The following is a 57,013-nucleotide window of genomic DNA, read 5'->3' on the forward strand; positions in this document are numbered from 1 at the left end:
GGGCGGTATACAATACTTATATCAAGCTTTCCCCGGTTGTAGCTGATGGCTTTACCGCCGAAAACCTGACCATGCTGCGCACGCGCTTTATGATGGACTGGTTCACCATGGGTTATAACAGGAGGTTTCCTTTCAGTCTCTTTACCCGCCACGACGATATGATCCGCAACGGATACTTCGATATCTACAACCAGTGGCTGTTCGGCAAGGCCGAAAATCCGGCTGTCTACGATGCATGGACTAAGTTTCACGCCGATGCTATACCGGAAATGGAAGAATACCTGAAAGAGAACCCATACCACCCGGGCGGAGCTGATTTCCATAATAATAAACAGGTAGACGACCTTTTTAAGAAGAAGAAAAAAGGCTAATAATAAAGTTAAAATCTCCCCCGGCCCTTTGGTTCGGACCTAAATACACTACTTTTGCCCCTTATACGTTTTCACAAGATCATGACCAGGAAAAGCTTTTTCCAATTTACTTATAGTATTGCTACCCTGTTATTTGTGCTGGCTATTTCGGCCGGCGCCCATGCCCAGACGCTCGATAAGATCGTAGCGGTTATCGGCAAGAACCGCATCATCCTTCAGTCTGAGCTGGATGCTGAAGCGGCCAACTACAAACAACAGATGCCCGAATTTCACGACTCAATGAAATGCGATCTGCTTCAGCAGATGATCATGCGCAAAATGCTGGTAGAACAGGCGGAGCGTGATAGTATCCCTTTAAGCGACGAAGAAGTAGATGGTACCCTGGAGCAGCGCGTGCGTTATTTCATCAGCCTGTATGGCTCTAAAGAAAAGCTGGAAGAGATCTCTGGTAAAACCATTTACCAGCTGAAAGAAGAGAACCGCGAGATCATTAAAGAAGGTATGCTGTCTGAAAGGATGCAATCCAAGATCCTGCAGAACGTAAAAGTTACTCCTGCCGAAGTGCAGGTGTTCTATAAACAGATACCCGCCGATAGCCTTCCTTTCTTCCCGGCTACGGTTGAGATGGGACAGATCGTGATCGACCCACCACTGAACCCCGAACTGGAGGCTTATACCCGCCAGGAAATGGAGAAGATCCGCAAAGAGATAGTGGAGGGCGGTAAGGATTTTGAAGTGATGGCCGGCCTGCATAGCCAGGACCCCGGCAGCCGCGATAACGGTGGTGATCTTGGTACTATCAGTCGTACCGATGTGGTGCCTGAATTTGCTGCCGCAGCATATAAACTGCAGAACGGAGAGATATCTCCTGTTATCAAATCAAAGTTTGGTTTCCACATCATACAGATGGTAGCACGTAAAGGCGACCAGGTACACGTTCGTCACATCCTGAAACGACCTGAGCGTACTTCTGGCGACTTCAAGATAGCCATGACGAAACTGGACAGCATACGTGCACAGCTGGTAGCCGGTACAATCACCTTCCAGGAAGCAGTAGGCAAATACAATACAGACGAAGCAGCCAGTCGTACCGGTGGTATGATAGCCGACCAGCAAACGGGAAGCACCAGCCTTGAGATCGACAAATTGGATCCTGCGCTGGCGCTGATGATCGACACGTTGCAGCCCGGCACTTTCTCCAGCCCCCAGATTTTCGACAAGGGTAATGGCGAACGTTCTACACGCATCGTATACATGCGCAGCATCACCAAGCCACACAAGGCCAACCTGCAGGATGACTACGGCCGCATACAGGAAGTAGCCCTACAGCAAAAGAAAGCTAAGAAGCTGGACGAGTGGATGGCTGAGAAATCACCTTCTTACTATCTGAAGGTGGATGAAGAATACAGCAACTGTCACGCTATACGCCAGTTGAATAGCGTTAAGAGATAGCCCATAAAAACATTCAGAATAAAAATGCCGTTGCGATTGCAGCGGCATTTTTATTTAATGCGACAGTGGCTTATTTTGAGAGAAAACCAACAGCTATGGAACCTGTAGTGTCTTCTATTTTCGATGAGATGGAGCAATACAAGCCCCTACCTTATGCTTCCAACTGGCTGCGTTTAGCGAACAACCTGATAGATAGCATTATCGCTCTTTTGCTGCTCCTGTTGATCCAGAACGTGCTCGACGTGATCACAACATTATCTGGTATCAATATTTCCGGAATTTTCGTCAGCGAAGAACCGTTAGACCGCCTACTCGCATATCTGTGTAACTCCTTTTTCATGTTCGTTCTTTATCTTCTCTTCGAAGGGTCAACAAAGGGCCGCACGCCTGGAAAACTGGTAACCGGCACACGAGCAGTACGAGAAGACAATACACCAATAACCTGGGACGACGCGGTTATTCGTTCGCTGTTCCGGTTTATACCCTTCGAAGCACTCAGCGCATTTAGCAGCAATGGCCTCTGGCACGATCGCCTTTCTAAAACAAGAGTAGTAAAAACACGAGGCTACTGAAAATCTATATTCCGCACCTCACAGGTCCGTTCATACCGGTTATGTTTTACCTGCACAGGCACCGTCAGCTCACCTAAAGCATGCGTAACGTGGTAATCGACACAGGGATCAAAAGGCTGAATAATGGTGCTTGTCACCTGTCCGTCTATCTCTACACAAACATCAACTACCAGCCTGCCTTTTTTGTCGACAAGCTTTTCACCGCAACCAAACATAGTGCTTGTTTGAGCCGCCAGCAGAGTTTCAATTTCCTTTTTAAATGCCTTGGAAGCCGATTCTGCATCTTTGCATTTTACCGGTGAGGTAGAATCGGCGGGATCATAACACACCCGCTTTTTGAGCTTGCCTCTTACGTATGTTTCGTGAGTGCTCACGCTTCCGTCGTCATAATAAAAGGTCCATGGACCATCGGCGGCGTTCCCTGCCGACCGCTTGCCGTAGCAACACAATTTTGTGTTATCGTGGTAGTGCCAGACCATACCCGTGCCTTTGCCTTCCTCATCATAATCACCAAATTCCGTTAGCAGGCCATCTGTATTCCAGCTGAAATGATAACTACTCGGCTGTCCATTTTTGTAGTAGCAAGAGTCTAACGGTTGGCCCACAGTATCGTATGCCAGTCGCAGGCCATCCAGCTTCCCGTCCTTATATATTTCAATGCTTTCGGTTTCCCCGTTTTTATGATATCGGACAATAGTATCCTGGGGTTTTGTAGCCTCCTCATCCCAAAACTGACCTTCCATCTGCATTTCCCCCTCCGGCAGGTAGTAGCTCTGTATATGCCACAAACTGTCTTCTTTTGCTGCCAACCTGTAACAATAAGCGCTTTGCTGGGCACATTTTATGCCGCCATAATCAACGAAGTACCTCAAGGTATCTTGCGCGAAGGAGCTACCGGCAAACGCCGGCAACATGCTGAAGAGAATAAACAACCTCCGCCAAAAACATTTCACAGTTTAAAATACGATTAAAATTTGTTACAAAAAATTATTTGTTATATACCTATAAAATGACTATTTTTGTTATCATAAACTCATGAGTAACCTAAACCTCTATCAATCATGTCAAAAGAAAACACGCAAGCTCTTGCGCACATCATCAGCTCAGTTAAAAATCCCGCGCACGCCATCTTTGTAGCCGAAATGATCGCAACCGGCAATAGGCGTATTGCTTATCAGAAAGCTTATCCCGATACATCCAACAATAGTGCCCGTAGCGCAGCCTGCAGGCTGTTAACACGTGCTGAAGTAGCTAATGCCATTCGCGAAGGTTTGCTGGAATTGAAGCAACAGGCGATTGAAACCATAAAGCAGAAATACGAAGGCAAGCTGAGCGATATTGAAGAAAAGCGCGCAGTCCTGGCTCAGATCATTCGTGGTGAGCTAACAACTGAAAGAGAGACAACTAAGAAAGGAGAAACGCAAACCAGCAAAGTAAAGGCCGCCCCTAATGATCGCATGCGTGCCATACTCATAGATAATAATGGAAGAAGAATGGAATCGCATTGTTGAGATACCCGACACTGGCGTGAAATACATCGAGTAACTGTTGACGTTGTTAACGTTTTTCAACTCCGAAAAAAAGCGCTAACAATGTTAACAATTGTAAACATTGCTACCCGTGATACACCCTTGAGGCAACAATGCGGCCGTGTTGTATCTCGAGCACTTCGGCTACCAGCATATCGGGTTCACCATCAACGCGGCGGATGTATTCCATGAATACACGATCGTCATTTGCGGTCAGCGTGGTATAAGTATAATTCAGGGTAGGCAACCTGTCGAATGCATCCTGCCACCAGCTGCGCAAAGCGGCTTTGCCTGTTACCAGGCCGTTGGTTTCAGGCATACGCAGCTTCAGCTTCGGGCTGTAGTGCTCCGCGGCATCATCGTACAATGCCAGCAGCTTTTCAAGATCATGCTCATTGAAAGCATCGAACCAGTTGCGTGCTATTTGCAGATTTTGATCAGTCATGAAGCTGTGATTTTTTGAAAGGTATTATGCTTGCCGCAATGCCAGTTTTTCAGCTGGGGTGAGGTCGCGTTTCCAGCTATTGTCGTAAGGCTTGAACTGGCCTGAGGTCATGATACTCTCTGCAGGTGCTTTACCGTCCATGTATTGAGCCAGCACTTTAAAGGCCTCAGGCTTTTCTTTCTTCAGTATCAACAGCGTGGCATTCGCTCCTGCCTTTACGGCAATAGGAACACCGCCACCCAGTTCAGCCCAGTGACCACCCAACAACAGGTTCTCTACTGGGGTATGGTAATGCGCCACTTTGCTCTGCATATTAGCGCGGCCGGGCTTGGCACCCATCATAGTACCGTTGCGGTTTCCGGTATAGCGCCAGTGTGTAACAGGCGTGGCCACGTCGTAAAACAGTATGTGCTCTTTCAGACCCGGAGCCAGCTCTTTGTCTACCCGGTCTATCAACGCCTCGGCTATAGCAGCTTTCAGCTTTTTGTATTCTTCGCCACGTATGTAGTTGCCGTGTTCGTCCTTTTCAGTTTGCCACTCGCTGTTATAATTCATAAGAGCAGGCATGAATAAAGTAAGTGTACCATTGCCTTCCGGAGCCAGCGACTTGTCGCGCAGCGATGGTGCCAGTATGCTAATCTCGCTGGTGAGCGGATTACCATTGTCGTGTTGTCCGCGCGGCACTTTCTCACTTGCCAGGTGTACCAGTTCTTCACCAAAGCCCAGTTGCTCGGTAGGACAATCGAGCGCTATCGACACCGTTACCGACGAGCTATACAGCTCGGCGTTTTTGAGTTTCTGCTTCAGTTGGTGTGGTATGGTCGATTCAGGCAGCATCTTTTCATACAAGGTTTCCACATCGCAGGCAGCAATCACATACTTGCTTCGCACCTCGTGTACTTCACCACGATGTTCGAAATAAACGCCTGTAGCTTTGTTGCCATCCAGCAGTATACGTTTCACTTTGCTCTTATAAAACACATCGTTGCTATAGTAGTTCACTACATGCTCCAGCCATTCAGGTATTACCTGCCCTCCACCTTCGGGTGGACTCTGGTAATCGCCATAGTATGCCCAGCCAATAGGCACCAGGCATGAAAGCAATTCGGTTTCAGAAGAGAACACTGTATGCAGGCGCTCGTCTTTGAAGAATTTATTGAGCCCTTTTCTGATGCCTTTGTCTCCCGTGTAGCCGATGTATGGAATGAACGGCATAGCAAACTGTAGCAGCGGTATCTTATTAGCCATGCGTTCCGCAAAGGTCATCGTCTCTTCCGAGCGGAAGATCTTGCTGAAGTTATGGAACGACCTGCCCAGCTTTTCTGCTGCCTTGAAAAAGCGGATGAGCCCTTCTTTCTCATGCGGGAACTCCGCTATCCACTGGTCGCGCAACTGGTTAGGGTTATTGGTCAGCAGGTAATCAAAGCTTTCACCCTTGTACCGCCTAATGCGCTTTTGCGGCACCGCCTGCGGACGGTCGCTGCCCAGTATATCGAATATCTTGGCGGCCATGCCACCCGGGTTGCACTGGTTCAGCCAGTGTATAGCCGTATCGAACCTAAAATCCTTCCTCCTGAAGCCAGCGAGGTAGCCACCTGCATGAGGTTCTTTCTCGAGCACACATACCGAGAACCCGGCTTTACTCAGCAGGGCACCGGCAGTAAGTCCGCCAACACCCGCGCCTATGATCACTATATCATAATACTCTTTGGGTTCAGGTTTTCGCATAGGATAGATAGGGAATTAGATAATGGCCTTCTGGACAGTTTGATTGCGGAGGAAATACTTACCAAGTATGTCGAATTCTACATTGATGACATCACCCGGCTGTATTGCGTGAAAATTAGTATGCTCGTAAGTGTAAGGAATGATGGTAACGGTGAGCTCCGTATCGGTCACGTTGAAGACCGTGAGGCTAACGCCATTCAGGCAAATGGAACCTTTCTCTACTACCAGCGAAGCGAACTCGTCTGCAAAACGGAAACGGAACAACCAGCTACCTTCCAGTGTTTCTATAGCTGTACACTCGGCAGTTGCATCTACATGCCCCTGCACAAAGTGGCCATCCAGCCTGTCGCCCACGCGCAGCGAACGCTCCAGGTTCACCTTGTCGCCGGTTTTCCAACGGCCAAGATTGGTTTTCGCGAGTGTCTCAGCCACGGCCGTCACACGGTAGGTACTTCCTGATATATCAACCACCGTCAAACACACACCATTGTGCGCTACAGACTGGTCGATCTTCAGCTCACCCGTAAACGGACTTTCAATAACGAAATCGACATTAGACCCAGAGGTGATGACCTCGCGGATAGTACCTAACGCCTCAACTATTCCTGTAAACATTCTATTATTTCTTGATGGCTGTACCGATAAGATAGAGCACCTTGCTGCCGGTATCAGTACGTATGGTAAAATTCACCTTTAGGCGCTTGTCATCATTCCGGTCTTTCATAATGAAGCCGGTAAGTGTATCGGCCTGGCGGCAAAATGGCTGTCCGGCCCTGATGATAGTATCCTGCCCGAATAGAGTATCGGCTGTTGCTTTATAAAAACGGTCGGCAGTAAAGTCCATCTTAATATTGCAGCTCTTCCATTCCACACTTAGCTTTAGGCGGCTGTCGGGTGATCGCCTCGTGATCGAAATGGTATCGGTTTGTGTTCTGGCGAAGGTGAAGTCTTGAGAATAGTATACCGTGTCGGAAAAGATATAGGTACCGCCAAATACTGAATCGGGATAAAAGCAGGTGGTATTGTCAGGCTTGCCCGGGAAACCCCAATTATAGTTAACAGCCTCCGGGTCATTGCAATAAGGGTTCTGCAGATCAGCTACCCCCGGCTTATCCTCATACTTTTTACAAGCCAGCACAGCCAGCGTCATCAGTAAAACTAGAACCCCTATCCTGCCCATAATCTTTTATAAACGTGTGATGTACCTCAAAATTATTCAGTTTAAACAGTTTAAACTAAAAACTTTGGTCAAATCATAAAAAATACTACCTTTGCAGTCCTATTTTCACAAAAAGGGGGTATATAAGTTATGCTGATCATCGATTCAAAAGATTGCGAAAACATAGATAAGGCGCTGAAGAAGTACAAGAAGAAGTACGAAAAATCTCGCACTCTAAACCAGCTGCGTGAGCGTCAATCGTTCACCAAACCATCCGTAAAACGTCGCACACAAGTGTTGAAAGCTATTTATCGTCAACAACTTGCGTCTGGCAAGCTGGAAGATTAATAGCCGGTTTAACATTTCTTATAGGAAATATCTTGTGCCTGGTGTTGTAAATGCTTATATTTACAATACCAGGTTTTTCTATGTTAAGCGACCGGATTACTGATTACATACACTACTTAAGATTCGAGAAGAGATTTTCCCGTCATACGCTTGATTCTTATCAAAAAGACCTGGAACAGTTCAGGGATTTTGCCCTCGAACAGTTCAGCTTAGATTCAGCAACTAACATTTCGCATTTTCATATACGGAGTTGGCTGGCCGCTTTAAAGGACCAGAAACAGTCGCCTCGTACTATCAATCGCAAGCTATCCAGCCTCAATTCGTTCTATAAATTCCTGCTACGCCAGCAGGCAGTGGAAAAGAACCCTGTGAGGCAGCTGCATGCCCTGAAACTGCCTGAACGTCTGCCATCTTATATGAAAGAGCAGGAAACCCAGCATTTGCTGGAAGAGCTGCAGTTTGATGAAGGCTTCAAGGGCTTTACCGACCGCCTCATCTGCGAGTTATTTTACCAGACGGGCATGCGCCGGCAGGAATTGCTACAGCTGAAGGAGGCCGATATAGAATGGAGCCTGCAGCAGGTACGCGTGCTGGGTAAAGGCAACAAAGAACGGCTGATACCGGTTCACCCGGTGCTGCTTGATGAGCTGACATCCTATATCGCCGAGAAAAAGATCATGGGCCTACCTGACGACGGTCATTTACTTGTGCTGGAAAACGGAGGACCTTTATATCCCGTATACATCTATCGTACAGTTAAAAAATACCTCTCTATAGCAACAACTCTACAGAAAAAAAGCCCGCACGTACTGCGGCACACCTTTGCAACCCACCTGCTGAATAACGGCGCCAATATACAGGCCATAAAAGACCTGCTGGGGCACAGCAGCCTGGCTGCGACGCAGGTGTACACACATAATAACATCGCAAAACTGAAAGAGATTCACAAGCAGAATCATCCGAGAGGATAGATCCATTTAGTTAACCATAAAAATTGAGACTTTATGAACGTGCAAATTCAGACTGTGCACTTCGATGCCGACACCAAACTGATAGACCATGTCAATAAGAAGATCGAAAAGCTACGAACATTCCAGGACAACATCGTGAGTGTAGAAGTTTTCCTGAAGCTGGATAACGTGGTCCATCAGATCAAGGACAAAGTGGCCGAGATCAAAGTCAACATCCCTAAACATTCATTTTTCGTAAAACACAAGACCAAAACATTTGAAGAATCATTCGATGTAGCCTTCGATTCGATGGTAAACCGCATGAAACGCCAAAAAGAAAAGATGCTCGCCTAGACTTGCAAACCAAAAGCATAAAAATCCGGTCTTTTTTCCAAGAAAGACCGGATTTATTTTTAACGGCGTATTGCAATAAAAGGGCAAAAACCCTATTTTGCATAACTTAAATACTTTAATTTCTGCATCATGCCGCAACGTTGGATGAAAATATTGGCGTTTTTTACGGCTGCTACCCTGGTGGTCTCAGCCTGTAGAAAAAGCGAATTCAGCAAAGACGATAAGTTACCTGAGACCTTTTCTACTTCACTGTATATCACCAGTCAAAATCAATTCCTGTATGCCCTTGACCCGAGAACGGGTGAGAAAAAATGGGAATATTACATAGGCAAGCATGTAGAAGCTACTCCTGTTATTATAGGCGAGTCTCTCTACCTGCCTACTACGGACACCCTGATAAAGCTGGACGCTAACCGCGGTAAAGTGCAAAAGAAATACTGGTACGATAACGCTGACTTTAAATCGTTCGTGTCTTCGCCGGCTGTAGATGGCAACAACATCATCATTGGCTCTCTTAACGACACGCTGTACTCTGTAAATACCGTTAGCGACAACATGAACTGGCGTTTTAATGCAGGTGGCGACATTATCTCATCACCTACTATTTCGCAAGGACGGGTAATTTTTGCCGCTAACAGCAAGGTTTACTCTCTGGATGTAGCAACGGGCGCGCAAGTATGGTCTTTCTCTGCGGGCGGTTTCACTGCATCTCCTGCTGTAAGTGGCACTTATGTGTTTATAGGCAGCACTGACGGAAACATGTACGCACTTGACTTCGCAACAGGTACCCTGAAATGGAATTTTGATACCAAAGCACAGATACAGTCTTCGCCGATCGTATACGGAGGTAACGTTATCTTCGGTAGCAATAATAGCAAGCTCTATTGCCTGGATACTGCAGCCAAGAAAGAACGTTGGGTGTATCAGGCCGCAGACAGGATAGTATCCTCGCCTACAGCCGACAGGAACATCGTTTACTTCGGCAGCTACGATTTCCATTTCTACGCCCTTAACGTAATAGATGGCCAGGAAAAATGGAAATACAAAACCGACGCACTAATCAAATCTTCGCCGCTTATGTATAACGGCAACGTCTACGTAGGCAGTCACGATAAAAACATGTACTCATTCGACAGCAGTGGTGTATTGCACTGGAAACACAACATTAATGGCCTGATCGAAAGCTCACCAATCATCTGGGATCTGCAAAAGACTTTCTACCCTGCTATTAGTGGTATGTCTCAATTCTAATATCGACATTGATAATAAAAAAGGGGAAAGAATGATCTTTCCCCTTTTTTATTGGTTGTATTTTAAGCTTAATGTAAGAAAGGCTGTTGCAAAGTACAGCCTTTCACCATATGGTATGATATCTTAAGTTCTTCGTGCTGCTCATATAATATGCGGGCGATGCCATTGTCCAGCTGCTGCGAAAGTGCGTATTCATATGCTCTTTGCACTGCAGCCTTTTCCATTTCGCAAAGAGAAAGATGTCTTTGAGTAAGAAATGTGTCCAGTAACCCTCCCCAAAGGCCCGCAAGATCTTCGCGATCTGGCTCGGCGCCCAACGCTTTCAGGGTTTGCTCCAGCTGCTCCCTATACTGTTCGCTCTCCATTATCATGCATCGAAATAGTTTTAGCGGTGCAACTTCCGCATCGTTCATGGACCTGATAGCGCGGTCGTACATAGAAATGCGCTCGTTGTTGACTCTGATCAGGGTACTTAGTACCTGTGTGGTGATAGCTATATGCATAATTATCCGGTTTAGCTGTTTAATGCAATTCGATGCTGGGATACAACTATCCCTATAAAGCCAGTCGTGGAATTCTGTATTGGTCGTAGGAATCAGCTAAACAGATAAAATTTTCGTGCCGGGCTGTTTCTGACTGAGATTCGTGCGTTTTGGGAATTATGGCTGCCCTTTAAAATAAAACTGCCGCATATTGCGGCAGTCTCTAATCTGGTTTATTATTAGCTAACCATTCTTTTTTCAGCATAGAAAAGCTATAAAGATCAATAAACCGGCCATTGACATGCTCACCTTCGCGAATAATGCCTTCCAGCTTAAAACCCAATCGTTCTGGTATCTGCCGGCTTCTGTGGTTCTCAGTTCCACATTTTATTTCTACACGGTTAAGCCCCAGGTAAGTAAAACAATAGTTGACCAGCTCCTGGCAGGCACGCATCGTCAGGCCTTTCCCTTCAAATTCGGTGGCTATCCAGTATCCTATTGCTCCTATCTTGTTCTGATGATCGATATTATAGATCCCAATGCGTCCCACCATCTGACCTTGGTATACTATTACATAGGCAAAGTCGGTTTTCTCGGCGGCCTTTTTCTTACTGCTCGCTATAAACCCCTTAATAAAATCTACAGACTGCATATGATTGACCCAAGGTAGCCACTTGCCTAAATGGTCGCGGTTCCTTTCAGCCAGCTCATAAAGCTGTTGCGCATGGCTATCGTCCACTATTTCCAGCAGCATTTGAGGATCAATGCTTATTGTCATCGCTGTTTAGTATTTAGAATACAGCAATATACAAACATAATCGTTCGTTAAAAAAGCAGAGCCGCAATCGCTTGCGGCTCTTATATATATTCAACATCCAATCTTAGGCAGCTGCACCACTCGTTCCCGATCCACCATCACTTCCTGACATCCAATCCCAATCTCTTAACTTGGGTCTTTTTTCCTTAGGCAATTCAGGCAATTGCGCCAATTCTTCCGCGTTAACTACTCTTAATGGTTTCTTTTCATCTTCCTTTTCCGGCTCGCGCCCTGTCTTCTTTTCGTTCTTCTCGTCTCTCATAACACCTGTTTTTAAAACTAGGCGCTCAAGCGATACCAGTTTTCCTCCAGGCTACGGATTTGGTTTTGAACATGCCTTTTCACTACCCTACTTTGGGCTAGTTCAAAACTTGCATTCAACAGCGAACGCAGATCTGCCGCCAGCGGATTGCTCAATATCTTTTGCGCCTTTATCTTCTTAAAATAAGCTAGAGTCCTTTTTTTCATGATTGTTTGATTTTCAATTACACTGATACTAAATAAAAAAACGTGCCAGCCTCTTCCGTATGCTGAAACTCAACTGTTAATGTTTTTATAACGATCATTCTGCGATATTAGTCTGTAGAAATAGTGCGGCGCAAACATTGGCCATCAACAACTTCTCTTGTTCTTTCAACTGCCCCAGGTACACCACACCATTATCTATTAACGAAACGGCAGCAAGGGCTTTGTCCTCGTCGTTCCTGATCTCGAAACCTGCGACTCCAAAAGGCAGGTTAAATATTTTGCCCTTGCGCTCTATCGTCCATATAGGAACGATTGTATAGTATACCTCGTCACGCCTGACATAGCCTGTATAAGATTGCCTTGACATGTGTGCCTCATTGTTATCGAGGAACAACTCCCATGGTGTTTCTGTCTTATTAAGGTAGATGGCTACAGAATAGTTATTGGACTGATCTCTCGTGCCTACTCTGAATATTGATGAAACAGGACCATTTGGATTAGTCGTACCAAAAGCCAGATCGGTATTATCTATACGGCTGATAGCTATAGCTTCGCTGGTATCTTCACCGTTAGTAAGTTTAAACTTGATAGACTGTTTGCCTTCTATATGTTCGGTCCAGATAAAACCCGGCATACCAGTATAGCCCGTCCATTTTTGAATGGCAGAACGCTTAACTGAGACCGTATGGAAATCGCCAAAGCTCAGCTTTTGCTTGATCAGAATGCCCATTCTTCCTTTCACAGCCAGCTCCTGCCCGGTACTATTAAGAGGCTCACTGGTTATGAGCCTGATGCCTTTTGAAAAACCCTTAAGTGATAACAGCAATATAGCTGCTGTATAGATCGCCCTCATTTCTTGAACTCTTTCATTGTAAACGCTCTTTTTCTAAACGACCCCTATGCTGTTTGTAACTACCTTTAGCCCGCAATGAATTTTGAGATCAGACAAGCTACACCTGCAGATGCCGCCACACTGGCAAACCTTGGGGCTAAGGTTTTTTACAACGCCTTTGCTGATTTTAGCACCCCTGAAGATATGCAGCTGTACCTGGCCGAGACCTTTACTGAAGAAAAGCTTCGTGAAGAGTTTGAAGAACCCTCGGTAACATACTACGTAGCCTATGCCGACGATCAACCTGCAGGTTTTGCTAAACTGACTAAAAAGCGCACCCCGGAAGCACTCCATAACCTCTCCTGCATCGAACTGGAACGTCTTTATGTCCATCCCGATTTCCAGAATAGAAAGATCGGACATGGCCTGATGCAACAATGTATTGAAACGGCCCGTGCGCAAGAGAACAAAGTTCTTTGGCTGGGGGTGTCAGAACACAATCCCGGCGCCATCAGGCTGTACGAGCGTTGGGGCTTTAAGAAGTTTGGCGAACACATCTTCCAGCTGGGTAATGACCCCCAAACTGACTGGCTGATGCGCCTTGACCTTTAGCAATTTAGATGAGCTGCTTGTCGTATCTTTAAACGTTCAATCATTGGTACATGCGCACACTCTTAACACTGGCTATTATTACACTTGGATACAGCTTCTCGTTTGCTCAAACCACCGACCCTAAAACCACGGTAAAAAAAGCAGCTAAGGACATGGGGACTGCATTGGTAAAGAAAGACTACCGGAGCTTCATCAAAACTACCTACCCGTCTGCAGTTGCGGCTACCGAAGGCGGCGAGGAAAAACTGATCAAAGACCTTCAAACCCAGATAGCACAGATGGAGAAAGAGGGCACAACTGTCATCGCGCTGTGGCCAGGAGAACCTTCTAAATTCGTTGATACAGCCGGCGAACTTCAGTGTACCATTCCGCAGAAGATGACGATGAAAATACCTGAAGGTAAACTCACCACCGAAACTACGCTCATCGCACTATCTCCCGACAAAGGCAAGACCTGGTATTTTATGGACACTGCCGACAGGAGCATTCGCAAAATGCGCGAGATGTTTCCCAACATTAGCAGCAAACTCATAATACCAAAGAGCGCCGAACCAAAGTTGGAACCCAATAAGTAGCAGCCTAATCAGCCATTACTTTTTTATACACTTCCATCACCTGCGCTGCGCAAGCTTCAGGTGTGAACTTTTTTGCGTGTACGTAGCCTTTTTCGATCATCGACCGTCTTAGGCCTTCGTGTGTACTCACCTGCAGCATGGCCGCGGCCATATCTTCTGCGCTAAGCGGATTCACATAGAAGGCTGCATCACCACCGGTCTCTGGCATGCAGGATTGGTTGGACGTGATCACCGGCAACCCGCTCCAGAGTGCTTCCAGAATTGGGATACCAAACCCTTCGAACAAAGAAGGATAGATGAGAGCTGTAGCCAATTGGTAGATAGCAGGAAAATCGGCTGAGCTTTTATAATCGGCGTCATTAGCTATTGCTTCGTTCTCATCAAGAAAGATCACCAAGCTTCCCAACTGTTTCTCATGTATATACTCCTTCACTTTTGCAAAATACCTGCCTCCCTTTCCGATAACCACCAATGGAATGTTTTCTTTGCCATCCCTTTGCAACAAATGCATGGCCTTGCAGATAGTCAACAGGTTTTTCCGTTCTATTACCGAGCCCACCGATAGAAAGTACTTTCCTGGCAGGCTGTATTTTGCCCTGACCCTCCGCTTCTCTTCCTCACTCACTTTGTGCTGATAGATTTCGTTGCAGCTCTGGTAACACACATCTACCTTGTCAGGCTTTACCGCATAATAGTGTATGATATCCTCTTTTGTTTGCTCACTAATGGCAATGATCCTGCTGGTATTGTGACATGCATACTTGCTTTTGCTGCGGTATATCTGCAGGTCGATCTTGGAGTATTGGTGAGGATAGCGTTCAAATATCAGATCGTGAATAGTAACCACTGACCTGATGCCGGATTCCCTGATACCCACCGGTATTTCAGCACTCAGGCCATGGTACAGATCAACCCCGAGTTTTTGCAAGTCTTTTACCACTGACTTACTACGCCAGGCTGATGCAAAGAATTTCGAGACACCCGATGGGGTCAGATCGTGTACATTGGATAGTGCAGAATGATCATACAGCGACGTGAGCTTCGGCGCAGCCAGGTAATATTGATGCTGCGGATACCCTTTGGCCAGCCAGGTAATAAGCGTGCGGCTGTAATGGCCGAGGCCTGTGGTGTTCTGGAATGCCCGCTTGGCATCAAAAGCAATATTCATACCGGGAAGAATTGCTGCTAAACTAGCTAAACTTTTATTGTGCCAGCCAGTACTTCCGCATCAGCCATTCAGCCACGGCAAATGCCAGAAGCAGGAAGAAGTACCATTTCCAGTCAACCAGCGGTACTGTGTCAACATTGGTTTGTATAACAGGTTTGATGTTGCCGTTTTTCTTAATGCTGTCTGCCAGCGAACCAATGTTAGCTGCAGGCACAAACGATCCGCCATACTTTTTCGACATGCCGTAGAGCAGTGGATAATCGGCACCTGTTTGCATCAACTCCAGCGGCATGCTTTCTACCACAAAGCTTCCTGAAACGTTATAGGGCTTGCCATTATAGCTGGTTGTGGCTGTATAATTGTAAGTACCACCTGCCCAGATACCGATATTCAGTTTGTAGGCGCTACCTGCACGCTCAAAAGAGAAGTTCTGCTTCCGGCCCGAACTATCAGTGATGTTCAGCTGCACGTCAGGGGTGTTTACCTGCTCATTATTCGCATTGAGTAGATACGCGTTCAGGCTGATCGTTTCCTGGTCGCTCCAGACATACTTGGGCAGCTGCACCTGGAAAGGCTTATCGTTGCTGTTTACTGATAGGAAAGACACAGTCTGACGGATCAATTCGTCGATAACATTGTGCGTGTTGAAGTTTTTGTACTCATACAACCTCCAGCGCCAGATGCCTTCGCCCGCCAGTATGGCTACCGGCGATTTCCCCTGCTTCAACATCCAGAGCGGCATGTTGTCGCCGTTCTTTGTCTGCATCATTATGTTCACATCGGGCTGAGGCTGAACTGTACCGTTCGATACATTTAAAGGCGGCATTTTATCCATTACCGAATTCAGAGTCTGCGGCAGTGTGAATACATTGAACGAAGTATTGTAAACAGCGAATACGTTACGCAACGCACCCGGATTCATCGGGATATTGGCAGGCAATCCCATTTGATTAAGCTGGCTGTAGTTGGACTGTGAACCAAGGATATACCACATGGGTTTATCGATATCACGCAGGTTACCAAATCCAGTACTAACTGAAGGTATCTGATGAAGGATGAGTACATCATACTCGCTATAAGAGGCAGGCAGTTCATCGGCCATGCGTACGGTAACACTATAACTTTCCATACCGGCCAGCGCTTCGCGTATCGCATTGATATCTGGGTGCGGCGCTGCGGCTACAATCAGGATATTTTTCTTCTCATCCACCACTTCTACAAATACATCGCGGCGATTATTAGCCGTGTTCTGTTCCCCATCGGCAGCAGGTATATTAACTATGTAATGGTGCAGCCCCGGTTTATCGGCACGAACGGTGAACGACACGGAGCGGTCATAACGGTTGGAAGCAACTGTAAATGCTGAAGTGCCGACAGTACTACCTGCTTCTGACAAGGTCACATTATTGCTATAGCCATTGGAACGGGTTGCTACTATATCAGCCCTTATCTCGAACTGGCTGTTGAGCGCTACCGTCTTGTTAGAAAACACTTGCGCAATGCGAATGTCTTTTTGCAATGCCGTATCGCCAATGCCAACCGTGTATAATGGACTGCGCAAAGTGGTTTGCTGGTAAAGCGGGTTGCTGCCCTGGTTAAAGCGGCCATCGCTGGCCAGGATAACGGCGCCAAGGTTTTGCCCACCATAAAACTCCTGCACCCGGGCCATAGCTGTTGATATATCCGTAGCCTGCTGGCGAAAACGGAAAAGACTATCTGTCTGTACACTGCCGCCAAACCCCCAGGTTACTACCCGGTAGTCGTCGGATAATTTTTCCGCCAGACCTTGAGCGGCCTTGGTATACGTAGTGGTATCCTTTCCAAGATTGTGTGCAATGGACTGCGACTCATCCTGCAGCAATACGATTATCGGTTTCTGGGTATCATTCCTGGTAATAGTAATAACCGGGGCTATCAACAATAGCAACGTGAGCAGGATAACCATGCTTCTTAATAAGGCAGTGAGCCACGGATAAGGGACTGCCCGCTTTACGTCGGCGCGGTACACCCAGTACCCCGCAGCGGCAGATATAAGTAGGGCCAGTAACCAGAGGAACCATTGCATGCTACTGCAATTTAATCGAATTGAATTAAGTTGAATGGGTGAATTATGCTAATAAAGTTAATTGCGTCCTAAAACCGCTTCATATTAAAATTGTTATGGAATATAAATCAGCTATGTTGTAAGATTGGTTTCAAAGAGCAAAGCCCCCAATCTACTATATTTGCTGCCATGCACATGCACGAGGTGAAAACGGATACTGACAGGAAAGAGTTCCTGGAGATGGCCGTAGAGCTTTACAAAAATGATCCGAACTGGATCCGTCCGCTAGATAAGGATATTGAAGAGGTATTTGACCCGGCGAAGAATAAGTTCTTCAAAAAAGGTGAATGCACCCGCTGGCTGTTGAAAGATGACAGCGGCAAGACCATTGGACGTATAGCAGCGTTTACCAACAAGCAGTACAAGGCAGACCAACCAACCGGTGGCATTGGTTTCTTTGAATGCATCAACGACCAACAGGCCGCCAACCTAATGTTCAACCATTGCAAAAAATGGTTGATGGACCGTGGAATGGAAGCCATGGACGGCCCTATAAATTTCGGTGAGCGCGAGCGATGGTGGGGCCTACAGGTGGATGGCTTCCAGGAGCCATTGTATTGCATGAACTACAATCCACCCTACTACGAACAATTGTTTAGGAACTACGGCTTTGAAACCTATTTCAACCAGGTGTGCTTTGGCATGAATGTGACAGATCAGCTAAGTGAGAAATTCTTTACACGGCACGCGGAGATATCAAAAGACCCGAATTATAGTGCACGGCATATAAAGAAAAGCCAGCTCGAGAAATACGCCAAGGATTTTACCTACATCTACAACAAGGCATTTGCGCTGCATGGCGGTGGCAAATCGCTGGAAGAAAAGATAGTACGCAAGATGTTTGACAAGATGAAACCTGTGATGGATGAAAGCATTATCTGGTTTACCTATTATAAAGACGAACCCATTGCCTTTTGGGTAAACCTGCCCGACCTGAACCAGTATTTCAAACACCTGAACGGCAAGTTTGGCCTGCTGCAAAAACTGAAATTCCTGTGGCTACAGAAGTTTGGTAAGTGCAATCGTTTTCTGGGTATAGCCTTCGGCATCATCCCCGAACATCAGGGCAAAGGCGTGGATGCCTTTATGATAGTGGAGGGCGCCAAGGTGATACAACCAGCGGCCAAGTATGAGAAGTATGAGATGCAGTGGATAGGCGATTTCAATCCGAAAATGATCAACATCGCTGAAAGCCTTACGCCCATACGTTCGCGTACGCTACAAACCCTTCGCTACCTATTCGACAGGAACAAGGAATTTAAACGCCACCCGATGCTGAATTTTTAATACAATGGACAAAGAGCAAAAACTATATACAGAGATCGGCAACAGCCTAAAAGACGCAGTAGAAAGCCAGATGTTTGGCAAACCTTGTTTTAAAATCAACAACAAGGCTTTTATCTGCTTTTTTCAAAACTGCCTGGTGTGCAAACTAACGGGCGACGAACATGCAGCAGCAATGAAGCTAAAAGGTGCGGTCTTGTTCGACCCATCGGGCAAAGGCCGGGCAATGAAAGAATGGATGCAGATACCCTATGATCATAAAGCTAAGTGGAAGGGCTTTGCGCAGGCTGCACTGGAATATGTAGGGCAATAAAAAATCAGCGGTCATTGTGCCCTGGGACTGCGTCTTCGTCTTTTTTTATCCTACTTTCAATAAAAGCAGTGATGACGTTGCAGTTGCCAATAAGCAAAGCTGCAACGGTAATTTTTGCTACAGATAAGACAAGTGAAGTACCAATGCTTCTTGTCGTCTCTTCGAATTGCCTGAACTGATACCTATTGTACGCAAGGGTTATCAAATTGGGTATTTCCTCAACAAGGATATAAGTGCTTACAAGCAGCAATGCCAGCAAAATAATCGGTTTAAATCTGACTCCTCCGGTATCATGACCGGGTGCAGGCCACAACTGCGTATCAATGCCACGGTCAAGTTGCAGTTTTTCGATAATGACATCATTCTTAAACAGCAAAAACCACATCAAAAACAGGTGAACAGCAACAATTGCGGCGGTACCCAGCAATCCGATTAAACTCCCGGAACCGTCGCTGTTACTGGCGGTAAAGACCTCGATCAGAAAAGTGATAAGTTGCATTAGGCTGAACAGCAAGTCTTTGATCAGGAATAGACCCAGCACCTTTAAAATGATGCGGAACAGATTTCGTGAAGACATATAGTGTGTTTATAGTTAAGGTTAGGAAACCAGTTCTTTCAACTTCCAGATAAAGGAATGATTCTTTTTCAGCACAAGGTATAACTCACGCCTTCCACCAAAGCTGCGGAAGAACTTTTCTACACCAGCATCCATGCTACCTTCAAGGTCAAATGTTTTGTTGCCGCGTTGTTTTGCTTCTTTTATTGAATGCCATAACAAGGCTGTTATTGCGCGGTAACTATCGCCTCCCGGCTTTTGCGAACCCATGAAGTAATAACTCGTGTCTGCGCTCCATACGTTCCAAACCAGCGCTTGTATTTCGCCGCCTTTTTTCGCTACCCATAGCGCAGCAGTATTATGTTGCATACAAGCATCCATAAGTTTTTGCATGTCGGTCAGCGAATATGGCTGTCCTGCCCCCTTGCCTGTCAGTGTATGTTTCTGGTATTCGTATAGCTTATTGAGATGTTCTGAAGAATCAGCAATATCGAACTCTTTCTCTGCAGCACGTATGTTGCGTCGCAGATTTTCCTTCATGTTCGACAAGAGTTCCTGCTCGGTTGGATGCAGATCAATGAGAAAAGTCTGTTGCACCTGTACCTGCATACCCGCATTCCTAAACATACCTACCTGCCTGATACCGGGCTGCAACGCAAGGTTCCACACCTTAGCCGACGGTATTTGTTTCAGCATTGCAGAGATCGTTTCATGCTCAAAACCATCGCGGTTGCTTTCCTTAAGGTCGGCAGGAAATGAAACAAAAGGCCCCTGGTAAGGACTGAGCCTTGCATTGCGCAGCAACTCAACGCCTATGCGTTTGCTGATAGCATAAGGCCACACACCCGCGATGTTATCGCCGTTCTTTTCAATAGCAACATCCCAATCATCGCAAGTAGCATCCATCCACCAATCGCAAAGGAAGGGTGGCAGATCGTTACGACGACTGCAGAAAGCACGGTATTGTTCTTTGTTGGTCAAGCTATTTGAATTGCAGCACCTTTGCCGGTTGTATACGACGAATATACAACGAGGGAAGCCACATACAAAGTATGCAGAGTAGCAGCGTACCAATATCAATAAGTGCTGCGTCGTACCAGAAAATGCGAACGGGCACCTGTCGCACGTAATAGGTAGTTTCTGACAGGCGAAGAAAACCAGTTTCCTGTTGCAATATGCAAAGCCCGATACCCAGCAGGTTGCCAGCTAATATTCCCATAGCTGCAATAAGGCCCGCGTAATACAGGAAGATCATCTGCATACTGCCCTGCGTCATACCTTGCGCTTTGAACAGACCGACCATGCGAGCATGTTCTACTATTAGTATTAACAAGGCCACTGCGAGGTTGATGATAGCTACCACTGCCATAATAATGATGATGATGCGTGCATTTACATCCTGTAGTTGCAGCCAGTCGTAGATATTGGGAAATATCTCTGCCATGGTGTGCGTGGTGAGCGGCGCTTCCAGGTAATTGTTAAATATTTGCATCGACACCGTGTCTGACGCTTCTTCTTTGTCGAGCATCACCTGGTAGCCGTTGATGTCATTAGGCCCCCAGCTGTTAATACGCTGCAGCAATCGCAGATCACAAATGCCGTACTCTTTGTCCACTTCGTCCATGCCTGTATGGAACGTACCAGCCACTTTTACTTTACGTATACGCGGCAGTGTAGAGCCCGGCTCAAGAAAATACAATTGCACTTCGTCACCGGCGTTCACTTTCAGCCGGCCGGCCATAACGGTCGATAGCAATATTTCTTTAGAGTATGAAGTATCTGAATAGTCGATCCTGCCAGTGAGTGTAATACTCCGGGGAAACTTGTAACTACTATCAACGCCTTTTAGTTGTACGCCCTCCATCAGGTCGTTGGTATGGATTATACCCGGACGAACAGCAAAAGCATCCATGCTTTGCACATGCGGCATTTGCTTCACCTGCATTTCCAGCCTGTGGTCGATCTTTATAGGATCAGGCGTTATGATGGTGCTGGCATTAGGCGTAAATGGGGTAATGTGTACATGTCCCCAGAAGCTGAACAGTTTATCACGTATCTCGTGCTTGAAACCGCTAATGAAGGCCACGGTAATGATCATGGTCGCCACGCTGAGCGCAGTAGCCACTATGGCCAGGCGTATGATGAAAGCCGAGAACCCGTCCCTGCCCCGGAACATAAACCGCCTGGCTATGAAAAATGGTAAGTTCATTCTGTCTGCCTTCAAATATAAGGTGTGAACCTCAGAATACGGTTTAAAAGAACTCTGCCAATAGGCAAAGAAAAAAGGAACCATCGATGATGGTTCCTTTTCAGTAAAGTCTGAGACAATGCCTAGTCCAGAGCAGTAGCACTTTCTATCAGCACGCTTGCTTTGTTGTTCAGCACTTCTACAAAGCCGCCTGAAATTTCATACAGCTCAGTAGTGTTCTTGTCTTTTATGATCTTCATTTTACCCTTGCCCAGCGTAGCGATCATAGGTGCGTGCTTGTCCAGTATCTCGAAAGAACCTTCGATGCCCGGGAGCTGTACGCCAGATACAGTACCGCTATAAACTTTATGCTCAGGTGTCAGAATGTCTAATTGCATTAAAATTAGTTTTTAGCTTGTTCCATCAGTTTCTTACCCTTAGCGATAGCATCTTCGATGTTACCTACCAGGTTGAATGCTGCTTCAGGATATTCGTCAACTTCACCATCCATGATCATGTTGAAGCCGCGGATAGTGTCTTCGATTGGAACCAGTACACCTTTCAGACCAGTGAACTGCTCGGCAACGTGGAACGGCTGAGACAGGAAACGCTGTACTTTACGTGCACGTGCTACTGTTTGTTTATCTTCTTCGCTCAGTTCATCCATACCAAGGATAGCGATGATGTCCTGAAGCTCTTTATAGCGCTGGAGGATCAGCTTCACGCGGTTAGCAGTGTTGTAGTGTGCGTCACCCACGATCTGTGGAGTAAGGATACGTGATGTAGAATCCAGAGGATCTACCGCAGGGTAGATACCCAGATCCGCGATCTTACGGCTAAGTACGGTTGTCGCATCCAGGTGGGCAAAGGTTGTTGCCGGAGCCGGATCGGTCAAGTCATCCGCAGGTACGTATACTGCTTGTACCGAAGTGATCGAACCGTTTTTAGTTGAAGTGATACGCTCTTGCATCAGACCCATTTCTGTAGCCAGTGTAGGCTGGTAACCCACCGCTGATGGCATACGACCCAGAAGAGCCGATACCTCAGAACCTGCCTGGGTGAAACGGAAGATGTTATCTACGAAGAACAGGATGTCTTTACCTTTACCTGTGCCGTCGCCATCACGGAAGTATTCCGCCATGGTAAGACCAGACAGGGCCACACGTGCACGGGCACCTGGGGGTTCGTTCATCTGTCCAAATACGAAAGTAGCTTTTGATTCTTTCAGCTCGTTTTGGTCAACTGCAGACAGGTCCCAGCCACCATTTTCCATGCTGTGTTTGAATTTCTCACCGTATTTCACGATGCCAGCTTCGATCATCTCACGCATCAGGTCATTACCTTCACGTGTACGCTCGCCCACACCGGCAAATACTGACAAACCGCTATATGCTTTCGCGATGTTGTTGATCAGCTCCTGGATAAGTACGGTTTTACCTACACCCGCACCACCAAACAGACCGATCTTACCACCTTTTGCATAAGGCTCGATCAGATCGATAACTTTGATACCTGTGAACAGGATCTCAGAAGCCGTGCTCAGGTTCTCAAATTTCGGCGGTTTAGCATGGATAGGACGACCATTCGCTTTGTTAGGCTGAGGAAGACCATCGATGGCATCACCGGTAACGTTGAACAGACGACCGTGGATCTGCTCGCCTGTAGGCATAGCGATCGCTTTACCGGTGTCAACTACATCCATACCGCGTACCAGACCTTCAGTACCGTCCATCGCTACGCAGCGTACGCTGTCTTCACCAAGGTGCTGTTGTACTTCCAGAACCAGTTTATCGCCGTTAGGACGAGTCAGTTCCAATGCGTTATAGATTTCCGGCAGTTTGTTCTCTGCACTGAAGTGCACGTCTATAACCGGACCGATGATTTGTTTGATTTTACCAACGTTTGGCATAATACTCAGTTATATAAAAAGAAATGGATTCTCTGAAATTTGGCGCAAAGGTAAGGGTATACAGCGGAAATGTCAAAAGTAAAAAGGGAAAAAGAAAATTGCCCCCAATCAGCCATGCAAATATTAAATATACATAAACACTTCAGGTTACTGGAGTCGCTCGTACTCGAACGAAGGGCTGCCTTTTACACCGGCGCTATTGTAGAAATCTAGGAAGCGGATCTTCCAGAACTGGCCCTGGCGGGTGTTGAGCACGTAGGCCTTTTTCTTGTTGACCGTGTATTTACCATTGGGAATGTCGTAATACTTCCAGTCGAAACCGATCACATCACGGTTTTTAAGGAATTTGGCTGTAGCTACGCTGTTTATGGTAACTGCTTCATAACCGGAGGTCGAATCAGCAAATGCTGTAGTTTTATAAGGATTGAGCAGAACACCACTTACCAGGTAAGGGAAGTTGTTCAGATAATAATAAATATACCTGTAGCGCGTGAACACTATATCCCAGGAATCTTTGGGTGGCTCCGGGTAAACAACCTTACCGCCATCGTCAAAGCTGAAATAAGCAAAGTTGTATTTATCGTCCTTGGGTATCCTGACCATTTTGGTGTTCGTACTCCTCAGATCGCCAATTATCATTTGATACTCGGTGGTTGAATAGTCAACCAGCACTATCTTCTTGAACGTGTCTTTAAAATGGGCTGGGTTCATTTTTACCACATACACATCGCTGCCAGCCCTGCGGCTCTTCTTCCAGTTACCAATAGCAGTAGAATCTGGCAGGCCCGAAGGCGAGTCAAATTGCCATTCGCCTGCTTTTATTTTTGGCGGCTCCAGCACAGCCTTGATATCGGTCTGGTGTGTATTGTATACCCACATATCCTTACCACCATTCATAAATACATGAAAACCGGTAGGAGACGCCTCAAACGCGAGGTCCCAGCAATTTATTGCGCTGGTATAAACGGGGTACCCTTTCTCGAAATCGTAAAAGATCTGGTCATGGTAATCCTCGCCCATGTCCACGCGATCTATCGCGGCGACACCTTTTTCAGGCAGGGATATAGGACTTTCTTTTTTCTCGCAGGAAGCCAGCAGGAAACCTATTGCAATAAAAAGAAAACTAATTTGGTACGTCCTCATGACAATGCAAATATCTATTAGCGTCAATAATGTTATGTCAGAGTTTTGTCATTCAGGGCAGTTTGTTAAAAAATCCCCCAAAAGATGACCTTGGCATGTCCATCGCCCCTAAAAAGCGAATAATTAATTAGGTTTGCAGCGAAAAATTCACTCATAATGCGTGTACAACACCTGTTGTTTTTTGTTATTGCACCTGTAATCTTCCTATTTTCTTGCGGATCAGAGAAAAATAAGTTCACTATTACCGGCAATATTACCAATATGCCGGCCCAGAATATCTACCTCGAGGAGCTTAATATTAATGATATCGTTATCCTCGATTCTCAAAAATACAATGGCAATGGCTCTTTCAAACTGTCGGGCAGCGCACCTGAATCGGGATTGTACCGCCTGCGTTTTGACGAGAATAAGTTTGTCCTGTTGTCTATCGACAACAGCAATGTTGATGTAAAAGGCGACTGGCAAGCGCTGGAGAACTACACGGTTTCGGGCTCTTCTAGTTCTGAAAGCTTGAGGAAATTCCTGCTGGCGGTACGTAATCACCTCCGTGATTTTAACACCATGAGCGTGGTGATAGACACATTTGAGTCCCGCGGCAACGACAGCATGCTGACCAAGGCTAAGACCGACCTGCAGGAGATGAACATGAACTTCACCCGCTTTATTGAAGTATATTCGGATACCACCAAATACCTGCCCAATGCCCTGTTTGCAGCCCGTATGCTGAACCCAATGGTAGAGCGTCAATACCTTGATGCGTTTGTAACCAACCTGCCGGGGCGTTTCCCCAATGCTAAAATGGCCAAAGATTTTGCTGCCGACTATAACCGCTTGAAAGCGGCCCAGGGTGCACAGCAGCAGCAACAAGCTCCTGCGGGGCCAGCCATCGGTTCTGCCGCGCCTGAGCTGATACTGACTACCCCTGACGGTAAAGACGTATCGCTGGCTTCGTTCAAAGGCAAATACGTACTGGTTGACTTCTGGGCGTCATGGTGCAGACCATGCAGGGCTGAAAACCCTAATGTTGTAGCTGCATACAGCAAATTCAAAGACAAGAACTTTACCGTACTAGGCGTATCGCTGGACGATAACAAGGACAAATGGACGTCGGCCATCGAGGATGATAAGCTGACCTGGACACACATCAGCGATCTGAAAGGCTGGGAATCTGTAGCTGCGCGCAACTATGATGTGCAGTCTATCCCCAGCAACTTCCTGGTAGACCCTGACGGCCTGATCATTGCCCGTGACCTGCATGGCGCCGACCTGGAGACCACGCTTGCGGGAATACTGAAATAATTGTCACTGCCTGATTAAAAGAAACGCGCTTCGTGAGAAGCGCGTTTCTTTTTACATAGTTCTTTTACCGTCATCTTTGGGAGCGATCAGCCTTACTTTTTTGTAGTGAATGTCAATGCCAACACTAAGTAAGAAAAGGTTGACCTGGTAGCTGGCATATGGCTGCACCTTAACGCCAGCCGCAGTCTGAGTAAAGTCTTTATTCAGGAAATTGCCGGGATAATACTGCGCCTTGATGGTAAAGCCGGGGGAAAACGAGGCACCGAGGAAAACATTTGGCATAATAAGCGGTGTACGCTCGCTAAACCATTCCCTTGTTTTGGTCTTATTGCCGCGGCGGATAAAGCCTTTCTCCTTGTAATGGAACGCCAGATCGGCACCGCCACCCAGCATCACGAAATTGCGTTTACCAAGGTTGCCGATCTTAATACCCAGCGGAACGCCCAGCGTATACACCCTGCGCTTTACCGTGCTATCAAGCGCGTGGAATTTTTCAATAAACCCGATGTTCTTGATACCCAGCCCACTAAACACACCGAAATTGTTGCTGAAATCATGGTTGATGTTCATGCCATAATTGACAAAAAAAGTGAACCTAAGCGGTGTAAGTGCTCCGTCATCACCCGGCCTGTCGATGGTAGAAGTGGAGAAAATAGCGGCGTCCAGGCCATTGCTCCAATAGAAAGTCTTGCTTTTTACCTCCGCCTGTATTTCTACAGCGGTGGTATCGTCCAGGGTATTTATGTCTATATGCTGCGCCAAAGCGGGTGTGGCAAAAAGGCAATTAGCTAAAAATAAAGGAGTAAGGCTGGCAGCCAATCTCATATACATCGGGGTTTGGGGTAAAGATATAAAACAAATTGCCTGTAAAATTTGCAGCTTTTTGGCGTTGGCATAGGTATTGACAACTATATTTACTCTCCCGTTTTGTAGTTTAAGGCGGGGAAAATTGTCATAATGTCCGAAATGAAAGCAATGTTCGATATGTTCACCGGTGTTCAGGAACAGGAAATGGAATTCATGCCCATCGTTCCGCTGGGCGAAGACGAGATGGATGAACAGGAAAAAGGAAGTCTTCCAACAGAGATACCCATCATCGCATTAAGGAATACAGTGTTGTTCCCGAATGTGGTACTACCTATTACCGTAGCGCGCGAGAAATCAGTAAAAGCGATAACGGAAGCCCAGAAGGCCGGCAAGTGGATAGGCGTTGTAGCCCAAAAAGACAGCAACAACGAAGACCCGATGCCCGAAGACGTTTACCAGGTGGGTACGCTGGCCCGCATCGTGAAGCAGATAAAAATGCCCGATGGCAATACGACCATCTTCATCATGGGCCGTATGCGTTTCCAGATAGAAGCGTTCTCGCAGGTAGATCCATATTTCACAGCACACATACGTTACCTCGAAGATAAATTTCCGCAGCAGGATGCCGAGTTCGATGCACTGGTGTCGTCTATCAAAGACCACTCAGAACGCATCGCACAGCAGTCGCCCAATATGCCGACTGAAACAAGCATCGTGCTGCGCAACATAGAACAGCAATCGTTCCTCGTGCACTTCGTCGCTTCTAATATAGCCGCCAAGCTTTCTGAAAAGCAGGCATTGTTGGAAGAGAATGATATCAAAACGCGTGCAGAGAAACTGCTGCAACTGCTGCAGGCAGAACTGCAGTTGGTAGAACTGAAGAACGAGATCACCAATAAAACACGCGCCGACATTGACCGCCAGCAACGCGAGTACTTCTTGCAGCAACAGTTGAAGTCTATACGCGAAGAGCTGGGTGGCGATCCTAATGAGCGTGAAATAAAAGATCTGCAAAAACGCGCTGAAGGCATCACATGGCCGGAATCAGCGAAGGAACTTTTCCAGAAAAACATAGAGAAGCTGGAGCGTATGCACCCCAGCACACCCGACTACTCGGTGATCTATAACCATCTGGACCTGATGCTGGACCTGCCCTGGAGCAGCTACACACAAGACAGCTATGACCTGAAGAAGGCGCAAAAGATACTGGACCATGACCATTACGGCATGGACAAGATAAAAGACCGCATACTGGAATACCTGGCCGTGTTGAAGCTGAAAGGTGATATGAAATCACCGATACTATGCTTCGTTGGCCCTCCGGGTATTGGTAAGACATCGCTTGGCAGGAGCATTGCAAATGCTATCAACAGAAAGTATGTGCGCCTGAGCCTTGGTGGCCTGCACGACGAGAGTGAACTGCGTGGCCACCGCAAGACATACATCGGTGCTATGCCCGGCCGTATCATTCAGTCGCTGCGTAAAGTAAAGTCGGCCAACCCTGTGTTCATTCTCGATGAAATAGACAAGATCGGTAAAGACTTCCGAGGCGACCCAAGTTCTGCCCTGCTGGAGATATTGGACCCTGAACAAAACAATTCGTTTTACGATAACTATCTCGAGTTGGAGTTCGACCTGTCGAAAGTGCTGTTTGTTGCTACTGCCAACACGCTGGCCGACATACAACCTGCCTTGCGCGACAGGTTGGAAATTATCCAGCTGACAGGCTATAGTGCTGAAGAAAAGATACAGATAGCCAAACGCCACCTAATACCAAAACAAAAAGACCTTCACGGCCTCAACAAAGTGCCGATGAAGTTCAATGATAAAGTCATCAACAAGATCGTGCAGGAATACACCCGCGAGTCTGGTGTACGTGAACTAGACAGGTTGATGGCCAGTATTATGCGCTCTACTGCCAAAGACGTGGCCCTGGAACAGAAGGTGAGTCCAACGGTGAGCGACCAACAAGTAGAAAAAGTACTGGGCAAGCCGCGCTTCACCAACGACATCTATACCAAAGGCCATCCACCGGGCGTAGCTGTAGGCCTTGCATGGACCTACGTAGGCGGCGATATCCTGTTCATCGAAACAGGCTTGTCGAAAGGCAAAGGCGGCCTGACACTGACTGGTAATCTGGGTAATGTGATGAAAGAGAGTGCTACTACTGCGCTATCGTACCTTAAAGCGCATGCTGCTGAGTATAAGATAGAGGCCCAGAAGTTTGAAGAGCAGAACATACACATACACGTACCTGAAGGTGCAGTACCTAAAGACGGACCGAGCGCTGGTGTAACGATGCTTACTGCGCTTACATCAGCCTTCACCGGCCGCAAGATCAAACCTTTCCTGGCCATGACTGGAGAGATCACCCTTCGCGGACAAGTATTGCCTGTGGGCGGTATCAAAGAAAAAGTGCTCGCTGCAAAACGCGCGGGCATCAAAGACGTGATACTGTGCGAGCAAAACCAGAAGGATGTAGAAGAGATCAACAAAGCCTACATCAAAGGCATGAAGTTCCACTACGTGAGCGAAATGAGTGAGGTGCTGAACTTTGCGCTGATGAAAAAATAAATTCATTCTTTAACGGATTGTATTTGAAGGGACTACCGTGGTAGTCCCTTTTCTTTTATAACTATTTTTTTGGACATATCAGTTATGTAACGTAACATTACGTTATGAAGCGAAAAACATCGTTACCGACGCTTACCAAGGCCGAAGAAGAAGTGATGCAGATCATCTGGCAACTAGAGCGTTGCCTGGTTCGCGACGTTATCGAGCAGCTTGGAGATCCCGATATGCCGCACAGCACTATTTCCTCTGTTGTACGAATACTGGAGAAGAAAGGGTTTGTTGGTCATAAGGCCTACGGCAAAACCCACGAGTACTTCCCCATCGTAACAAAAGAAGAGTACGCACAGCAAGGCGTAAAGAGCTTGGTTGAAAAATACTTTGGAGGGTCGCCCAAAAAACTGGTAAGCTTCCTGGTGCAAAACGACGACATGAACCTGAAGGAGCTAAATGAAGTATTGAAGCTGCTAGATACCAACAAAAAGAAATAGATCACTCACGCCAAAACTATATCGATTATGAAAAGACTTCTCTCACTGCTTACCTTGACGTTGGTGCCGCAATTGGCTGCCTTTGCCCAAAATGCAACCTATGACAGCCTTGTACACGAGGGCGAAGTATTTTACGATGCCAAGAAATACAAAGCTTCCGGCGAAGCATATGCGGCAGCATTTAAAGCCAACAATAACATGGGTTTTACCCCCGACCGTTATAATGCAGCATGCAGCTGGTCGCAGGCGGGTAATGCAGACTCTGCGTTTTCACAATTACTGCGAATTGCAAAGCGGGGAAACTACAGCAACCTGAATCACTTATTGGTAGATGCAGACCTTACGCAACTGCACAGCGACAAACGTTGGGATGAAGTAGTAACCCTGGTAAAACAAAACAAAGAAAAGGCTGAAGCCAACTTAAACAAGCCATTAGTGGCCATGCTGGATACTATCATGCAAGACGACCAGAAGTACCGTATGCAGATAGATGACATGGAGAAAAAGTACGGTGGCGACTCAAAAGAAATGAAAGAACTGTGGCGAGCAATAGAACGACTTGATTCGATCAACCTGGTTAAGGTGATCGGCATATTAGATAAGTATGGCTGGGTAGGTTATGATGTAGTAGGTGGCCAGGGAGCGCAGGCCTTATTCCTGGTAGTGCAACACGCAGATATCGCCACTCAACAAAAATACTTGCCCCTGATGCGCGAAGCAGTAAAGAATAAAAAAGCATCAGCCTCTGCCCTCGCTCTGCTAGAGGACCGCGTTGCATTACGCACCGGTAAAAAGCAACTTTACGGTAGCCAGATAGGTCGCTTCGCCGACGGCCGGTATTACGTGCAGCCACTAGAAGACGTAGACAATGTAGACAAGCGTCGTGCCGAGGTTGGATTATCGCCACTGGCAGACTATGTGCGCAACTGGCAGATGCAGTGGAGTGCTGCTGATTACAAAAAGCAATTGCCGGAAATTGAAGCTTTTGAGAAAAAGCAAAGCGATAAATAATAGTTGTTCATCTTTAAAAACAGCATTTTATGCTCCAACATCTTTTGAACACTTCCGCAATCTGGTTGCTTAGCCTTGTGTTATTTGATATTTTCCTACGGAAGGAAACATATCATGGGTACAACCGCGCTTACCTGTTGATCACGTTTGTCATTGGTCTGCTGTTACCATTCTGGAGTTGGAGCGACGCGTCAGTGATCGAAGCTACGGGCATGTCGAGACCTGTTGAACGTACAGAAGTAGTGCGCCAAACAATTGTTGATGCCGGAGCAACTACTGCATCTACAAACTGGCTGCAATGGCTGTTGATCGCTTACGCGGTCGGTATCGCAATAAGTGTTGTCTTTCTGATCCGCGACGTGGTGCTCATTATCTCCTACTACAAAACAGGTAAGCGGTCGAAAGACGGCGTATGGACGGTAATTGAAACAAACAAAGAACACAGCCCATTCTCTGCATTCAGATGGGTCTTTATTAACAGCAAAGACAACTATACGCCAAACCAACTGCGTGCAGTACTAACGCATGAGCAGCAACATGGACATTCGCTGCATTTCATAGATCTGCTGCTAATGCAGCTGGCGAGAGTATTTCTCTGGTTTCACCCGCTAGTGTATGTGTTCAATAACCGCCTACTAATGGTCCACGAGTATCAGGCAGATGCCGCAGTAGAGAAACAACCGGAAGAGTATGGTCGCTTTCTGGTAGAGCAAGCTATGCTTCGATCAGCTCCGGCATTATCACATTCTTTTAATCGTTCACCTATTAAAAACCGCATTATTATGCTTACACGTAAGACATCTGCTTTAGCTAAAGGAAAACAATTGGTGATCACACCGTTACTGCTAGTAGCCCTGGTATTCTGTACACAAAAGGGTTTCTCCGACGAAAAGAAAAAGCAAGGCAACAAGTTACACTACAAAGGAAATGTATTTGAGCTCTGGGCGCCGGGGCCAGATACTGTAATGGTGGTAGACCCTACTACCGGCGAAGAGTTTATGAAGATCGCCACCATTGATTCATTTCCTGTAAAAATGAATGACCAACATATCTATAAAGAAGATGAGCTGACGGCAGATGAAAAAATAGCAGCCGATAAAACAAAAGAGGAAATCGAAAATTACATTTTCAAAAACATTAAAACAGATCTGGAAAAGCTTGATGACGGCACTTACTTTATCTTCACATTCCAGACGATAATCGACAAAAAAGGAAAGGTTGTCTATAACCACACCTCGCAGATAAATATCGATGGGAATTCGCCCGAGCGAAAGGACTATAGTACGTTAAACAGAAAAATAAGCGAGGTTCTAAGCAAAGGCAGCAACTTTACACCTGTGAAAAGAGAAGGCACTGCGGTCGTATTTAGATGGAATAACCTTTTTTCGGTGGACGATCTTTTTACAATAAAAGGTCATAAACTATCGAAAGGCCGCCAATAAATAAAAGCTTGCAGCTGCTAAATAGTAAAAAGGGCTTTGCGATCGCAAAGCCCTTTTTTAATGATTTTTAGTGTCTTAGTTCTTCACCGGCAGATAAGAGTATTTATCAGCATACTCCATCATCTGGCTAAAGAAGCTCTCGGGATATTCAACACGAACATCGGTGATCTTGCCATCGCTGTTAACTGGAACCAGTCGTGGCTGAATGAAACCGCGGTAAGGTTTGATACCCAGTTTAGCATAACGTGCCAGCACTTCTTTGTGCAACACAGGATCAACTTTTACACCGTAAGTTTCAACCAGGTTTTTACCCGCTGCATAATCACCTTCAGACTTGATGCGTTGAATTTCGCGCAGCAGCTGACCAAACAGGTTGCGCAGTTTTTGATAGTCGTTTACGCGAACGTAGGTTTTGCCGTCTTTCTTCACGAACTCAACAACGTTGTCTTTCTTGCCCATTTCATAAGCCCAACGAGCATTCACTGCACGGTTCCGCATGTGCGCTTCCTGCAGTTGCTCTCCCGGTTTCAGGCGGGTCAATTGTGTCATCAGGCCATTCATCATGTAACTGTCGTATTCTGCCATGCCTACTTCAATGTTAGGTGCAACACCTATCTCTACCAGTTTAGGATCTATAGCATAATACAGCGCTACCAGGTCGGCACGTGCTTCTTCCAGTGTAGATGCGTAGTTTTTCAAAGTCTTGTCGGTTGTTTCAACACCTGGATTGATCTGGCCCGATGCGTGACCAATACACTCGTGCATGTCTGTGTGCAGATCTGCAGCGAGGTTACCATATTGTTTAGCACGTGCTTTAACAGTATCGTTCACAGCAAATTCATCCAGCATGCCGCCTTTTGCGCTCGCTACATTGTACGAGTGAATGATGTTGCTGAGCGATACTGATTTAGAACCGTGGTTCTTGCGTATCCAGTCAGCGTTTGGCAGGTTAACACCTATTGGTGTGCTTGGTGCAGCATCACCGCTTTCTACCATTACGGTGATTGCTTTGGCAGTGATACCAGTCACACTCTTTTTCTTATGATCAGGCATTAATGGCGAGTTATCTTCAAACCACTGTGCTTGCTTAGCAATAGCAGAAATGCGTTTAGTAGCTTCGAGGTCTTTCATCGACACTACGCTTTCGTAGCTGCCTTTTTTACCGATAGCATCAAGATACACTTCGATGAAACCATTCACAACATCGATACGTGATGCGGTATCATGTGCCCATGCAATGCTGTAGTCATCAAAAGTTTTCAGATCGCCTGTCTTATAGTATTGTATTAACAGGTCGAGCGATTTTTTCTGTTGGGCATTTTCAGCCACACCCGATGCTTTTTCCAGCCAGCCAATGATGCGGTCGATAGCAGGTGAGTACATACCACCAATTTTCCAAACCTTCTCTACTACCTGGCCATTTTCTTTCATGGTCTTGCTGTTCAAACCCCATGAGGGTGCGTCGCCTTTGGTATCAAACTTTGCGTAGAATGCTTCTACTTCTTTTTGCGTAACACCTTCGTAGAAGTTGTTAGAAGAGTTCACGATGTTGTCAACGTTCGGACGCAGATCAACTACTGTAGGTTCTACTTTAGGATCGAAAACCAGCGGCTTGATGCGCGCAAGAAATGCATCAACGGTCTCACCCTGTTCCAGCGGTAGCTTCGATTGGTCGCTGCCTTTTACCAGCGTAGCGAAATATTCATAGCTGTGCTCAGGTATGAATTTCTCGTTGCTATAGTGGTGGTGGTTGCCATTGCTGAACCAGAAACGGCCTGCATAATCTTCAAACTTTTTCCAGTCTGCTGCCGATTTATCTCCGCTATAAGTGCCGTACACTGCTTCAATAGTTTTGCGCAGCAGCAGGCCATATTTACTCTTCTGATCGTAGATGATATCGCGACCAGCCAGGGCGGCCTCATACAAATAATATGCAAGCTGTTTTTGCTGTAGACTCAGTTCATTGAAGCCTGGCACCTGGTAACGCAGCACCTGGAGGTCTGCAAACGACTCTGCTTCTACTTTAAAGCTTGTGTCATAACCTGAAGCAACAGCGGGTGTTTCAGGAGTCTCTGCGCTGCTCACATTACCGCTCTGACAGGCGGTAAAGAGCATAGAAGAACCAATTATCGCCATAGCCGGCAAGGTTAGTTTTTTCATATAAAAAATAAAGGATTACGCTTAAAAATAGGGCTTTCAAGACAGGAACAGAAATCTCATCAGAAATTCACCCTTACCGTGTGATTATCAGGCTCTATTGCATTAAAACGATTAATTTTGGCAGCTTATGAAATACCGCCTGCTCATTGCTGCGTGCGCCTTTGTTGCGGCATGCAATACCCCCAAACAAGGAACTGATTTTGCCACGTTACCGGCTAATACACTGCTTGCCGCTGACAGCGTAAAGGTTGAAGAAGACAGCCTGAACAATACGTACTTTTCCGTAAAACTCCAGACCTCGGACAAAACAGCAAAAGGCATTTATAATGTCATGGCTACCTGGGGTGGCAACATTGCAGATTCTAAGTTCACTCTCCCAAAAGGCGGCGAAAAATTCAAGCCTGCGCTGCATCGTGAAACTGCGCCTTATAGTTTCATGATCGGTTTCCATATGGAAGATGATACAACATTCTATCCTTATTACCAGGTGAAAGCCGAGCAGGGAACGATCAAGATGAACTATGTAAAATCTTACACTTTCGAATAAACAAGAGCCGCCACCAAGCGGCTTTTTCGTTTTTAACCGCCAGTTACAATTCCATGAAAACTGTTGTATGAACATACGCTGAATGTTTCATTTGCATTAACTTTAAAGTACCCAACACTTAAACCTATGAAACCAGTTCTTATCGCACTGAGCTTATTTATTTCAAGCCAGGTTTTCGCTCAAGGCTTTTCTGCAGGCTTGCGCACTGGGGCAACAAATTGGTTCTCTTTGAATGCGCACAAAGAAAAGTCTGTCGTAACGAAAGGTACTTTTACATGGAATAAGGAAGCTTATGCGCGATATGAAACAAAACGCGGATTAGCTTTTGAATTTTCAGCCATGCAATACATCCCTAATCAGGTTGAATGGTACCAAGCTCCGCTTTGCATGGCCGGCGAGGAATTATTGTCGTTGAATGAAAAGTACAATGCAGCAGAATTCATGTTGTCGGTACAATATAGGATTGCAAGCGACAATAGCACAAAACTTAAAAGCTATCTCGGATTATCCTTCTCACAAACCCGGGTGTATTCCACTACAGCCGTTACTATCCGCGACATAAGCACAGCTAGCGTACGCAATGAAGTATGGAAATACACTTCGGGCTTAGTTTATTGTGGCGTTAGCAATTTCACCTCTTACCAGCTTACAAAACACATTAATATCGTATCTGCACTGTCGTTCAAATTCGATCCGGAAAATATTTTTGAAAGGTCTCGCTGGGACATTGATGAGTATTCGCCGAATTCGAATGTAACATGGAATATAGGATGTGGCTACACCTTCTAATTCTCCAAACAAAAAAGACTTCCCTATGAAATCAATCCTGTTTATCCTCGGCCTTTCATTTATCGCTTCTGCTATAACAGCACAGCGTTTTTCTGCGGGCGTACGCAATGGGGCAAGCTATTGGCCAGCAACTCAGTATACCGTTGAAGTCGTCAAAGGAACCAATGGGTTCAGTTGGGAGAAATCCATCTATGGAAGGTATGAGAGTAATAAACGGTTTGCAGCTGACCTTGCGATCACACACAACAAGCTTAACTATCAATACCCACCACAAGATGTCATTGTCTTTGATGCTCCATCTTATCGTGAACTAAATTACCGGCGCATCGTCAATACTTTCGACTGCCAGGCGTCTGCGCAATGGCGTGTCACAAAAGCCTCGTCCCTAATCAAAAGTTATTTTGGTGCCAGCATAACGTATGGCAGACAGTCCGATCACCATAGTTTTACAGCGCAGGAAATTCCTAGTAATGAATTGTATGATCGCGAATGGACTGCTAATTATGGTCTGGCATTCGTCGGTTTAAATAACTACACCTCCTATGCCATCAACAAGCACATTAATGTCCATTCAGCGATTTCATTTGACATCAATCCCGATCATGGTTTATCAAGCCTTAGACCTGCAAAGCAATTTCCGGAATCAAAAGTAAGCTGGACCATCGGCTGTGGCTATACTTTCTAAATCGTCTGCTATATTATCGTCACCTTCGACAGATCAGCCCCCAAACCTTTAAGCGAAGCATAGGTCAACTTATCCATCGTCGCGCCGTCGAAGCGGATGGTTGCAATGGCGCGGTAGTATCTATTGGTCAAAGCAAACGTAGAACGGAAGGACACGTTTTTGAGTGTGGCGCCGTTGAACGTCGCGTCATTCATCGCGCCGTTGTGAAACTTAACACCGATAAAGGTCTGTCCATCAAAGCGCACGCCACGAAGGTCCGAACAGTCAAAGTCCACACCAGTAAAGACACAGTTTTCGAAGATCGTTTTTGTGAGGTCGGTTTTGGTAAGCTTTACGTCGACGAGTTCCGCATTTATGAACTTTGCACCGTCTAGTCCTGATTTGTTGAATTCGGTCCGTACAAGAATGGTTTTGTCGAAACTGGCACCTGTGAGATCACTTACCGACAGGGTACAATCTGTCAGGTTCGCGCCGTCAAAACTGGCCTCCCGCACATCGCTACCGGTAATGGAGCTGCCAGTCAGATCCGAACCGGAAAAATCGGATCCGCGCAATGCGCTGCCATAAAACTTCCTTTTGTGCGCAGTAACACCAGCGAAGTCTGTATTAGCGAGATTGCCGCCATTGAAATTCGTCAGCAGATCCGGCTCCTGCGAGCGGGAAAGGTTGGCAACCACATCTAGTGTAGCAGCATTGTCGTCCTGCGCGGATATATCGGCATTAGCCGATGGAAAGTTTTCTGAGAAATAGTTGAGGTCAACACCCAGGATCTCCGCCAATCTGGCAAAGGTTATGATGTCCGGGATGGATTCTCCCCGTTCCCATTTCCCTACCGCCTGCGGACTGATAAAAAGAAGCTGGGCAAGCTGTGCCTGCGACATGTTTTTCTCCTTCCGTGCTTTGGCAATTTTGCTGCCGATCGTATTTGCATCCATTAGTACTCGTCGTTTGTTTTTTTCCGACGCTGCAAAGGTATTTTGCCGCATCCCCGGCGTCACTAAAAACGCCGCTCCTCTTAGTTGTAGGTCCACTACTTGCAGTTGTATTTCGACATCCGGTGGTTGTTTACCGGCTTTTCGGCCTGATGAACTTCAAATGCGTCTGTTCAAAGCCATTCTGCAAGTAAAAGCCATGTGCCTTAGTGCGGCGCTTGTTGGATGATACCTCCAATACATCATAAGGTACATTAGCAAGTATTTTGTCCAGCTCATCCAGTAATTGCTTGCCCACACCTTTGCTGCGCCAGGCATCTTCTACATATAGCTCTTGTACCTCGTAAACCCAATTAGCATGATGCAGCAACATCTGCCCCTGGCAGCTAAGAAAGCCAATAGGCGTGCCTCCATCTTCAGCCAGCAAGTAATGATTGTATGGTGAGTTGCTATTGTACTCGTAACAGATGTCAAAACCTCCGCGATCCATCTGCTTCTCTTCCAGTAAACAAATGAAACGGTAAACAGTATCTGCATCAGCCAGTGTTGCCTTGCGTATGTGCATACCTGAAGTTACAGTAAATAAAAATCCCCTGCCTTTCGGCAGGGGATCGTATGACTTAACTAATCTTAGTTATTAGTTTTTGAACTGAGGGATCAGGTCTTGTGCCATTTTCACCATCTTGTTCAGACCGTCTTCAGGCAGGTTACCTTTCTTGAATTCAGCCAGCAGTTCAGGCATTTTCAGTTCCATGTCGCGGATGAATGCGTCTTCAAACGCCCTCATGTTCTTAACAGGCACTTCACGCACCAGGTTGTTAGTACCCAGGTAGATAATAGCAACTTGTTTTTCTACGCTGAACGGAGTGTACTGAGGTTGTTTCAGGATCTCCACGTTACGGCTACCTTTATCCAGTACTACTTTCGTAGCAGCATCCAGGTCACCACCGAATTTAGAGAACGCTTCCATTTCGCGGTAAAGAGCCTGGTCAAGCTTCAGCGTACCAGCTACTTTCTTCATCGATTTGATCTGAGCGCTACCACCCACACGGCTTACCGAGATACCTACGTTGATCGCAGGGCGGATACCGGCGTTGAACAGGTTCGACTCAAGGAAGATCTGACCATCAGTGATCGAGATAACGTTTGTAGGGATGTATGCAGATACGTCACCAGCTTGCGTTTCGATGATCGGAAGGGCTGTCAGAGAACCACCACCTTTTACTAGGTGTTTGATGCTTTCCGGCAGGTCGTTCATGTTCTTAGCGATGTCATCGTTGTTGATAACTTTCGCAGCGCGCTCCAGCAGACGGCTGTGCAGGTAGAATACGTCACCAGGGTAAGCTTCGCGGCCCGGAGGACGACGCAGCAGCAGAGATACCTCGCGGTAAGCCACAGCTTGCTTAGACAGATCATCGTATACAACCAGTGCAGGACGTCCTGTATCGCGGTAGAACTCACCGATAGCAGCACCAGCGAACGGAGCGAAGAACTGCAGCGGAGCTGGTTCTGACGCAGAAGCCGCTACGATGGTAGTGTAAGCCATAGCGCCATGCTCTTCCAGTGTTTTCATAACACCGGCGATAGTAGATGCTTTCTGGCCGATCGCTACGTATATGCAATAAACAGGTTTACCTGCTGCGTAAAATTCTTTTTGGTTGATGATGGTATCGATACAGATGGCAGTTTTACCAGTCTGACGGTCACCGATAACCAGCTCACGTTGACCACGACCTACAGGGATCATCGCATCGATAGCTTTAACACCTGTCTGCAGCGGTTCTTTTACCGGCTCACGGAAGATAACGCCCGGCGCTTTACGCTCCAGTGGCATTTCATACAGGTCACCTTTCAGCGGACCTTTACCATCGATAGGCTCACCCAGTGTATTTACTACACGGCCGGCCATACCTTCACCTACTTTAATAGAGGCGATCTTACCGGTACGTTTTACCTGAGCACCTTCTTTAATGTCGGTATACTCACCCATCATTACCACACCCACGTTATCCTCTTCAAGGTTCAGGGCGATGGCTTTAACGCCGTTCTCAAATTCAACCAGTTCACCCTGGCGCACGCCATTCAGGCCATATACGCGGGCGATACCATCACCTACCTGAAGTACGGTACCTACTTCTTCCAGGTTGGCAGAAGCGTTGAAGTTGGTTAACTGCTGGCGAAGTATCGCCGATATTTCATCCGGTTTAATCTCAACCATGATTTATTGATTTATAATTCAAAAAGTTGTTTCTAAAATTAATTACCCAGTTCGCTAACGTATATGTTCTTCAGGAACTGCGCTTTTACATCATTCAGGTCGCGGCGAATGCTGGCGTCAACCAGGTTATCACCTACCTGCAGTACAAACCCGCCTATCAGCTCCGGTTTGATCTCTTCTTTCAGTTCGATCTTGGCACCTGGCATACCGGCTTCTACTTTGGCGCGGATAGCTTGCTTCACGCTATCGCTGAGCGGCATAGCTGAAGACAGCTTAACGGTTTTGATGTTTTTCATCTCCTTGTACTGGCTGATGAAAGCATCCGCAATTTCAGGCAGATTGCCTTCGCGGCCTTTGTTCACCAGCAGGGCGATGAAGGCCTTGCTCAGTGCACTGAGACGTTCGCCGATAACAGCATTGATGATCGTTTGCTTTTTGTCAGCTTTTATGATCGGGCTGCGCAGCATGTTGGCAAAGTCGCGGCTCTGGTGACTAACAGCTGACAGCAACTGTACATCCGCCAAAGTTGTCTCTAACTGGTTTTGCTCAATGGCAAGGTCCAGCAGCGATTTTGCATAACGTGACGCGAGACGTGGATTTTGCATAGTATCTATTTAATACCTGTCGTTAAGGCAGGAATTAGTTCAGTTTAATTTCTTCAGCCAGCAATTTAGCATAGTCGTTTTGCGCGTCGGCACCAGCCAGTTGTTTGCGCAGTACTTTCTCAGCTACTTCTACAGCCAGGTTGCCTATCTCGTTCTTAACTTCAGTAAGAGCGGCCATTTTCTGCTGCTGAATTTGTTGTGATGCGTCGGCCATCATTTTATCAGTGATAGCTTTAGTATCTTCTTTTGCTTTGCCTATGATGCGCTCGTATTCGTCTTTAGCTTCTTTCAGGATCTGAGAGCGTTTTTCACGAGCATCAGCCATGATCTTTTCGTTCTCAGCTTGCATCTGGCCCATTTCTTTCTTCAGGCGTTCAGCAGAAGCGATAGAATCAGCGATGCCTGTTTCGCGCTCGCTCAGTGCATTCAGGATGGGTTTCCATGCAAACTTGCGCAGGATGAAAAACACAGCAAGAAACGCGATCAGCGTCCAGACAAATAAGCCTAATTCGGGAGTAAGCAAATCCATAATTATCTATTTATAGTATTGTTTTCGTTTGTTGTTTCTTCTCATCAAAAAAAAATAACTGCGCCCATCGCCCTGTGCTTTGGGCGCAGTTAAAAAGTTGTACTTACAGTACGATAGCCAGCAGACCAGCGATAACGCCGAACAGGGCAACGCCCTCTACGAAGGCAGCTGTAAGGATCATGTTAGCACGGATGTCGCCAGAAGCTTCTGGTTGACGAGCGATAGATTCTACCGCACCTTTACCGATTTGACCGATACCAACGCCTGCACCCAGTGCAGCGATACCAGCACCGATAGCACCACCTGCAGCGGCTGTACCATCAATTGCTAACAAAACTGTGTTTAACAAAGACATGTTATATGGATTTTTGATGAAAAAACTAATTAAGCAATGATCTCTTCTTTCGAAACGTTGTATTTCTGACCAGTCTCAGGATTGTGTGCATGATAGTCTTCATGCGCATGATCGTGTTGGTGTCCTTCTTCAATAGCCTGGCCGATGAACACAGCTGTCAGGTTAGTAAAGATGAACGCCTGGATAGCTGCTACCAGCAACTCAAGGAAGAACATGAATATCGAGAAAGCCAGTGATACCGGTACAAAGCCCCAACCGGCTACTTCGCTCAGTGCACCGAAGATGAAGATCATAGAGATAACGCTCAGGATTACGATGTGGCCAGCAAGGATGTTGGCGAAAAGACGTATCATGAGGGCGATGGGTTTGATGAACAGCGAGATGATCTCGATAGGTACCAGCAAAAACTTAACACCCAGGGGTACTCCCGGAGGGTTGAACAGGTGGCCCCAGAAATGCTTGTTACCGCTGAACACCATTACCAGGAAAGCTACTACTGCGAGGCAAGCCGTAACTGCGATGTTGCCGGTAAAATTGGCACCACCTGGCAGCAGACCCAGCAGGTTGTTGATCCAGATAAAGAAGAAGATGGTAAGCAGCAGCGGCATATAGCGCATGTACTTATGACCCAGGTTAGGTTTACCAACTTCGTCGCGGATGAAAGTCAGAACAGGCTCCAGTGCATTCTGCATGCCGGTAGGAGCTTTCATTACGCCGTTCTTTTTATACTTACCAGCAACGCTCAGCATGATCCACAGCAGCAATACTACTGAGATGATCATTGACAGTACGTTCTTGGTAATAGAGAAGTCGATGATAGAAGCGCCGTCTTCAGAAACGATCTTTTCTTTCATGCCGTGCTGCAGGCTGTAGCCTTCGTGGCTGGCATGACCGTGCTCGAACTTTGAAGCTGAGAACGTAGAAAGACCTTTCTCAGGATGCCAGATCATCACAGGCAGCGACATGCTCACCGGCTCACCGTTCACGTCGAACAGGTGCCAGTAGTGAGAATCGCTAATGTGACCGAAGATAACTTCGGAAGCATTGAAGCCTTTTTTCTCTTCATGCTGACCTTCGTGACCAGCCGCAGCAGCTTCGTGCTGGGCAGGCTCGTGGCCTTCTTCGTGTTGAGCAATAGCTTTATTAGATACGCTAAACAGCGCAAAAGTCAATATCAGTACGGAAAACAGACGTCTGGAAATCATTACGCAGCCCTGAAATTTTGCGCAAAGATACTAGTTTTCGGTCAAGAAAAAAGTGTGATAATCTTTTTTATAGCAGACAGTTTAAAAGCACTTAATACATTATTTATTTTACACATATTGTTTGACATTCAGCACTTAGTAATTTGCGGCCGAATTCAGTTTTTTCATGAATAAATGGCAAACCGTTAAAGGTTACCTCCTTCAGCACCGGGTCATCCTATTTATATATGTAGCAGTTACGGTCATCGCCAGCGTGCACCTGTACTCGCTGGGCAATTCCCACGAATTTGCAGGCAGGCTCTATACCGAATACAATAACTACGTCATTTTCAAGCAGTCGTTCTTCCACCTGCTCAATGGTAAGGATCTATATGCCTGGCATCTAGACGACCAGTGGGACCTTTTTAAATACAGCCCTGCTTTCGCCCTTTGTATGGGTTTGCTGGCCTGGATGCCCGATGTGATTGGCCTTGTGTTCTGGAACCTGGCCAATGCACTGGCCGTCTATGTGACTATCAGGATGCTGCCTTTCGACAAGAAAAAGACCAGCCTCCTGCTGTGGTTTATCTTGCTGGAACTGCTCACCTCGCTGCAAAGCGCCCAGAGTAACGGCCTGATGGCTGCCTGCATGATCGGCGCTGTTGCCTTAATGGAACGTCGTAAGCCTTTCTGGGCCACCTTCCTGATCATGGCGGCTACTTTTATTAAGGTATATGGTATTATCGGGCTGGCTATTTTTCTGTTTTACCCGGATAAGATCAAGTTCATATTATATACGGCCTTCTGGACTGTGGTCATGTTCTTTATACCCCTTGTGGTGCTGACACCAGCGGGATTAATGGTCCAATACCAAAGCTGGGTCGACATGATGGCGCACGACCAGTCCGTATCCTACGGTTTTTCTGTCATGGGCTGGCTGCACAGCTGGTTTGGCCTGTCGGGAGCCAAAAACGTCGTGACACTCCTTGGGATTTTCCTGTTCTTTCTACCGTTAGTGCGGGTTAAGCAATATGGGAACCAGGTCTTCAGGCTATTGTTCCTTGCATTTATGCTCATCTGGGTTATTATATTCAACCACAAGGCTGAGTCATCTACCTTTATTATAGCTGTATCCGGCGTGGGCATCTGGTATTTTGCCGGTGAACCTGTAACCTGGAAAAAGGTGCTACTCTGGGTGGTTTTCATCTTTACCTGCCTCTCACCCACCGATCTTTTCCCAGCCCCGGTAAGACAGAATATCCTGGTTCCCTATGTGGCAAAAGTGGTGCCGTGCATCGCGGTTTGGCTACTGGTTTGTTACGAGCTTATGACAATGAAGCGAACTACGCATGTCACACACCAGTAATACATTATCTTTTTACACATGATGATGTAAATCAGCCTCTCCGGGCCCAAAAAACATAACAATTCCGTAAAAAATAACTCGCTGAAAAGCTTTTATATAGTATTTTTGCCCTCTCTTTAAAATCTTATATTCTAAAAGAAATTCTATGCAGGAATTTGGTAAGAAAAACCCATCAGCTAATCTGGCTGATCTGGGTCTGAATGTTGGAATTGCTCACTGGAACCTTTCTCCCGAAGAACTGGTACAAAAAACCTTAGATCTTGGCCAGGGCACTTTGAATGATACCGGCGCCCTCTGCGTAAGCACTGGTAAATTCACAGGCCGTTCTCCTAAAGACAAGTTCACAGTGAAGGATGCAAACACTGAAAAAAGTGTTGATTGGGGTGATGTGAACATTCCTTTTTCTTCTGAAGCTTTCGACAAATTATACGACAAAGTTTGCGCTTATTTCAGCAACAAAGAAGTTTGGGTACGCGATGCTTATGCTTGCGCTGATCCTAAATTCCGCCTGAACCTGCGCGTGGTAAACGAAACACCATGGGCTAACCTGTTCTGTAACGACCTGTTCCTGCGTCCTACAGCTCAAGAGGTAGAGTCTCAAAATCCTGAGTGGCTGATCCTGCAGGCTCCTGGCTTCCAGGCTGATCCTGCTGTTGACGGTACACGCCAGGCTAACTTTACTATCGTAAACTTCACTCGTAAGATCATCCTGATCGGCGGTTCTGCTTACACCGGCGAAATGAAGAAAGGTATCTTTGGCGTACTGAACTATGTGCTTCCACACGAGCACAAAGTACTGAGCATGCACTGCTCTGCTAACGAAGGTAAAGATGGCGATGTAGCGCTGTTCTTCGGCCTGTCTGGTACAGGTAAAACTACCCTGAGCGCTGATCCTAACCGCGCACTGATCGGTGACGATGAGCATGGCTGGGCTGATGGTTCTGTATTCAACTTCGAAGGTGGTTGCTATGCAAAAGTTATCGACCTGAGCGCTGAAAAAGAGCCTCAGATATACGCTGCTATCAAACCAAATGCTATCCTCGAGAACATCAAGTTCGTAGGCGATACAAAAACTGTAGATTATGCTGACGGTAGCATCACTGAGAACACTCGTGCTGCTTACCCGATCTACCACATACCAAACGCGAAAGAACCTTCTTTCGGTGGCGATCCTAAAAACATCTTCTTCCTGACCTGCGATGCCTTCGGTATCCTGCCTCCAATCAGCAAGCTGACAAAGGCACAGGCTATGTACCACTTCATCAGCGGTTATACTGCAAAAGTTGCCGGTACTGAAGTTGGTGTTACTGAACCTCAAACAACTTTCTCTGCATGCTTTGGCCGCGTGTTCCTGCCGCTGCACCCAACTAAGTATGCTGAGCTGCTGGGTAAAAAACTGGAAGAGCAACCAAACGTAAACGTATGGCTGATCAACACAGGCTGGAGCGGTGGTTCTTACGGTGTAGGTAGCCGTATGAGCCTGAAATACACTCGCGCTATGATCACTGCAGCGATGAACGGCGAACTGAACAACGTACAATACGAAGCACACCCTGTGTTCGGTGTATTGACTCCGCAGTCTTGCCCTAACGTTCCTGCTGAGATCCTGAACCCACGCGACACATGGGCTGACAAAGAAGCTTACGATAAGAAAGCTAACGAGCTGGCTCAGTTGTTCGTGAAGAACTTCGATAAATATGCTGCACAAGCTAACGAAGAGATCCGCTCTGCTGCTCCTACAGTAATGGTAGGCGCTGAGTAATCGTCAGAAACGACATAAATATTACAATAAAAAGCCCGGCTTATTGCCGGGCTTTTTCTATTTTGTAGAAACCACTAAAACCTTCATTATGTATAGTAAACTCTGCTCTGCTATTTTTCTGTCGTTTATTGCCTTGCTCAACACGCCTGTTTCATTGGCACAATGTAATCCAACTAGTTTGCTATCTGCAACTACAGTCCCACCGGGAACAGGTGCTCAGCTAAGCTGGTCCGCTATAGCAGGGGCAACCTCTTACCAGGTATTTATCGCACCTAAACCTGCGACATTGCCTCCACCTTCAAGCGCGGGAACACTCGCTTACACCAATGGCTTCTATGCCGGATCACTTACACCGCATACCACCTACGATGTTTGCATTCGTACTGTATGTAGCAGCGGGGTCTCTACATGGTACTGCGACACTTTTAGAACTGAGCCCACACTACCCTGCTATGACCCAACCTCCGTGAGTGCTTATACAAGCGGCCCACACGGCATTGCGGCCTCCTGGAGCCTGGGAAGCTTTTCCGACTCGTCTGAGTACAAAGTTGTACTATGGCCCGACAAACCCGGTTCAAGCGCTACTGGCACACCAACCAATAAAACTGCTGTTGCGGTGTACGGTGTTCCATCTCTTGCCACTCATAATTTCTGCGTCAGGAGTATATGCGACTTCGCCACCACCCCATATTCTAACTGGGTATGCGATACGACGTCCACGTCCAGGGTATTGGCAGTATCGGAAATCGATAACGACGCGATAAATATCTACCCCAATCCCACAACTAACAAGATCTATATAGAAGCAGGACAGGATGCCATCAATGAAATATCACTCGCAGACCCTTATGGCAAGGTGCTGCTACACTCTTCTCTGCACGCCAAAGAGCGCAAAGAGATTGATCTGGCACCCTATGCCCGTGGCGTATACTTACTGACATACGAAACTCCCAACGGAACAATAAGCCGCAAGATTCAAAAACTATAGCTACACATCCCGCGTAAGAGAGAGTCCTTTTAGCTCCTTTATGCGAGTAGCTTCTACCTCTGTTTTATACTTTTCAACCGCCGTCTTCATTCTATGATACAGGCGGCCCTTTAATGCATCGGGCGCCAGCACGGTCATGCCCTCACCAAAGCCCAAAATCTCTTTCTCTAGCTCATAGTTGAGTTGCACCTTCAATCTGATAACGATACCATCCTCGTTTTGCTCTATAACAGTTTGCGATTGGTGCAGCGGTTTGGTTTCTACATAGGGCGCGTTATCCCGGTTCACCTGTATCAATACTTCCTTTGTACGCATATTCGGCGATACGGTCACGCCTATAATATCCTTGTAGTAAACATCCGGGGTCAGTCCATTACTATCTACATACTCCACGCCCTCCTCCGGCTGCACGGATAAAATACGATCAAGCGCCAGGGTAAGTGGGTAATTTCTTTTTTCGTTCTTCGTGCCTACAGCAAACCACCTGTTCTTAAATTCTTTCAACCACCAGATGTGAAATGGGAAGCCAGATGCCTGATGTGCCGTGAATGACTGGTAAGTAATGCGCAGCGGCTTTTTGTTGATGACCGCATTGTATAACACGTCGAGATATTCCAATCCGCGTAGCTGCTCATTCTTTTCAAAGTCTATAACCGGTTGAATATTGTTTGATGTCGCATACGCGTGATCTTCCAGTTTATTCACCACTTCGCCGAGATTAGCAAAATGCGAGAAGCCTTTGAACTGCTTCAACACTTCAATGGCTTCATTCATCCTGCCAAGGTCTTGCTCGCTGATAGGTATCTGCGTGATACTATAGTTGGGATCGTCGTAGGTGTAATACTTCTTGTCTATGATAATGATTGGTGCATTGTATCCCAGCTTATCGCTGCGCATCATCTGTATATCTGCTTGTATCGTACGCCGGCTGATACCCTTAGCGATGCCCTCATATTCATACAATGCATCCGACACCTCTTCTATCAGTTTCTCCAGCGTCCATTTCCTCAGCCTGTTGCGCAAACATTTATCTATGGTCTTATAGCGTATGAGCGCATTGCGGTTTACAGGCATCAGGAAAAAATTTTACGAAAATTAGAAAAAAAAATTTACTGCGCAAAAAGACTGCGCAGTAGGGTATAACCTTTGTATCATCAAACAAAACACAACTACTATGGCACGTTTAACCCTTACCGGCAAAGAACTTTTAGCGATAGGCTATCCGCAGTCACCTGCTATTGCAGCTGCAATTACAGTGGGTGAACACTACAAGCTGACCCAAAGAGACGAAGTGTTGGAAATGCTGGGCAAGGTAGCAGCCAACCCTGCCGATTACGCAAATGACGAACAACTGGGACCGGTGGCCAAGTTGCTGCTGCATCCTGAAAACGATATCATAAAACTGAAAGATGCACTTCCTTATAAAGTATACGGTGGCGAATTCATTGAACAGGGCGCCCGCGAGCAGATGGAAACAGCTATGAGTCTGCCGGTAGCTGTTGCAGGCGCCCTGATGCCTGACGCACACCACGGCTATGGCCTGCCTATCGGCGGTGTGCTGGCAGCCGACAATGCTATTATACCATACGGTGTGGGTGTAGATATCGGCTGCCGGATGTGCCTGAGCATTTATGATATACCCGAGTCACATTTCGAGGCAAATCAAAGTCAGTATAAACGCGAGCTGATAGCACATACAAAATTTGGTGCAGGCAATGGTTTTCATGGGCAGTACAAAGCAGACCATGCCATACTTGAAAATGAAACGTTCAAAATGAACGGCTTCCTGAAAAACCTGCACGACAAGGCGTACTCGCAGCTGGGTACATCTGGCGGTGGTAATCACTTCGTGGAATGGGGTATCATGGAGCTGCATGGCGATGATAATGAACTCGGCATCAGGAAAGGAAAATACCTGGCACTGTTGTCACACTCCGGTTCACGCGGGCTAGGTGCAACAATAGCCAACCACTATACTAAGTTGGCGAAAGAGTTGTGCCGCCTGCCAAAAGAAGCAGCACAGCTGGCCTACCTCGGGTTAGATACGGAAGCAGGCATGGAGTACTGGCTGGCTATGAACCTTGCAGGAGACTACGCTTCTGCATGTCATGAGATCATACACGAGAAGCTGACGAAAGCGATAGGCGGAAAATTGCTGGCACGTATTGAGAACCACCACAACTTCGCCTGGAAGGAGGAATATGAAGGTCGTGAAGTGATCGTGCACCGGAAGGGAGCTACGCCGGCAGGTAAAGGTGTACTAGGTATCATTCCAGGCTCTATGGCAGCCCCCGGCTACCTGGTGCGTGGTCGCGGTAACCTTGATTCGATCAACTCGGCATCGCACGGTGCGGGCCGGCAGATGAGTCGTACCAAAGCGCAGCAAACGTTCTCAAAGAAAGAACTGAGCGAGTTGCTGAAAGTGAAGGGCATCACGCTGATAGGCGGCGGATTGGATGAGGCTCCAGGGGCATATAAGGATATACGCGTGGTAATGGCCGCGCAGACCGACCTGGTAGATATCGTCGCGACGTTCAAACCCAAGATGGTGCGTATGGCCGATGACGGTAGCCGCGAAGACTAGAAGACTTATTGTTGATTCAATATAAAAAGCTTCCCGCGAGGGAAGAGCAGGCAAAAAGGCAGCCCACGATGTTTAGCTTGAAACTGCTACATAGTATTGCTGCAATAGCAACCAATATGCTGCTGCCTGCGAAAGCACCTGCTAGACTCTGTATGTCGGGGGTTCGAATCCCCCTGCCGGTAACGGTATAACTCAGTGGCTAGAGTAACAGACCAACCTGTGTGGGTTCGAATCCCACCTCCACCTTAGGAGAAGTTCAATGGTTGAACAATGGATTGTGGATCCATGGTTATGAAGTAGGCCGCTTCTAAACAGGCCACCAACATCAGGAGTCGCTCATAACACCCTGCTGTTAGCGAACATTGCGAATAGCAACCTGCAATGAGCTTTGAAAAACGCAGATACCGTAATTGGGTAAAGAGCACCGGCAGTCACCAAAAGGTGATCGTCAGGACTTGTCTACACAATAACTAAAGCCGGCTTCCGCTTTGCGCGGGCGGGAATTATCGGCGGCTCCTTATTTTTTAAAATTCTTAAAACCCAAATTATGTTGACTGTAAAGATCAAAGCGTACACAAAAGGCTTGGTGTACAAAAACAACAAATACATACGGATGCTGGACGAAGGACGGCATTGGTTAAATTTCAACGAAGACGTAATTGTCTACGATATGCATCGGCCATTCGCGCCTGCGGATGATCTCAGCATCTATCTAAATGACTCACTGCTGGCAGATGCACTAGAGGTGGTAGATGTGAAGGACAACGAGATAGCTCTGAAATTCGAGAATGGCTTGTTCAAAGCCGTGTTGCCAGCTGGCAGATATGCTTTCTGGAAAGGAATGAAAGAACTCTCCTTCATTAAAGCAGATGTTAGCAAGTATGAAATAACAGAGCCAATAGACAGGCTGATACTTGCACGGCCTGAGCTGTTGCCTTACCTGCGGATATACACCGTAGAGAGCTATGAGCAGGGCTTGTTGTTTGTGGACGGGAAGTTTGCCTCAGAACTGAAGCCTGGCATTTACTACTTCTGGAAGAACCCAATAGTGTTGACCGTATACAAAGCGGACATCCGGCAATTGCAACTGGAAATGAATGGCCAGGAGATATTGACGAAGGATAAAGCAAGCCTGCGGATCAACTTCACCGTACAATACAAGATCACCAACGTTGTAAAAGCATCGGAGAACAAAGAGTACGAAAAGCAATTGTACACCTTGATGCAGCTGGCCCTTCGGGAGCTGGTAGCCGGATACACGCTGGATGAACTGCTGGATAAAAGAGACGCAGTATCCAAAACGATACTGGACAATGTGCAGGATAGTGTGCTGGTTCTTGGAGTAGTGGTGTTGAACTGCGGCATAAGAGATATCATACTGCCGGGTGATGTAAAAGACATCATGAACCAGGTGTTGATAGCGGAGAAGAACGCGCAGGCGAACATCATCATGCGGCGGGAAGAAACAGCCAGCACAAGAAGCTTGCTAAACACTGCGCGGCTGATGGAAGACAACGAGATGTTGTTTAAGCTGAAGGAAATGGAATACGTCGAAAAGATAGCTGATAAGATCAATACACTTTCCGTAACAGGCAGTGGTGATCTTGTAGGACAGCTTAAAGAAATATTCGTTCCAGCAAAAAAATAACCCCGGTTCGCCCGGGGTTTATTTTTCTATCTGCTCATTGTATCTTTCTTTGTTGTATCCAACTGCATGGTATCGAGCTGGTATGTTTCAGGCACTCCAGTCGTCATGTCGGGTGTCACAACAGTGGCAGTATCGCTGCTGGGTGCAGAGTTAGTTGGATTGTCGGCATTGCACGAATTGCACGCAGCAAACGTACTGAAGAGCAGTATAACCAATAGGCTTCCTATCGCTTTCATGACTCGCATTTTTTATCGGTTGGCAGGTCAATAACCATGCCCTCAGTCATTAAAAAACGTACACATCGTATTGCCGGTTTATTATAACCGGATTATTTGCAGCAGTATGTGTATGCACCGGACGATTTAAACAAAATTTTAAGGATCGCAGGAATAGTTGTTGAACCGTCTTAACAGAATATTGTGTTATAGATGATGAAGAGATCTACGAGATTGACCTTGCTGATGATCATTTGCTTATGTACCATCTTCTTCGGCTGCAAAAAAACATTTGAGTACAGCCCGTATTCCGGAGAAACAGATAAAACGTATACCGAGCTCAGAACCAGTAAGAACATTGACAAGATCATTGCCACAAACGTGGAAAACGACCGGTTCAAAGTGGCTTTCCTGAGTGATACACATTACTTCCATGACGAACTTGAAGATGCGGTTGAACACATCAATGCCGACAACAGCATTTCTTTCGTGGTGATATGCGGCGACCTCTCTGACCAGGGCATGCAAAAAGAATACACCTATCTCTACGAACAGGGCCTGCGTCTAAACAAACCTATCCTCACCGTGATTGGCAATCACGACTACCTGGCTAATGCAGAAGACATCTACGCAACGATGTTCGGTCCCGTCAACTATACACTCGACTTTCATGGCTACCGTTTCATCTTCTTTGATAATGTCTTTTGGGAGAAGAATGCAACGCCTGATTTTAGTTGGCTGAACGCTCAGGCATCAGCAGCGGTCACCGAAAACAAGAAGCCTATACTCATCAGTCACATCCCCTTCTTTGGCGACCAGTATGATAGTACTTCAAGAGAAAAACACCTGCAGATAGTTCGTAACAACAATATTTCATTGTCCGTACACGGTCACCAACACACTTACTCATATACACAGATAGGCGACAACAGCAAATGTCTCGTAGTGCCCAGCATTGGCAAAAAAAGTTATTGTATCGTGTCCTTCGGTGAACCACAGAAAGACCCCGTAGTGTCAACCGTCAATTTTTAGTCCATGCGCATTATCCTGTCAATACTGCTTACGTTACTGTTGAACACAGGCATTCATGCGCAAAATGGCTTCCTGAAAACCATCCGTCCCGACCACGCCCAGCTACAGTATGCAGGTAACGTTGGCCTATTATCTGTTGGATTAGGCTATGACCTGGTCAAAGACAAACTACACGTTACATTGATGGATGGATTTGTACCCGCGTCTATCGCAGGCAGCAATATCAACACCGTTGCGTTAAAGTCAACGTACGACGTTGTTCACTTTGATATTGCTAGGAAAACACTGTCACCCTATGCGGGTCTTGCTGCACATTTCGAAACCTCCGGCAATGCCTATTATACTAAGCTGCCAGATCGCTTTCTCGATCGTAAATACTATCAGATGTCAGCATTTCACATGGCGATAGTTGCAGGAGGGAAGTTTGGATTGCCCTTAGGCTGCCGAAAAGGACAGAGACTGGAACTATATGTTGAAACAGGTACGCTTGATTCTTACGTGTATTACTATATCATGAACGAACCATTGAACTTCACAGACATGTTCAGCATGGCAATGGGAATCAGCTATCATTTTGGAAAGAAATGATCAGTCAGTTTTCCCTGGCGCCGAATCTTGCGCCTTATGGTTGATATCCTTTACAGCTTCATCCAGCTTTTTGATCGTTTCGTTGATACCATTTATCACGGTTGCATTCACAGGATCGGCTGGGTCAGCGGCATTGAACAATGCTGTTAAGCCTTGTATCGTCGTAATATGATTTCGAACCTTGTGCGACTGTACCCAAGCTATCTCACGCAATTGTTCGCTTTGTTTCTCGATGGTACCCTCATTATGCTTCTGGGCAGAAGTATCAATAAAGAAAACGGTCAGTCCATCTTCTGAAGGATAGGCATTTACCTCGATCCACAGCTCCAGTGTCTGGAAATAGTCTTCGAAGTGCACACTTCTTTTTGTATCAGCAGCCTGTTGTAAACATTCCTGCAGTTTAGTTCCATTTGCTTCAGGGAAACACTCCCATACATTATTTCCCAGCATCTCACTTCTTTTCCGTCGCAACATTCTTTCAGCTGCCGGGTTCACGTATGTAAACTTCCAGTCCTTGTCTATGGTAAGGAACCCGTCGCCCACACTACCTAATATCTTTTCTATCTGGGTGGTTTTCTCCTGCAGTTCACGTTCGGCTTTTACATGGTCGTCAACATCGTACGCCAGCACAATAGTTGCCTCTTTCCCTTCAAACTCAATACCATGTGCGTGTACGTGCACATAAAATTGTTTACCGTCTTTACGCTGGTGCAGCCACCTGCCCGCATCAAAATACGAATCGGGCATCGACTGCCTTACTTTATAGAATCTTTCCCACTCGCTCTCGGGCCTGATGTCCAGAGCTGTCATTGCGAGAAATTCATTCTTCGTGTATTGATATTGTCGCAGCGCTGCTTCGTTTACCGCAAGAAAACGATGTGTGTCCTTTTCAAAAATATACATGGGCACCGGGCTCTCCAGGAACAAACGTTTATAATCGTTCGCCATCCTTTTGCGCTCTATAGCATATTGTATGGACTTAGCCAGAACGCGGGCATCAATTTCACCTTTAATCAGGTAATCCTGTGCACCAGCTTTAAGAATGTTATTTGCTACTTCCGTTTCAGACGTGCCGGTCAAAACGATAATTGGATTATAAACAAAATGATCGTTTACTTTTTTGAAGGTGAGCCGATACGGAGAATCGGGAAGACTCAGGTCTGTTAACACGACACTAACTTCTTTAGGATCGATCTTTTCCAGCTCGTGCAGTTGCGCACAACGTATCACTTTCTGCTCGTCGTAACCCATTGTCTTCAACAGGTTACGAAAGAGAAAATAAGTGTCGTCATTGTCTTCGATTATTACAATTTTCTCGTTAGTCATTGCGGGTGGAGGAATGCACGCTAACTGCATAAAAAGCATGCCGATATGAATATGTGGCAGCAAAAACCCGCTTGCGTAAACAGCAATGCGAGAAGAGCATGTACACAAGTACTCCTATTACGACTACCTATACATCTAAGCAATAAGGATTGAAAACCAAAAATTTAGATCAAGGCAGGCCTTTGCGAAGAAAGCCCGATATGAGGTATTTATCTCCCACTATCCAAACGCTATCGCCTTCGGCAAACTCCGTAGTGGAATCAGGATTAAGTATCCTGCGCCCATAACGTTCAATTCCAACGATCAACCCATTTGTCTTTTCGCGGATACCACTTCCACGTATGGTTTGACCAATCAGCTCGGACCCAGGGTATATCTCCATTTTCTTAAGCACTACCTCTTGTGGCGACGTTGCTTCGGGAGTTTTGCCGTTCAACGGTTCTATGTGTTTGCTGAACTGCTCCAGTTGCTCGTCAGTACCTATCACAAATAGCTTGTCGCCAGGATAGACTTTTTCATACCTGCTGGGAGCAGAGATGATGTAATCGCTCCGCTTAATCATGGCAATATTGATACCCAATCGCTCCCTAAGCCCCATTTCCTCCAGGTTCATACCAGTAACAGGTGAGCCGACAGGCAAATTGAATTGCGCTATATGAGCATCCCAGGGCGCCAGCTCGTGCCGCGCCGCCTTCGCTTCCTGTATTTCGCGGTGGTGAAAATTGAAAAAGAACCGCTCTTCTATCCGGATATAAAACTCGTGGATCTGGTGAGAAAATATGATGGCCACCGCCACAAGGAACATAGTGCCGATCATTGCGACATAAAATGGGAAAAAGCTGAGCAACAGCACACTCATATACACAATACCAAGACCGGCCCGAATCAGGCGAAGGAACAACAACGGACCGCGGTATTTTTTATTTCCCCACAAATTGGCAAACGATTCAGGCTGCAGTTTACGTACAACCAGCGCCCACAACAACGGCGACAACACTAGCAGGCACAATACTGCGGTTATGATCAATCCGAGGTATCCATTCGTTACGTTGGCTGCTAGCCAAGGTGCTACATACCTCGAAAACATAAAGATGATCCCGAGTATCATGATAGAGAACAGCAGTACATAAAAGAAATAACTGCGCAGCACTATCTGCCAGTCGCTGGCCGCGCTAATCGATTGGGTACCCTCACTATAACGCATCAGTATCTTTCTCCACCGGGAAGGTAAATGCCTATCTATTGACGTATACAACGGTAGCGCCAGTTTCACCATGTAGGGAGTAGAAAACGTGGTCAATACAGAAACAGCAACGGCTATGGGATATAGATAATCGCCTGTCACCTTTAAGGTGATACCGAGTGATGCTATGATAAAAGAGAACTCCCCGATCTGTCCCATGCTCATACCTGCATATACCGATGTCTTTAGCGGCTGTCCTGCAATGAGCGCGCCCGATGTGACGCTGAATATCTTGCTGACAATGAATGCAATCGTGATGATGGTAATAGGCCCTGCATAGTTCACCAACACCTCAGGGTTGATCAGCATGCCCACCGATACAAAGAACACTGCGCCAAACAGGTCCTTCACAGGACGTATCAATTGTTCAATACGCTCAGCCTGTGTTGTTTCTGCCAATATAGAGCCCATGATAAACGCGCCCAGTGCCGGGGAAAAACCGGCTTTAGATGCAAGTATCACCATCATGAGGCAAAGTCCGAGCGACACTACCAGCATGGTCTCATCGTTGAGTAACCTGCGCGTCCACCGGAAGAAGCTGGGTATGAAGAAAATGCCTCCAATAAACCAGAGCAGCAGGAAGAAGATCAGTTTGACCACCGACAGCAACATTTCTGTGCCCGCAAACTGGCGACTTGCGGCAATTGTTGAAAGCAATACCATTAGCACAACTGCAACGAGGTCTTCAACAATAAGCACACCTAATACCAGGTTAGCAAAGCGCTTGCCTTTCAGGTTCATCTCATCAAAGGTGCGGATAATGATGGTGGTTGAGGCCACGGATAGTATACCACCAAGGAAGATGCAATCCATTAACGGCCAGCCCAGTGCACGACCTATGGAAAAACCAATGGCCAGCATTGCCGCGATCTCTATAAGCGCCGTAATAGATGCAGTACCTCCTATGCGCATTAACTTCTTGAAACTGAATTCCAGACCGAGGTTGAACAGGAGAAATATCACCCCTATCTCAGCCCACAGCCTGATATTGTGCGGATCTGAAACAGTGGGGAACAAACTAAATCCCGGGCTCACCAGCAATCCCGCCAACAGGTATCCCAGTACCACGGGTTGCTTCAGCCTTTTAAATAACAGCGTGGTGATACCGGCTACAATGAGTATCAGCGCAAGATCCTGTATAAGTAAGGGAAGGTGCGACATACTTTGCTAAAATAGCACTTTCGCACCAGAGGCGGTAAACAACTCAGGCACAACGATGTCTACATTACATTAATTCAGCAACTATGCAGCTTCAGGAGTTTCAATAAATATTTGTATGTGACTGCTGGAGCCACCTGTCAGCCCCTTTACCATATCGTCCTTCATCGAGGTGAGGCTATATTGCGTGCCTGCAGGCGTTTTCTTCAACGGCTCGTACACTATTTCGATAATATTCTGCTTTTTGATCACGTCTTTAAGCAACAGGAATTCGTATCCTTCTTCCAGCAGCTGGTCATAAAGATTTTGCGTAAGACGTTGGGTGTCCATCAGTTCCAATTCTAGAGATTTTGAATCATGTACGCCTATCTCTGCAAATATTACGCCATGGGCTGGCTTGGGCATTTGCTAACGGCGTACGGATACAGAATCGGCAATAACTGTGGAATCAAGAGTTGATCGCTTCACTGTCGGCGGCGTGGGTTCTTCTATCCTTGGCACAAGTGGTAACATTTCCTCGATATAGTAGGTCGGATAATCGCCGCCATAGCCTTTCCATGTTTTGAGCAGTTTGCCATCGGCATCCAGCAATACGGTATACGGATAGCTCTGGCTTTTCTGATACCTGCGCGCAAGTTCTTTGTTCTCTTTGCGAATGTCGCCGTCGAGGTCTTTGTTTTTAGGGAAGTCGGCCTCGATCATTACAAGGTGCTTTGTTGCAAAGGTGTTGAAACTATCGCTCTGAAAAACGCGCTTATGCATTTTCTTGCAGGGGCCACACCAGTCCGAACCGGTGAAATGGATCAGTATCAGTCTTTGCTCGGTCTTTGCTACCTGCTTAGCCTGCTGCAACCTGGTGGTATCGTCC

The 57,013-nt window shown here is 46.6% G+C and carries 60 protein-coding genes (2 of these 60 only partly in view); 27 read left to right on the plus strand and 33 right to left on the minus strand.

Translation table 11 applies throughout. The annotated features are described in order from the left end of the window. From P2W83_RS04670 to P2W83_RS04680, 3 genes are all read left to right on the plus strand, one after another. Positions 1-371, plus strand: partial view of a tetratricopeptide repeat protein gene (locus tag P2W83_RS04670; protein ID WP_276132532.1) — the 3' portion only. The gene continues 682 nt to the left of window position 1, outside the view; only the last 371 of its 1,053 coding nucleotides appear in the window; the start codon falls outside the window, past its left edge; it ends in the stop codon at positions 369-371. A 54-nt stretch (positions 372-425) separates the two neighbouring features. Continuing rightward, positions 426-1,823, plus strand: coding sequence for a peptidylprolyl isomerase (locus tag P2W83_RS04675; RefSeq protein WP_276132533.1), 1,398 nt, complete (start codon positions 426-428; stop codon positions 1,821-1,823). 95 nt (positions 1,824-1,918) lie between these two features. Beyond that, positions 1,919-2,395: an RDD family protein gene (locus tag P2W83_RS04680; RefSeq protein ID WP_276132534.1), complete on the plus strand. Its 477-nt coding sequence runs from the start codon at positions 1,919-1,921 to the stop codon at positions 2,393-2,395. On the opposite strand, the gene P2W83_RS04685 is transcribed toward P2W83_RS04680, so the two are convergent. Further along, complete coding sequence (locus P2W83_RS04685) at positions 2,389-3,348, minus strand: toxin-antitoxin system YwqK family antitoxin (RefSeq protein ID WP_276132535.1); 960 nt, start codon at positions 3,346-3,348, stop codon at positions 2,389-2,391. The two genes, P2W83_RS04680 and P2W83_RS04685, sit on opposite strands and share 7 nt — an antisense overlap. A 108-nt stretch (positions 3,349-3,456) precedes the next feature. Between P2W83_RS04685 and P2W83_RS04690 the strand changes: the two genes are divergently transcribed. Then, a complete protein-coding gene (locus P2W83_RS04690; RefSeq protein WP_276132536.1) occupies positions 3,457-3,906 on the plus strand; it encodes a terminase small subunit in 450 nt (149 codons plus the stop codon). A 103-nt stretch (positions 3,907-4,009) separates the two neighbouring features. Here P2W83_RS04690 and P2W83_RS04695 read toward each other — a convergent pair whose 3' ends face one another. Genes P2W83_RS04695 through P2W83_RS04710 form a run of 4 tightly spaced genes read right to left on the minus strand, consistent with a single transcriptional unit; the run spans position 4,010 to position 7,277 of the window. Next, entirely contained in the window at positions 4,010-4,369 is a 360-nt protein-coding gene (locus P2W83_RS04695) for a nuclear transport factor 2 family protein (RefSeq protein WP_276132537.1), read from the minus strand. 24 nt (positions 4,370-4,393) lie between these two features. Beyond that, on the minus strand, positions 4,394-6,097 hold the full coding sequence (locus tag P2W83_RS04700) for a phytoene desaturase family protein (RefSeq protein ID WP_276132538.1): 1,704 nt from the start codon (positions 6,095-6,097) through the stop codon (positions 4,394-4,396). Positions 6,098-6,112: 15 nt separating this feature from the next. Beyond that, positions 6,113-6,712: a riboflavin synthase gene (locus P2W83_RS04705; RefSeq protein ID WP_276132539.1), complete on the minus strand. Its 600-nt coding sequence runs from the start codon at positions 6,710-6,712 to the stop codon at positions 6,113-6,115. A 4-nt stretch (positions 6,713-6,716) separates the two neighbouring features. Continuing rightward, the gene (locus P2W83_RS04710) at positions 6,717-7,277 is read right to left on the minus strand and encodes a hypothetical protein (RefSeq protein WP_276132540.1); all 561 of its coding nucleotides are present in this window, start codon (positions 7,275-7,277) and stop codon (positions 6,717-6,719) included. Between the two features lie 129 nt (positions 7,278-7,406). On the opposite strand from P2W83_RS04710, the gene rpsU reads away from it, so the two are divergent. The 4 genes from rpsU to P2W83_RS04730 all read left to right on the plus strand — a co-directional run bounded on the left by rpsU (position 7,407) and on the right by P2W83_RS04730 (position 10,159). Further along, positions 7,407-7,604, plus strand: coding sequence for a 30S ribosomal protein S21 (rpsU, locus tag P2W83_RS04715; protein WP_276132541.1), 198 nt, complete (start codon positions 7,407-7,409; stop codon positions 7,602-7,604). 80 nt (positions 7,605-7,684) lie between these two features. Next, complete coding sequence (locus P2W83_RS04720) at positions 7,685-8,575, plus strand: tyrosine-type recombinase/integrase (RefSeq protein ID WP_276132542.1); 891 nt, start codon at positions 7,685-7,687, stop codon at positions 8,573-8,575. Between the two features lie 33 nt (positions 8,576-8,608). Continuing rightward, complete coding sequence (locus P2W83_RS04725) at positions 8,609-8,908, plus strand: HPF/RaiA family ribosome-associated protein (RefSeq protein ID WP_276132543.1); 300 nt, start codon at positions 8,609-8,611, stop codon at positions 8,906-8,908. Positions 8,909-9,037: 129 nt separating this feature from the next. Further along, entirely contained in the window at positions 9,038-10,159 is a 1,122-nt protein-coding gene (locus P2W83_RS04730; protein WP_276132544.1) for an outer membrane protein assembly factor BamB family protein, read from the plus strand. 68 nt (positions 10,160-10,227) lie between these two features. On the opposite strand, the gene P2W83_RS04735 is transcribed toward P2W83_RS04730, so the two are convergent. The 5 genes from P2W83_RS04735 to P2W83_RS04755 all read right to left on the minus strand — a co-directional run bounded on the left by P2W83_RS04735 (position 10,228) and on the right by P2W83_RS04755 (position 12,779). Continuing rightward, positions 10,228-10,662 (minus strand): hypothetical protein, encoded by a 435-nt coding sequence (locus tag P2W83_RS04735; protein ID WP_276132545.1) that lies wholly within the window; start codon positions 10,660-10,662, stop codon positions 10,228-10,230. A 202-nt stretch (positions 10,663-10,864) separates the two neighbouring features. Continuing rightward, positions 10,865-11,419 carry a GNAT family N-acetyltransferase gene (locus tag P2W83_RS04740; protein ID WP_276132546.1) on the minus strand — a complete coding sequence of 185 codons (555 nt, stop codon included), beginning with the start codon at positions 11,417-11,419 and terminating at the stop codon, positions 10,865-10,867. Positions 11,420-11,522: 103 nt separating this feature from the next. After that, positions 11,523-11,720 (minus strand): hypothetical protein, encoded by a 198-nt coding sequence (locus P2W83_RS04745; protein ID WP_276132547.1) that lies wholly within the window; start codon positions 11,718-11,720, stop codon positions 11,523-11,525. 17 nt (positions 11,721-11,737) lie between these two features. Further along, complete coding sequence (locus P2W83_RS04750) at positions 11,738-11,926, minus strand: hypothetical protein (protein ID WP_276132548.1); 189 nt, start codon at positions 11,924-11,926, stop codon at positions 11,738-11,740. Between the two features lie 94 nt (positions 11,927-12,020). Then, positions 12,021-12,779 (minus strand): hypothetical protein, encoded by a 759-nt coding sequence (locus P2W83_RS04755; RefSeq protein WP_276132549.1) that lies wholly within the window; start codon positions 12,777-12,779, stop codon positions 12,021-12,023. 75 nt (positions 12,780-12,854) lie between these two features. Between P2W83_RS04755 and P2W83_RS04760 the strand changes: the two genes are divergently transcribed. Both P2W83_RS04760 and P2W83_RS04765 read left to right on the plus strand, forming a co-directional pair. Continuing rightward, entirely contained in the window at positions 12,855-13,370 is a 516-nt protein-coding gene (locus P2W83_RS04760) for a GNAT family N-acetyltransferase (protein ID WP_276132550.1), read from the plus strand. 50 nt (positions 13,371-13,420) lie between these two features. Continuing rightward, positions 13,421-13,945, plus strand: a complete 525-nt coding sequence (locus P2W83_RS04765; RefSeq protein ID WP_276132551.1) for a hypothetical protein — start codon at positions 13,421-13,423, stop codon at positions 13,943-13,945. A 4-nt stretch (positions 13,946-13,949) separates the two neighbouring features. Here the strand turns inward: P2W83_RS04765 and P2W83_RS04770 are convergent, their stop codons facing one another. After that, positions 13,950-15,113 (minus strand): glycosyltransferase family 4 protein, encoded by a 1,164-nt coding sequence (locus tag P2W83_RS04770; RefSeq protein WP_276132552.1) that lies wholly within the window; start codon positions 15,111-15,113, stop codon positions 13,950-13,952. Positions 15,114-15,147: 34 nt separating this feature from the next. Further along, on the minus strand, positions 15,148-17,178 hold the full coding sequence (locus P2W83_RS04775) for a vWA domain-containing protein (protein ID WP_276132553.1): 2,031 nt from the start codon (positions 17,176-17,178) through the stop codon (positions 15,148-15,150). A 168-nt stretch (positions 17,179-17,346) separates the two neighbouring features. Between P2W83_RS04775 and P2W83_RS04780 the strand changes: the two genes are divergently transcribed. Both P2W83_RS04780 and P2W83_RS04785 read left to right on the plus strand, forming a co-directional pair. After that, the gene (locus P2W83_RS04780; protein ID WP_276132554.1) at positions 17,347-18,504 is read left to right on the plus strand and encodes a hypothetical protein; all 1,158 of its coding nucleotides are present in this window, start codon (positions 17,347-17,349) and stop codon (positions 18,502-18,504) included. A gap of 4 nt (positions 18,505-18,508) precedes the next feature. Next, complete coding sequence (locus P2W83_RS04785) at positions 18,509-18,814, plus strand: hypothetical protein (RefSeq protein WP_276132555.1); 306 nt, start codon at positions 18,509-18,511, stop codon at positions 18,812-18,814. Positions 18,815-18,818: 4 nt separating this feature from the next. Here P2W83_RS04785 and P2W83_RS04790 read toward each other — a convergent pair whose 3' ends face one another. The 6 genes from P2W83_RS04790 to P2W83_RS04815 all read right to left on the minus strand — a co-directional run bounded on the left by P2W83_RS04790 (position 18,819) and on the right by P2W83_RS04815 (position 24,610). Further along, positions 18,819-19,391 (minus strand): hypothetical protein, encoded by a 573-nt coding sequence (locus P2W83_RS04790; RefSeq protein WP_276132556.1) that lies wholly within the window; start codon positions 19,389-19,391, stop codon positions 18,819-18,821. A gap of 21 nt (positions 19,392-19,412) precedes the next feature. Further along, positions 19,413-20,351: a GNAT family N-acetyltransferase gene (locus P2W83_RS04795; protein WP_276132557.1), complete on the minus strand. Its 939-nt coding sequence runs from the start codon at positions 20,349-20,351 to the stop codon at positions 19,413-19,415. A gap of 1 nt (position 20,352) precedes the next feature. Continuing rightward, entirely contained in the window at positions 20,353-21,579 is a 1,227-nt protein-coding gene (locus P2W83_RS04800; RefSeq protein ID WP_276132558.1) for an ABC transporter permease, read from the minus strand. Between the two features lie 122 nt (positions 21,580-21,701). After that, positions 21,702-21,956: an ATP synthase F1 subunit epsilon gene (gene atpC, locus P2W83_RS04805; RefSeq protein WP_276132559.1), complete on the minus strand. Its 255-nt coding sequence runs from the start codon at positions 21,954-21,956 to the stop codon at positions 21,702-21,704. Between the two features lie 5 nt (positions 21,957-21,961). Continuing rightward, a complete protein-coding gene (gene atpD / locus P2W83_RS04810; protein ID WP_276132560.1) occupies positions 21,962-23,467 on the minus strand; it encodes a F0F1 ATP synthase subunit beta in 1,506 nt (501 codons plus the stop codon). Positions 23,468-23,614: 147 nt separating this feature from the next. Then, positions 23,615-24,610, minus strand: a complete 996-nt coding sequence (locus tag P2W83_RS04815) for an HmuY family protein (protein ID WP_276132561.1) — start codon at positions 24,608-24,610, stop codon at positions 23,615-23,617. Positions 24,611-24,766: 156 nt separating this feature from the next. Between P2W83_RS04815 and P2W83_RS04820 the strand changes: the two genes are divergently transcribed. Beyond that, positions 24,767-25,909, plus strand: a complete 1,143-nt coding sequence (locus P2W83_RS04820; RefSeq protein ID WP_276132562.1) for a TlpA disulfide reductase family protein — start codon at positions 24,767-24,769, stop codon at positions 25,907-25,909. A gap of 51 nt (positions 25,910-25,960) precedes the next feature. Here P2W83_RS04820 and P2W83_RS04825 read toward each other — a convergent pair whose 3' ends face one another. Then, positions 25,961-26,734 (minus strand): hypothetical protein, encoded by a 774-nt coding sequence (locus P2W83_RS04825; RefSeq protein ID WP_276132563.1) that lies wholly within the window; start codon positions 26,732-26,734, stop codon positions 25,961-25,963. A gap of 132 nt (positions 26,735-26,866) precedes the next feature. Between P2W83_RS04825 and lon the strand changes: the two genes are divergently transcribed. The 4 genes from lon to P2W83_RS04845 all read left to right on the plus strand — a co-directional run bounded on the left by lon (position 26,867) and on the right by P2W83_RS04845 (position 32,231). Continuing rightward, positions 26,867-29,290, plus strand: a complete 2,424-nt coding sequence (gene lon / locus P2W83_RS04830; RefSeq protein ID WP_276132564.1) for an endopeptidase La — start codon at positions 26,867-26,869, stop codon at positions 29,288-29,290. Between the two features lie 104 nt (positions 29,291-29,394). Further along, positions 29,395-29,778, plus strand: coding sequence for a BlaI/MecI/CopY family transcriptional regulator (locus P2W83_RS04835; protein ID WP_276132565.1), 384 nt, complete (start codon positions 29,395-29,397; stop codon positions 29,776-29,778). Positions 29,779-29,805: 27 nt separating this feature from the next. Further along, complete coding sequence (locus P2W83_RS04840) at positions 29,806-30,789, plus strand: DUF6624 domain-containing protein (RefSeq protein ID WP_276132566.1); 984 nt, start codon at positions 29,806-29,808, stop codon at positions 30,787-30,789. A 29-nt stretch (positions 30,790-30,818) separates the two neighbouring features. Beyond that, positions 30,819-32,231, plus strand: coding sequence for a M56 family metallopeptidase (locus tag P2W83_RS04845; RefSeq protein ID WP_276132567.1), 1,413 nt, complete (start codon positions 30,819-30,821; stop codon positions 32,229-32,231). Between the two features lie 75 nt (positions 32,232-32,306). Here the strand turns inward: P2W83_RS04845 and P2W83_RS04850 are convergent, their stop codons facing one another. Next, on the minus strand, positions 32,307-34,391 hold the full coding sequence (locus tag P2W83_RS04850) for a dipeptidyl-peptidase 3 family protein (protein WP_276132568.1): 2,085 nt from the start codon (positions 34,389-34,391) through the stop codon (positions 32,307-32,309). 127 nt (positions 34,392-34,518) lie between these two features. On the opposite strand from P2W83_RS04850, the gene P2W83_RS04855 reads away from it, so the two are divergent. The 3 genes from P2W83_RS04855 to P2W83_RS04865 all read left to right on the plus strand — a co-directional run bounded on the left by P2W83_RS04855 (position 34,519) and on the right by P2W83_RS04865 (position 36,412). Further along, positions 34,519-34,938: a hypothetical protein gene (locus P2W83_RS04855; RefSeq protein WP_276132569.1), complete on the plus strand. Its 420-nt coding sequence runs from the start codon at positions 34,519-34,521 to the stop codon at positions 34,936-34,938. Positions 34,939-35,064: 126 nt separating this feature from the next. Beyond that, positions 35,065-35,727 (plus strand): hypothetical protein, encoded by a 663-nt coding sequence (locus tag P2W83_RS04860; protein WP_276132570.1) that lies wholly within the window; start codon positions 35,065-35,067, stop codon positions 35,725-35,727. A 25-nt stretch (positions 35,728-35,752) separates the two neighbouring features. After that, positions 35,753-36,412: a hypothetical protein gene (locus P2W83_RS04865; RefSeq protein ID WP_276132571.1), complete on the plus strand. Its 660-nt coding sequence runs from the start codon at positions 35,753-35,755 to the stop codon at positions 36,410-36,412. Positions 36,413-36,420: 8 nt separating this feature from the next. Here the strand turns inward: P2W83_RS04865 and P2W83_RS04870 are convergent, their stop codons facing one another. The 7 genes from P2W83_RS04870 to atpB all read right to left on the minus strand — a co-directional run bounded on the left by P2W83_RS04870 (position 36,421) and on the right by atpB (position 42,256). Beyond that, entirely contained in the window at positions 36,421-37,347 is a 927-nt protein-coding gene (locus P2W83_RS04870) for a pentapeptide repeat-containing protein (protein ID WP_276132572.1), read from the minus strand. 130 nt (positions 37,348-37,477) lie between these two features. Next, positions 37,478-37,909 carry a GNAT family N-acetyltransferase gene (locus P2W83_RS04875; protein WP_276132573.1) on the minus strand — a complete coding sequence of 144 codons (432 nt, stop codon included), beginning with the start codon at positions 37,907-37,909 and terminating at the stop codon, positions 37,478-37,480. 72 nt (positions 37,910-37,981) lie between these two features. Further along, positions 37,982-39,562 (minus strand): F0F1 ATP synthase subunit alpha, encoded by a 1,581-nt coding sequence (gene atpA, locus P2W83_RS04880; RefSeq protein WP_276132574.1) that lies wholly within the window; start codon positions 39,560-39,562, stop codon positions 37,982-37,984. Between the two features lie 38 nt (positions 39,563-39,600). Further along, a complete protein-coding gene (gene atpH / locus P2W83_RS04885; protein WP_276132575.1) occupies positions 39,601-40,167 on the minus strand; it encodes an ATP synthase F1 subunit delta in 567 nt (188 codons plus the stop codon). A 34-nt stretch (positions 40,168-40,201) separates the two neighbouring features. Then, positions 40,202-40,696, minus strand: coding sequence for a F0F1 ATP synthase subunit B (gene atpF / locus P2W83_RS04890; protein ID WP_276132576.1), 495 nt, complete (start codon positions 40,694-40,696; stop codon positions 40,202-40,204). A gap of 103 nt (positions 40,697-40,799) precedes the next feature. Beyond that, positions 40,800-41,051 carry an ATP synthase F0 subunit C gene (gene atpE / locus P2W83_RS04895; protein ID WP_276132577.1) on the minus strand — a complete coding sequence of 84 codons (252 nt, stop codon included), beginning with the start codon at positions 41,049-41,051 and terminating at the stop codon, positions 40,800-40,802. 29 nt (positions 41,052-41,080) lie between these two features. Next, on the minus strand, positions 41,081-42,256 hold the full coding sequence (atpB, locus tag P2W83_RS04900; protein ID WP_276132578.1) for a F0F1 ATP synthase subunit A: 1,176 nt from the start codon (positions 42,254-42,256) through the stop codon (positions 41,081-41,083). A 166-nt stretch (positions 42,257-42,422) separates the two neighbouring features. Between atpB and P2W83_RS04905 the strand changes: the two genes are divergently transcribed. The 3 genes from P2W83_RS04905 to P2W83_RS04915 all read left to right on the plus strand — a co-directional run bounded on the left by P2W83_RS04905 (position 42,423) and on the right by P2W83_RS04915 (position 46,351). Continuing rightward, a complete protein-coding gene (locus P2W83_RS04905; protein ID WP_276132579.1) occupies positions 42,423-43,601 on the plus strand; it encodes a glycosyltransferase family 87 protein in 1,179 nt (392 codons plus the stop codon). Positions 43,602-43,746: 145 nt separating this feature from the next. After that, positions 43,747-45,363, plus strand: coding sequence for a phosphoenolpyruvate carboxykinase (ATP) (pckA, locus tag P2W83_RS04910; RefSeq protein WP_276132580.1), 1,617 nt, complete (start codon positions 43,747-43,749; stop codon positions 45,361-45,363). Between the two features lie 88 nt (positions 45,364-45,451). Further along, a complete protein-coding gene (locus tag P2W83_RS04915) occupies positions 45,452-46,351 on the plus strand; it encodes a T9SS type A sorting domain-containing protein (protein WP_276132581.1) in 900 nt (299 codons plus the stop codon). Here the strand turns inward: P2W83_RS04915 and P2W83_RS04920 are convergent, their stop codons facing one another. Continuing rightward, on the minus strand, positions 46,352-47,425 hold the full coding sequence (locus P2W83_RS04920) for a helix-turn-helix transcriptional regulator (RefSeq protein WP_276132582.1): 1,074 nt from the start codon (positions 47,423-47,425) through the stop codon (positions 46,352-46,354). Between the two features lie 100 nt (positions 47,426-47,525). Here P2W83_RS04920 and P2W83_RS04925 point away from each other — a divergent pair, with 100 nt between their 5' ends. Beyond that, positions 47,526-48,935, plus strand: a complete 1,410-nt coding sequence (locus tag P2W83_RS04925) for an RtcB family protein (protein WP_276132583.1) — start codon at positions 47,526-47,528, stop codon at positions 48,933-48,935. Between the two features lie 547 nt (positions 48,936-49,482). Continuing rightward, a complete protein-coding gene (locus P2W83_RS04930; RefSeq protein WP_276132584.1) occupies positions 49,483-50,583 on the plus strand; it encodes a slipin family protein in 1,101 nt (366 codons plus the stop codon). Positions 50,584-50,609: 26 nt separating this feature from the next. Here P2W83_RS04930 and P2W83_RS04935 read toward each other — a convergent pair whose 3' ends face one another. Further along, complete coding sequence (locus P2W83_RS04935) at positions 50,610-50,819, minus strand: hypothetical protein (protein ID WP_276132585.1); 210 nt, start codon at positions 50,817-50,819, stop codon at positions 50,610-50,612. 192 nt (positions 50,820-51,011) lie between these two features. Here P2W83_RS04935 and P2W83_RS04940 point away from each other — a divergent pair, with 192 nt between their 5' ends. After that, the gene (locus tag P2W83_RS04940) at positions 51,012-51,830 is read left to right on the plus strand and encodes a metallophosphoesterase family protein (RefSeq protein WP_276132586.1); all 819 of its coding nucleotides are present in this window, start codon (positions 51,012-51,014) and stop codon (positions 51,828-51,830) included. A gap of 3 nt (positions 51,831-51,833) precedes the next feature. After that, on the plus strand, positions 51,834-52,418 hold the full coding sequence (locus P2W83_RS04945) for a hypothetical protein (RefSeq protein ID WP_276132587.1): 585 nt from the start codon (positions 51,834-51,836) through the stop codon (positions 52,416-52,418). Here P2W83_RS04945 and P2W83_RS04950 read toward each other — a convergent pair whose 3' ends face one another. The 4 genes from P2W83_RS04950 to P2W83_RS04965 form a co-directional block, all read right to left on the minus strand. After that, positions 52,419-53,744: a response regulator gene (locus P2W83_RS04950; RefSeq protein ID WP_276132588.1), complete on the minus strand. Its 1,326-nt coding sequence runs from the start codon at positions 53,742-53,744 to the stop codon at positions 52,419-52,421. Positions 53,745-53,913: 169 nt separating this feature from the next. Then, positions 53,914-56,148, minus strand: a complete 2,235-nt coding sequence (locus P2W83_RS04955; RefSeq protein WP_276132589.1) for a monovalent cation:proton antiporter family protein — start codon at positions 56,146-56,148, stop codon at positions 53,914-53,916. 81 nt (positions 56,149-56,229) lie between these two features. Then, the gene (locus P2W83_RS04960; RefSeq protein ID WP_276132590.1) at positions 56,230-56,550 is read right to left on the minus strand and encodes a hypothetical protein; all 321 of its coding nucleotides are present in this window, start codon (positions 56,548-56,550) and stop codon (positions 56,230-56,232) included. Between the two features lie 3 nt (positions 56,551-56,553). Then, positions 56,554-57,013, minus strand: partial view of a thioredoxin family protein gene (locus P2W83_RS04965; protein ID WP_276132591.1) — the 3' portion only. 47 nt of this gene lie beyond the right edge of the window; only the last 460 of its 507 coding nucleotides appear in the window; the start codon falls outside the window, past its right edge; it ends in the stop codon at positions 56,554-56,556.

Origin of the sequence: Polluticoccus soli (assembly GCF_029269745.1) — a bacterium.
Classification (GTDB): Bacteria; Bacteroidota; Bacteroidia; order Chitinophagales; family Chitinophagaceae; genus Polluticoccus; species Polluticoccus soli.

Bases quoted from the DNA above. Each gene is read 5' to 3' on its own strand.
- P2W83_RS04680 (WP_276132534.1), top strand. From the start codon at position 1,919: ATGGAACCTGTAGTGTCTTCTATTTTCGATGAGATGGAGCAATACAAG.
- P2W83_RS04690 (WP_276132536.1), top strand. From the start codon at position 3,457: ATGTCAAAAGAAAACACGCAAGCTCTTGCGCACATCATCAGCTCAGTT.
- P2W83_RS04695 (WP_276132537.1), bottom strand. From the start codon at position 4,369: ATGACTGATCAAAATCTGCAAATAGCACGCAACTGGTTCGATGCTTTC.
- P2W83_RS04700 (WP_276132538.1), bottom strand. From the start codon at position 6,097: ATGCGAAAACCTGAACCCAAAGAGTATTATGATATAGTGATCATAGGC.
- P2W83_RS04705 (WP_276132539.1), bottom strand. From the start codon at position 6,712: ATGTTTACAGGAATAGTTGAGGCGTTAGGTACTATCCGCGAGGTCATC.
- P2W83_RS04710 (WP_276132540.1), bottom strand. From the start codon at position 7,277: ATGGGCAGGATAGGGGTTCTAGTTTTACTGATGACGCTGGCTGTGCTG.
- rpsU (WP_276132541.1), top strand. From the start codon at position 7,407: ATGCTGATCATCGATTCAAAAGATTGCGAAAACATAGATAAGGCGCTG.
- P2W83_RS04720 (WP_276132542.1), top strand. From the start codon at position 7,685: ATGTTAAGCGACCGGATTACTGATTACATACACTACTTAAGATTCGAG.
- P2W83_RS04725 (WP_276132543.1), top strand. From the start codon at position 8,609: ATGAACGTGCAAATTCAGACTGTGCACTTCGATGCCGACACCAAACTG.
- P2W83_RS04730 (WP_276132544.1), top strand. From the start codon at position 9,038: ATGCCGCAACGTTGGATGAAAATATTGGCGTTTTTTACGGCTGCTACC.
- P2W83_RS04735 (WP_276132545.1), bottom strand. From the start codon at position 10,662: ATGCATATAGCTATCACCACACAGGTACTAAGTACCCTGATCAGAGTC.
- P2W83_RS04740 (WP_276132546.1), bottom strand. From the start codon at position 11,419: ATGACAATAAGCATTGATCCTCAAATGCTGCTGGAAATAGTGGACGAT.
- P2W83_RS04745 (WP_276132547.1), bottom strand. From the start codon at position 11,720: ATGAGAGACGAGAAGAACGAAAAGAAGACAGGGCGCGAGCCGGAAAAG.
- P2W83_RS04750 (WP_276132548.1), bottom strand. From the start codon at position 11,926: ATGAAAAAAAGGACTCTAGCTTATTTTAAGAAGATAAAGGCGCAAAAG.
- P2W83_RS04755 (WP_276132549.1), bottom strand. From the start codon at position 12,779: ATGAGGGCGATCTATACAGCAGCTATATTGCTGTTATCACTTAAGGGT.
- P2W83_RS04760 (WP_276132550.1), top strand. From the start codon at position 12,855: ATGAATTTTGAGATCAGACAAGCTACACCTGCAGATGCCGCCACACTG.
- P2W83_RS04765 (WP_276132551.1), top strand. From the start codon at position 13,421: ATGCGCACACTCTTAACACTGGCTATTATTACACTTGGATACAGCTTC.
- P2W83_RS04770 (WP_276132552.1), bottom strand. From the start codon at position 15,113: ATGAATATTGCTTTTGATGCCAAGCGGGCATTCCAGAACACCACAGGC.
- P2W83_RS04775 (WP_276132553.1), bottom strand. From the start codon at position 17,178: ATGCAATGGTTCCTCTGGTTACTGGCCCTACTTATATCTGCCGCTGCG.
- P2W83_RS04780 (WP_276132554.1), top strand. From the start codon at position 17,347: ATGCACATGCACGAGGTGAAAACGGATACTGACAGGAAAGAGTTCCTG.
- P2W83_RS04785 (WP_276132555.1), top strand. From the start codon at position 18,509: ATGGACAAAGAGCAAAAACTATATACAGAGATCGGCAACAGCCTAAAA.
- P2W83_RS04790 (WP_276132556.1), bottom strand. From the start codon at position 19,391: ATGTCTTCACGAAATCTGTTCCGCATCATTTTAAAGGTGCTGGGTCTA.
- P2W83_RS04800 (WP_276132558.1), bottom strand. From the start codon at position 21,579: ATGAACTTACCATTTTTCATAGCCAGGCGGTTTATGTTCCGGGGCAGG.
- atpC (WP_276132559.1), bottom strand. From the start codon at position 21,956: ATGCAATTAGACATTCTGACACCTGAGCATAAAGTTTATAGCGGTACT.
- atpD (WP_276132560.1), bottom strand. From the start codon at position 23,467: ATGCCAAACGTTGGTAAAATCAAACAAATCATCGGTCCGGTTATAGAC.
- P2W83_RS04815 (WP_276132561.1), bottom strand. From the start codon at position 24,610: ATGAGGACGTACCAAATTAGTTTTCTTTTTATTGCAATAGGTTTCCTG.
- P2W83_RS04820 (WP_276132562.1), top strand. From the start codon at position 24,767: ATGCGTGTACAACACCTGTTGTTTTTTGTTATTGCACCTGTAATCTTC.
- P2W83_RS04825 (WP_276132563.1), bottom strand. From the start codon at position 26,734: ATGAGATTGGCTGCCAGCCTTACTCCTTTATTTTTAGCTAATTGCCTT.
- lon (WP_276132564.1), top strand. From the start codon at position 26,867: ATGTCCGAAATGAAAGCAATGTTCGATATGTTCACCGGTGTTCAGGAA.
- P2W83_RS04835 (WP_276132565.1), top strand. From the start codon at position 29,395: ATGAAGCGAAAAACATCGTTACCGACGCTTACCAAGGCCGAAGAAGAA.
- P2W83_RS04840 (WP_276132566.1), top strand. From the start codon at position 29,806: ATGAAAAGACTTCTCTCACTGCTTACCTTGACGTTGGTGCCGCAATTG.
- P2W83_RS04845 (WP_276132567.1), top strand. From the start codon at position 30,819: ATGCTCCAACATCTTTTGAACACTTCCGCAATCTGGTTGCTTAGCCTT.
- P2W83_RS04850 (WP_276132568.1), bottom strand. From the start codon at position 34,391: ATGAAAAAACTAACCTTGCCGGCTATGGCGATAATTGGTTCTTCTATG.
- P2W83_RS04855 (WP_276132569.1), top strand. From the start codon at position 34,519: ATGAAATACCGCCTGCTCATTGCTGCGTGCGCCTTTGTTGCGGCATGC.
- P2W83_RS04860 (WP_276132570.1), top strand. From the start codon at position 35,065: ATGAAACCAGTTCTTATCGCACTGAGCTTATTTATTTCAAGCCAGGTT.
- P2W83_RS04865 (WP_276132571.1), top strand. From the start codon at position 35,753: ATGAAATCAATCCTGTTTATCCTCGGCCTTTCATTTATCGCTTCTGCT.
- P2W83_RS04870 (WP_276132572.1), bottom strand. From the start codon at position 37,347: ATGGATGCAAATACGATCGGCAGCAAAATTGCCAAAGCACGGAAGGAG.
- P2W83_RS04875 (WP_276132573.1), bottom strand. From the start codon at position 37,909: ATGCACATACGCAAGGCAACACTGGCTGATGCAGATACTGTTTACCGT.
- atpA (WP_276132574.1), bottom strand. From the start codon at position 39,562: ATGGTTGAGATTAAACCGGATGAAATATCGGCGATACTTCGCCAGCAG.
- atpH (WP_276132575.1), bottom strand. From the start codon at position 40,167: ATGCAAAATCCACGTCTCGCGTCACGTTATGCAAAATCGCTGCTGGAC.
- atpF (WP_276132576.1), bottom strand. From the start codon at position 40,696: ATGGATTTGCTTACTCCCGAATTAGGCTTATTTGTCTGGACGCTGATC.
- atpE (WP_276132577.1), bottom strand. From the start codon at position 41,051: ATGTCTTTGTTAAACACAGTTTTGTTAGCAATTGATGGTACAGCCGCT.
- atpB (WP_276132578.1), bottom strand. From the start codon at position 42,256: ATGATTTCCAGACGTCTGTTTTCCGTACTGATATTGACTTTTGCGCTG.
- P2W83_RS04905 (WP_276132579.1), top strand. From the start codon at position 42,423: ATGAATAAATGGCAAACCGTTAAAGGTTACCTCCTTCAGCACCGGGTC.
- pckA (WP_276132580.1), top strand. From the start codon at position 43,747: ATGCAGGAATTTGGTAAGAAAAACCCATCAGCTAATCTGGCTGATCTG.
- P2W83_RS04915 (WP_276132581.1), top strand. From the start codon at position 45,452: ATGTATAGTAAACTCTGCTCTGCTATTTTTCTGTCGTTTATTGCCTTG.
- P2W83_RS04920 (WP_276132582.1), bottom strand. From the start codon at position 47,425: ATGCCTGTAAACCGCAATGCGCTCATACGCTATAAGACCATAGATAAA.
- P2W83_RS04925 (WP_276132583.1), top strand. From the start codon at position 47,526: ATGGCACGTTTAACCCTTACCGGCAAAGAACTTTTAGCGATAGGCTAT.
- P2W83_RS04930 (WP_276132584.1), top strand. From the start codon at position 49,483: ATGTTGACTGTAAAGATCAAAGCGTACACAAAAGGCTTGGTGTACAAA.
- P2W83_RS04935 (WP_276132585.1), bottom strand. From the start codon at position 50,819: ATGAAAGCGATAGGAAGCCTATTGGTTATACTGCTCTTCAGTACGTTT.
- P2W83_RS04940 (WP_276132586.1), top strand. From the start codon at position 51,012: ATGATGAAGAGATCTACGAGATTGACCTTGCTGATGATCATTTGCTTA.
- P2W83_RS04945 (WP_276132587.1), top strand. From the start codon at position 51,834: ATGCGCATTATCCTGTCAATACTGCTTACGTTACTGTTGAACACAGGC.
- P2W83_RS04950 (WP_276132588.1), bottom strand. From the start codon at position 53,744: ATGACTAACGAGAAAATTGTAATAATCGAAGACAATGACGACACTTAT.
- P2W83_RS04955 (WP_276132589.1), bottom strand. From the start codon at position 56,148: ATGTCGCACCTTCCCTTACTTATACAGGATCTTGCGCTGATACTCATT.
- P2W83_RS04960 (WP_276132590.1), bottom strand. From the start codon at position 56,550: ATGCCCAAGCCAGCCCATGGCGTAATATTTGCAGAGATAGGCGTACAT.